This window comes from Nostoc sp. 'Peltigera membranacea cyanobiont' 213 (assembly GCF_002245975.1).
GTDB lineage: Bacteria > Cyanobacteriota > Cyanobacteriia > Cyanobacteriales > Nostocaceae > Nostoc.
This window is the reverse complement of the sequence record NZ_NOLI01000035.1, coordinates 1-57671: the sequence shown is the minus strand read 5'-3', so window position 1 is coordinate 57671 and position 57671 is coordinate 1. Positions and strand designations below refer to the sequence as shown.

At 42.4% G+C, this 57671-nt stretch carries 45 protein-coding genes and 2 pseudogenes (1 of these 47 running past the window's edge); 21 read left to right on the top strand and 26 right to left on the bottom strand.

Annotation, left to right across the window (positions count from 1 at the left end; translation table 11 throughout):
• Nucleotides 1-416, bottom strand: the 5' portion of a protein-coding gene (locus tag CDG77_RS12560) for a hypothetical protein (protein WP_143857016.1). It extends 643 nt beyond the left edge of the window; 416 of the gene's 1059 nt are visible here — the first part of the coding sequence; it begins with the start codon at nt 414-416; its stop codon lies off the left edge, out of view.
• Nucleotides 417-722: 306 nt separating this feature from the next.
• On the opposite strand from CDG77_RS12560, the gene CDG77_RS35400 reads away from it, so the two are divergent.
• Together CDG77_RS35400 and CDG77_RS12555 are read left to right on the top strand one after the other, a co-directional pair.
• Nucleotides 723-926: a hypothetical protein gene (locus tag CDG77_RS35400; RefSeq protein ID WP_143857015.1), complete on the top strand. Its 204-nt coding sequence runs from the start codon at nt 723-725 to the stop codon at nt 924-926.
• A 192-nt stretch (nt 927-1118) separates the two neighbouring features.
• The gene (locus CDG77_RS12555; RefSeq protein ID WP_094329698.1) at nt 1119-3635 is read left to right on the top strand and encodes a CPBP family glutamic-type intramembrane protease; all 2517 of its coding nucleotides are present in this window, start codon (nt 1119-1121) and stop codon (nt 3633-3635) included.
• Between the two features lie 420 nt (nt 3636-4055).
• On the opposite strand, the gene pirA is transcribed toward CDG77_RS12555, so the two are convergent.
• A complete protein-coding gene (gene pirA / locus CDG77_RS36450; protein ID WP_181154184.1) occupies nt 4056-4211 on the bottom strand; it encodes an arginine synthesis PII-interacting regulator PirA in 156 nt (51 codons plus the stop codon).
• A 110-nt stretch (nt 4212-4321) separates the two neighbouring features.
• On the opposite strand from pirA, the gene CDG77_RS12550 reads away from it, so the two are divergent.
• Nucleotides 4322-5125, top strand: a complete 804-nt coding sequence (locus CDG77_RS12550; protein ID WP_094329697.1) for an SAM hydrolase/SAM-dependent halogenase family protein — start codon at nt 4322-4324, stop codon at nt 5123-5125.
• On the opposite strand, the gene CDG77_RS12545 is transcribed toward CDG77_RS12550, so the two are convergent.
• Both CDG77_RS12545 and CDG77_RS39095 read right to left on the bottom strand, forming a co-directional pair.
• The gene (locus CDG77_RS12545) at nt 5122-5787 is read right to left on the bottom strand and encodes a GUN4 domain-containing protein (RefSeq protein ID WP_094329696.1); all 666 of its coding nucleotides are present in this window, start codon (nt 5785-5787) and stop codon (nt 5122-5124) included. The two genes, CDG77_RS12550 and CDG77_RS12545, sit on opposite strands and share 4 nt — an antisense overlap.
• 217 nt (nt 5788-6004) lie before the next feature.
• A pseudogene (locus CDG77_RS39095) lies at nt 6005-6094 on the bottom strand (IS982 family transposase); the annotation flags it as partial.
• Between the two features lie 143 nt (nt 6095-6237).
• On the opposite strand from CDG77_RS39095, the gene CDG77_RS12540 reads away from it, so the two are divergent.
• Nucleotides 6238-7602: an alpha-L-fucosidase gene (locus tag CDG77_RS12540; protein ID WP_094329695.1), complete on the top strand. Its 1365-nt coding sequence runs from the start codon at nt 6238-6240 to the stop codon at nt 7600-7602.
• A 38-nt stretch (nt 7603-7640) separates the two neighbouring features.
• Here the strand turns inward: CDG77_RS12540 and CDG77_RS12535 are convergent, their stop codons facing one another.
• Nucleotides 7641-9629: an ATP-binding protein gene (locus CDG77_RS12535; protein ID WP_094329694.1), complete on the bottom strand. Its 1989-nt coding sequence runs from the start codon at nt 9627-9629 to the stop codon at nt 7641-7643.
• A complete protein-coding gene (locus CDG77_RS12530) occupies nt 9626-10903 on the bottom strand; it encodes a DUF4255 domain-containing protein (RefSeq protein ID WP_094329693.1) in 1278 nt (425 codons plus the stop codon). The genes CDG77_RS12535 and CDG77_RS12530 overlap by 4 nt, the downstream gene beginning before the upstream one ends.
• 722 nt (nt 10904-11625) lie before the next feature.
• Between CDG77_RS12530 and CDG77_RS12525 the strand changes: the two genes are divergently transcribed.
• A complete protein-coding gene (locus tag CDG77_RS12525; RefSeq protein WP_094329692.1) occupies nt 11626-13509 on the top strand; it encodes a serine/threonine protein kinase in 1884 nt (627 codons plus the stop codon).
• A gap of 55 nt (nt 13510-13564) precedes the next feature.
• On the opposite strand, the gene hpnH is transcribed toward CDG77_RS12525, so the two are convergent.
• From hpnH to CDG77_RS12510, 3 genes are all read right to left on the bottom strand, one after another.
• Nucleotides 13565-14584: an adenosyl-hopene transferase HpnH gene (gene hpnH / locus CDG77_RS12520; protein WP_094329691.1), complete on the bottom strand. Its 1020-nt coding sequence runs from the start codon at nt 14582-14584 to the stop codon at nt 13565-13567.
• Between the two features lie 103 nt (nt 14585-14687).
• The gene (hpnA, locus tag CDG77_RS12515; RefSeq protein WP_094329690.1) at nt 14688-15671 is read right to left on the bottom strand and encodes a hopanoid-associated sugar epimerase; all 984 of its coding nucleotides are present in this window, start codon (nt 15669-15671) and stop codon (nt 14688-14690) included.
• Nucleotides 15671-18349, bottom strand: coding sequence for an efflux RND transporter permease subunit (locus CDG77_RS12510; protein ID WP_094329689.1), 2679 nt, complete (start codon nt 18347-18349; stop codon nt 15671-15673). Before CDG77_RS12510 ends, hpnA begins: the two co-directional genes overlap by 1 nt.
• 237 nt (nt 18350-18586) lie before the next feature.
• On the opposite strand from CDG77_RS12510, the gene CDG77_RS12505 reads away from it, so the two are divergent.
• Both CDG77_RS12505 and CDG77_RS12500 read left to right on the top strand, forming a co-directional pair.
• On the top strand, nt 18587-19276 hold the full coding sequence (locus tag CDG77_RS12505) for a 5'-methylthioadenosine/S-adenosylhomocysteine nucleosidase family protein (RefSeq protein WP_094329688.1): 690 nt from the start codon (nt 18587-18589) through the stop codon (nt 19274-19276).
• A 535-nt stretch (nt 19277-19811) separates the two neighbouring features.
• Complete coding sequence (locus CDG77_RS12500; protein ID WP_094329687.1) at nt 19812-21578, top strand: putative bifunctional diguanylate cyclase/phosphodiesterase; 1767 nt, start codon at nt 19812-19814, stop codon at nt 21576-21578.
• Nucleotides 21579-21774: 196 nt separating this feature from the next.
• Here CDG77_RS12500 and CDG77_RS12495 read toward each other — a convergent pair whose 3' ends face one another.
• Nucleotides 21775-22452, bottom strand: coding sequence for a LuxR C-terminal-related transcriptional regulator (locus CDG77_RS12495; protein WP_094329686.1), 678 nt, complete (start codon nt 22450-22452; stop codon nt 21775-21777).
• Between the two features lie 386 nt (nt 22453-22838).
• The gene (locus CDG77_RS12490) at nt 22839-23735 is read right to left on the bottom strand and encodes an alpha/beta fold hydrolase (protein ID WP_094329685.1); all 897 of its coding nucleotides are present in this window, start codon (nt 23733-23735) and stop codon (nt 22839-22841) included.
• Between the two features lie 516 nt (nt 23736-24251).
• Between CDG77_RS12490 and CDG77_RS12485 the strand changes: the two genes are divergently transcribed.
• Both CDG77_RS12485 and CDG77_RS12480 read left to right on the top strand, forming a co-directional pair.
• The gene (locus CDG77_RS12485) at nt 24252-24836 is read left to right on the top strand and encodes a hypothetical protein (protein WP_094329684.1); all 585 of its coding nucleotides are present in this window, start codon (nt 24252-24254) and stop codon (nt 24834-24836) included.
• Nucleotides 24837-25015: 179 nt separating this feature from the next.
• Complete coding sequence (locus tag CDG77_RS12480; protein WP_094329683.1) at nt 25016-25813, top strand: armadillo-type fold-containing protein; 798 nt, start codon at nt 25016-25018, stop codon at nt 25811-25813.
• A gap of 56 nt (nt 25814-25869) precedes the next feature.
• On the opposite strand, the gene ftsE is transcribed toward CDG77_RS12480, so the two are convergent.
• Nucleotides 25870-26616: a cell division ATP-binding protein FtsE gene (gene ftsE, locus CDG77_RS12475; protein WP_094329682.1), complete on the bottom strand. Its 747-nt coding sequence runs from the start codon at nt 26614-26616 to the stop codon at nt 25870-25872.
• A gap of 200 nt (nt 26617-26816) precedes the next feature.
• The gene (locus CDG77_RS12470; protein WP_094329681.1) at nt 26817-27572 is read right to left on the bottom strand and encodes a WecB/TagA/CpsF family glycosyltransferase; all 756 of its coding nucleotides are present in this window, start codon (nt 27570-27572) and stop codon (nt 26817-26819) included.
• Between the two features lie 370 nt (nt 27573-27942).
• Between CDG77_RS12470 and CDG77_RS12465 the strand changes: the two genes are divergently transcribed.
• The 3 genes from CDG77_RS12465 (at nt 27943) to CDG77_RS12455 (ending at nt 30929) form a co-directional block, all read left to right on the top strand.
• A complete protein-coding gene (locus CDG77_RS12465) occupies nt 27943-28662 on the top strand; it encodes a response regulator transcription factor (protein WP_094329680.1) in 720 nt (239 codons plus the stop codon).
• A 164-nt stretch (nt 28663-28826) separates the two neighbouring features.
• Entirely contained in the window at nt 28827-30500 is a 1674-nt protein-coding gene (locus tag CDG77_RS12460) for a SpoIIE family protein phosphatase (RefSeq protein ID WP_094329679.1), read from the top strand.
• A 3-nt stretch (nt 30501-30503) separates the two neighbouring features.
• Nucleotides 30504-30929: an ATP-binding protein gene (locus CDG77_RS12455; protein WP_094329678.1), complete on the top strand. Its 426-nt coding sequence runs from the start codon at nt 30504-30506 to the stop codon at nt 30927-30929.
• A gap of 84 nt (nt 30930-31013) precedes the next feature.
• Here CDG77_RS12455 and CDG77_RS12450 read toward each other — a convergent pair whose 3' ends face one another.
• Entirely contained in the window at nt 31014-31445 is a 432-nt protein-coding gene (locus CDG77_RS12450; protein WP_094329677.1) for a ketosteroid isomerase family protein, read from the bottom strand.
• Nucleotides 31446-31648: 203 nt separating this feature from the next.
• On the opposite strand from CDG77_RS12450, the pseudogene queG reads away from it, so the two are divergent.
• Nucleotides 31649-32646 (top strand): annotated as a pseudogene (gene queG, locus CDG77_RS37540) (tRNA epoxyqueuosine(34) reductase QueG).
• On the top strand, nt 32621-33256 hold the full coding sequence (locus tag CDG77_RS37535) for an HAD-IA family hydrolase (RefSeq protein WP_223269797.1): 636 nt from the start codon (nt 32621-32623) through the stop codon (nt 33254-33256). Before queG ends, CDG77_RS37535 begins: the two are co-directional and overlap by 26 nt.
• Before the next feature lie 117 nt (nt 33257-33373).
• On the opposite strand, the gene CDG77_RS12440 is transcribed toward CDG77_RS37535, so the two are convergent.
• Nucleotides 33374-33769, bottom strand: a complete 396-nt coding sequence (locus tag CDG77_RS12440; RefSeq protein WP_094329675.1) for a hypothetical protein — start codon at nt 33767-33769, stop codon at nt 33374-33376.
• Between the two features lie 218 nt (nt 33770-33987).
• Here CDG77_RS12440 and CDG77_RS12435 point away from each other — a divergent pair, with 218 nt between their 5' ends.
• Nucleotides 33988-34518 (top strand): orange carotenoid protein N-terminal domain-containing protein, encoded by a 531-nt coding sequence (locus tag CDG77_RS12435; RefSeq protein WP_094329674.1) that lies wholly within the window; start codon nt 33988-33990, stop codon nt 34516-34518.
• A 36-nt stretch (nt 34519-34554) separates the two neighbouring features.
• Here CDG77_RS12435 and CDG77_RS12430 read toward each other — a convergent pair whose 3' ends face one another.
• Entirely contained in the window at nt 34555-35316 is a 762-nt protein-coding gene (locus CDG77_RS12430) for an ABC transporter ATP-binding protein (protein WP_094329673.1), read from the bottom strand.
• A 75-nt stretch (nt 35317-35391) separates the two neighbouring features.
• Between CDG77_RS12430 and CDG77_RS12425 the strand changes: the two genes are divergently transcribed.
• A complete protein-coding gene (locus tag CDG77_RS12425) occupies nt 35392-36414 on the top strand; it encodes a tRNA-dihydrouridine synthase family protein (RefSeq protein WP_094329672.1) in 1023 nt (340 codons plus the stop codon).
• A gap of 604 nt (nt 36415-37018) precedes the next feature.
• On the opposite strand, the gene CDG77_RS12420 is transcribed toward CDG77_RS12425, so the two are convergent.
• From CDG77_RS12420 to CDG77_RS12405, 4 genes are all read right to left on the bottom strand, one after another.
• On the bottom strand, nt 37019-39400 hold the full coding sequence (locus CDG77_RS12420) for a phosphoketolase family protein (protein ID WP_094329671.1): 2382 nt from the start codon (nt 39398-39400) through the stop codon (nt 37019-37021).
• A 95-nt stretch (nt 39401-39495) separates the two neighbouring features.
• Nucleotides 39496-39687 (bottom strand): hypothetical protein, encoded by a 192-nt coding sequence (locus tag CDG77_RS35390; protein WP_143857014.1) that lies wholly within the window; start codon nt 39685-39687, stop codon nt 39496-39498.
• 398 nt (nt 39688-40085) lie between these two features.
• Nucleotides 40086-40754: a ribosome maturation factor RimM gene (gene rimM / locus CDG77_RS12410; protein ID WP_094329669.1), complete on the bottom strand. Its 669-nt coding sequence runs from the start codon at nt 40752-40754 to the stop codon at nt 40086-40088.
• Nucleotides 40755-40814: 60 nt separating this feature from the next.
• On the bottom strand, nt 40815-42098 hold the full coding sequence (locus CDG77_RS12405; RefSeq protein ID WP_094329668.1) for a valine--pyruvate transaminase: 1284 nt from the start codon (nt 42096-42098) through the stop codon (nt 40815-40817).
• 286 nt (nt 42099-42384) lie between these two features.
• Here CDG77_RS12405 and CDG77_RS12400 point away from each other — a divergent pair, with 286 nt between their 5' ends.
• Entirely contained in the window at nt 42385-43494 is a 1110-nt protein-coding gene (locus tag CDG77_RS12400; protein ID WP_094329667.1) for an S-(hydroxymethyl)glutathione dehydrogenase/class III alcohol dehydrogenase, read from the top strand.
• A 161-nt stretch (nt 43495-43655) separates the two neighbouring features.
• Nucleotides 43656-44114, top strand: coding sequence for a DUF29 domain-containing protein (locus tag CDG77_RS12395; RefSeq protein ID WP_094329666.1), 459 nt, complete (start codon nt 43656-43658; stop codon nt 44112-44114).
• A gap of 25 nt (nt 44115-44139) precedes the next feature.
• On the opposite strand, the gene CDG77_RS12390 is transcribed toward CDG77_RS12395, so the two are convergent.
• Nucleotides 44140-45813: a hybrid sensor histidine kinase/response regulator gene (locus CDG77_RS12390; RefSeq protein WP_094329665.1), complete on the bottom strand. Its 1674-nt coding sequence runs from the start codon at nt 45811-45813 to the stop codon at nt 44140-44142.
• A gap of 303 nt (nt 45814-46116) precedes the next feature.
• Nucleotides 46117-48033, bottom strand: coding sequence for a GTPase family protein (locus tag CDG77_RS12385; RefSeq protein WP_094329664.1), 1917 nt, complete (start codon nt 48031-48033; stop codon nt 46117-46119).
• A gap of 756 nt (nt 48034-48789) precedes the next feature.
• Between CDG77_RS12385 and CDG77_RS12380 the strand changes: the two genes are divergently transcribed.
• Entirely contained in the window at nt 48790-49167 is a 378-nt protein-coding gene (locus CDG77_RS12380) for a hypothetical protein (RefSeq protein ID WP_094329663.1), read from the top strand.
• Between the two features lie 143 nt (nt 49168-49310).
• Here the strand turns inward: CDG77_RS12380 and CDG77_RS12375 are convergent, their stop codons facing one another.
• Together CDG77_RS12375 and CDG77_RS12370 are read right to left on the bottom strand one after the other, a co-directional pair.
• Nucleotides 49311-50759 (bottom strand): AAA-like domain-containing protein, encoded by a 1449-nt coding sequence (locus tag CDG77_RS12375; RefSeq protein ID WP_094329662.1) that lies wholly within the window; start codon nt 50757-50759, stop codon nt 49311-49313.
• A gap of 885 nt (nt 50760-51644) precedes the next feature.
• On the bottom strand, nt 51645-52040 hold the full coding sequence (locus CDG77_RS12370; RefSeq protein WP_094329661.1) for a hypothetical protein: 396 nt from the start codon (nt 52038-52040) through the stop codon (nt 51645-51647).
• 320 nt (nt 52041-52360) lie between these two features.
• Between CDG77_RS12370 and CDG77_RS38510 the strand changes: the two genes are divergently transcribed.
• Entirely contained in the window at nt 52361-52483 is a 123-nt protein-coding gene (locus CDG77_RS38510) for a hypothetical protein (RefSeq protein ID WP_262985154.1), read from the top strand.
• Between the two features lie 664 nt (nt 52484-53147).
• Here the strand turns inward: CDG77_RS38510 and CDG77_RS12365 are convergent.
• Nucleotides 53148-54107, bottom strand: coding sequence for a hypothetical protein (locus CDG77_RS12365; protein ID WP_190233965.1), 960 nt, complete (start codon nt 54105-54107; stop codon nt 53148-53150).
• A complete protein-coding gene (locus CDG77_RS38505) occupies nt 54085-54219 on the bottom strand; it encodes a hypothetical protein (RefSeq protein WP_262985153.1) in 135 nt (44 codons plus the stop codon). Before CDG77_RS38505 ends, CDG77_RS12365 begins: the two co-directional genes overlap by 23 nt.
• A 456-nt stretch (nt 54220-54675) precedes the next feature.
• Between CDG77_RS38505 and ileS the strand changes: the two genes are divergently transcribed.
• Entirely contained in the window at nt 54676-57612 is a 2937-nt protein-coding gene (gene ileS, locus CDG77_RS12355; protein WP_094329700.1) for an isoleucine--tRNA ligase, read from the top strand.
• Nucleotides 57613-57671 lie beyond the last annotated feature (59 nt).

The following is a 57671-nucleotide window of genomic DNA, read 5'->3' as shown; positions in this document are numbered from 1 at the left end:
CTACCATCTCGCTCAGTAGAAACATAGATAGTCGTTGAAGAAAGCTCGGCTTTGGTCACGCCTTCTGCATCCGGCGCACCAGTACCATTGGGATAGCGCAACGTTTTTCCAGAACTCCAACCATTAGTAGTATTTTTGACAAAAGTGCTGCCGTTCCAAACCATGTTGTAGAGTTTTGATGGTGAATTTTGCACCGCCCACAAAATGGCTTGTTGGGTTCCAGCCGCAGGATCGTAGAACAAACCGCTAAGATTACCACCGAACTGGTTAGAGCCATCAGCAGTGACTACAGTTGTGGTGCTAGGCCATGCGCTGTAGGTAACAGCAGCCTCTACCAATTTCGCACTCAATAAACTGATGCCGCAGGCAAAAGACAGCTTTGCGATCGCCCAAGAAGATATTGCTTTACATTTCATTGTTTGATAATCTCTGAGAATAATCAATGATTGAAACCCATACATCGTTCAATTTTCGATGCATAGATTGTTTGGATTACGCGGCATCACAGAAGTGTTTGTAAAATCCACTCTAGCAATTTGGTATAAATAAAAAAATTATAATTAGTTAAAATTTTGGTTAAATTTGGCTATTTTCACTAATTTTTCATCACTCAAAAAAACCTGATCCCTAATGAAAAGTTTTACTATAGGAATCCGGTTTTATTTCTGAAAATATACGTAGGATGTGAGCGCGGAGAGTACGGCATCAAACCCTTGATAATAGTGCGTTACGAACTCCGTTCTAACACAATGCCAGTTGCTACAACGGAGGGAACCTCCCTTCGGGTTCACCAGTCGCCTACGGCGGGAAACCCGCCTACAGCGCTGGATTCACCGCAACGCACTGGCTCCTCTACAATACCTAATTTCGTTCAAAAATCAAATAGTAATCCTATATTATGTTTTGCAGTTGCAGTAATGGTATGACATGAGATTGAGCTATTATCTCGGCATAATTAGTTATAATTATCACAGTCATTGCACCCCACACGCCAGTTATTTTGCTTAATCTCCTCACGTAATTTTTGGAGAGAGAAGACAACGTATAGCTTTTGTGGAGTGGGGTTATTGGAATTTAAGAAGTAATCAAGCGGATATAATATTAGTTACTAATAATATATGATTTGGCGTAGATTGAATCAAAAAATAAGGCTAGTATTTCCGATATTCTTACTTATAGTATTTATAGTAGTAATTGCATCCCAGAGACTCCCCGCAAGAGAAGCACAGCTAGTACAACAAGAAAGCAATTACGCGATACATACTCGACAAAACTTTAATCAACCTGGTTTTTATCCAGTTGCACAAATTCCATCGGCAAAACTTTATAAACCTGTTGGCGACTGGGTAGGAAGGTTAATCTTACCAACAAAACAGCAATTACAAGATGGTTTAGATTGGGTATGGATGGAAGTGCAATATGCACCACCTACAGCACAAAATTTGCTAGGAAAGATTGTGCGTTTGGAGTGGAAAAAGAATGAAGATTTGCTTGCTAAAGTTAAAGCTGTAACGCGAGATATAAACTTCACTTCGGAAGTTATTAAAAGTCAAAACCAAGGTAATATTCATCCTTTTCGACTAAATGGAGTTCGTCAGGTAGGGATTTTACGTTCTTTGGCAGGTGCAAATCCTAATGATGATGCAATTGTTGCTTTGGATGCAGATACAATTATTAATGCAAATGCAGAAAAATCTATTTTGCAAATTGAACGCGAACCTGTTATGGCAACTGGTAGATTTTATGGGTTGGTGAAAATAATTAACCCGGTTACATCTAATCTTTTATCTACAAAAGATAAACAAGATAGCGATTATTTTTCTGTCCAGCACTATAACCCTAACTCAAATAAATTTGATGGTATTCAAGAAACTATTCGTATTCCCCAACAAGTAATAGATACACGAAACTTTGCGCCTTCGAGTTCGCAGCAAATCGAAAAATCACCTGCGGGTGAAGATGGTTGGTATATTTATGGTGCTAAAGATGCAAATGCCGTATTTACAGTAAACGCCCTTGCACCTCGTTCTCTGTTTCAAATTCAACCCCGTCAAATCATCACTGGGAAGGAATTAGGGCTAAATTATATCCAAGAGGTAAATTGGCAAAATACCGAAAAAAATAAAGGTAAATTCAATACTGCCTTGTTAAAACCTGTAGAAACATCTATATCAAAATGGCAACAAGGCGATAAAGCGATTGTACTACACTTATTCGGTGGAATTGGCGGACGTAAAGCTGAAGCGATCGCAGTACCTTATACTATCACCGGACATTTTGCTTTTGGAATTGCAGAAGTTGTCCGCGACGAGTTTACTAAGGAATTACGTTTTGAGACTAAATACCATCAAATTTATGCCCATAACCCTGATGGAATTATTGCCGGAACGCATACATGGGCTGATTATATGGGTAATTTGCAACGTGGCTGGCTGGCAACACGTCCAGTATCAGATATTCTGATTAAATTCGACCCTGTAACGCAAGATTATGATTTTGATGGTATTAAACTTTCGCCTTTAGAGCAATTTCAGCAACAATTACAGGTAACAATGGCACGTTATCGCGTTGGCGATGGTACTGGTGGGGCAATGGTATCACCTGGTACATCATGCGTCCAAGACTCAAGCCAAGCACTTTATGCCGCGATAATGGCAATTAAAAACCAAGTTGCTACAACTCCTCAAATTCAAACTTGGATAGGCAAAAACCCTAATCATCCGCAAGCATTACGCTTTCAGCAGCTAGTTGAATTAGGTAAATCTTTAGAACAACAATTAGCGCCCTTGGGGATAATTCGTGCTGATTGGCAGAGTCAAGCAGGTATACTCGCAGGTACGGGAATCGGAGAAACGACGGAACCATTTCAAGATCGTAGTGTTTGGGCTGGTTTGACAACATGGCGAACAATAATGCCACGACAAGCACACGACGATCTCGCCATAATATTTTTCAAACATGGTGCAACTATGCAAGTATTGCGAACCAATCAAGTAGGTGGTTGGCAATCCGATATTATACCCATTGCACCAACAGTCTTTTTAGGACAATTTCAGATTCCCTTTACTAATATTTCACCACTTTCAGTTATTTTAAATCGTGTTCTAGCGTCGTTAGTACTTCTTACACGACAAGATTGGTTAGTTCTTGTTTTACTGCTGATAGTTTATAGTATTATTGCCATACCTTATGGCTGGAAATTTGGGTTTTTACAGATAAACATTTGGTCTGCAAATTGGATTGACAAATGCTTATTAATGTTGCGTTGTTTGTTTACACCTGCGATTATTGAAGAACTCTTTTTTCGTGTTATTTTGCTTCCTCATCCTAGCGAAATAACCAATTGGTTAAGATGGAGTTTATGGGCAATTGTGAGTTTAGTCTTGTTTATTTTATATCATCCATTGAATGCTAAACTATTTTTTAAAGCTGCAATTCCCACATTCTTTAATCATGTTTTTCTTACTTTAACTTCATTGTTGGGAATTATCTGTACTGTTGCATATACCTTAACAGGATCTTTGTGGGTGATAGTTTTAATCCACTGGGTTGTAGTAGTAATTTGGTTAATTGTTTTTGGAGGAATCGCAAAATTAGATAAAAATGAAAAAGATCGGCTAAGACAAGAGACGTGAAAAATCACTACAATAATTAGTCTTTTGTAGAGACGGCGATTTATCGCGTCTTTGTAATCTAGAATTTTCATCAAAAAACCTTAACCGAACTGTATTGTCTCGCACCTAATGCACCGTATTACAGCGTATTTCAAGTAAATGAAGTACATGGGCAACACGCTTGGGTTAAGGGCTACTGGCAAAAATTTTGGGTTTTTGAGACGCGATAAATCGCCGTCTCTACAAGTATTTTGGTCTTATCTGAACTGTATTGCTATATGGGTAGGGGCACAGCCATGTTCCATCTATATCTCAAGTCGCATAGCGGAGCGTTAGGCTAAAGCCGTAATACACCCTAATTTATGATTTGTCTCACCCTAAAAACAAAAAAAACCCGCTACGGCGGGTTACACAACAAACTAAGAACAATGAAAACTTGATTTAGCTGGAATACCTCATTTCAGCTTCCAGTTGACGAATCAGTTGTTCGTCGCCCTTTGCTCTGGCTACTTGCAGGCGATGCTCTAGGCTTTTTTGAATATTCTCTCTGTGGGCTTCTTGTGCTTTCCTTGCACTTTGTAGTCTACCTTGATTCATAGTGATTACCTTCTTAATTTTTCACTTTATGTCTTCTATCCTTAACATAGCACATATTTTGTAGCTGTTGCTACAGAATTTTATAACTTAATGTAGATTTTAACAAAAAAATGTCTAACAAGCAGATAGATCGACAACGACTCATGACTTTTCTAAGCGATTTCGGCGATCGCGATATCTATGTAGGCATAATGAAGGGAGTCATCGCCCAAATCAACCCCAGACTGACAGTAATAGACTTAACCCACCAAATTCAGCCGCAAGATATCGCCGCAGCCAGGTTTTGCCTGATGAATGCTTATCCCTATTTCCCCGTAGGGACAGTGCATCTGGCAGTAGTAGATCCGGGTGTGGGAAGTAAACGACGAGCGATCGCAGTAGAATTTGCTCAAGGGTTTCTAGTCGGCCCAGATAATGGTATCTTTAGCGGGGTACTTAGTCAAAGCCCTGCGATCGCAGCCGTCGAACTTACAAATCTTAACTATTGGCGAACTTCTCAACCAAGCAACACTTTTCACGGTAGAGATATCTTTGCACCAGTAGCAGCTAGTCTTGCTAGTGGTGTCCCCCTCAAACAGCTAGGACAAGAAATTGATCCAGCAAGTTTAGTCAAACTTGATATAGACGAGTGCCAGCAAACAAGCAACGGTGTAGTGGGTTGCATTCAATATATCGATCGTTTCGGCAACTTAGTCAGCAACATTCCAGCCAGTTACGTACAAGGCAAAACTTGGTATGTGCAAGCTGCTGGATTAAGTATACCAGGTTGTAAAACTTACGGTGATGTCAGCGTGGGAGAGAGACTAGCTTTAGTTGGCAGTCACGGTTGGGTAGAAATTGCCATTAATAGCGGCAATGCTCACTTACAGTTGCAGTTAGATTGGCAAGAACCGCTTCAAGTTGTGCTAACTTAAATCCCGCACCTCGTCAGTGCCACATCTAGAGAAACGCCAAAGTTATATCCTCTCTCCACAGTTGGCAGATGTCCTGGGGGGAAAGTTTTAAAGTTTGGTTCCTTGCCAGGTTTATACTCATATCTTTTAGTTTGCTGATTATAGTTCCACTTAATCAGCCACTCACCTGTTAACGTTTGCCATCCAACCGCGTCATACATCTTGCGATAGTCGTTTTTTTGTTCCCTCAAAATCTTTTCTTGAGCGCTAAAGCCCAACTTATCATCACTGGCTGTACTCCAAAGTTTGTCAATGGTTTTCAAGTCAACACATGAAAGTGCATTCATTTCATCTTTGCTAATAGCACCCTCTGCTTGTGCCTTAGTCCCAGCAACATCTAGCATTCTCAGGTAAGTTTCTCGGTCAGATTGTTGCCAATCTTTGTTTTGTAAATATTTCTGCAACTGACTGGAATCGACATTGCGGGCTGTGGTAATTTCTACCTGCTTCAATGAGCCAGAATTAGTAGTTGTGTTAACTAAATCAGTGTTTCCTGGACTTTTGCTCTCAGACTTAGACCGTGTTAACGAATATCCAATCCAGCCCAAAACAGCAAATATACCGATAAGACTTGCTGTAATTAGTAAGGTTAGTGTCAGAACAGTCTGATTATTCTTTGCCATTTTTGGATGCTTCTAATTACTTTGAATGCCCCAGGATGAATTTAGTCTAACCGCTACTACATAGATGTATATATTGTCATATCATCTCTCTCTTATTTCTTAACAGGTCTATTTTACAATGTCATCTTTTTGGAGAGAATAAGTATTTAGTCAACCACTCAGACTTTCTTTGCAGAGTTGTTAGGGTAATTGTTTAATGATTCTAGACGTGAGAGCCAATTGATATTCCGTGTAATCGTCGATTAAAGCGCGATTTTTCTAACATATTCGCAATCAGATGATGGTCTTTCATGTACTCGCAACCTTTGACGAGATCCAGTTGTAAAATTATATATCCCTCAGTCAGCAAAATTGTGATGTTTAGACCTTTACTACTTATACTAATTATTGCAGCAATTCTAAGTAGTTTTTTGAACCTGACACCCTCTACTGCCTTTGCACAACAGATATATGAACCAACTATATGAACCAACAAATGAGTCGCTATCAAAGCATGAAGTTCCAGAGTGGTTCAAAGATGCTAAACTCGGCATTTTCATTCACTGGGGCGTTTACTCCGTACCTGGTTGGGCACCACTGACTGGCGAACAGAACAAGGTAGTTGCAGAACGCGGTTGGGAATATTGGTTCCAGCACAACCCTTATGCTGAATGGTACTACAACTCCATGAAACTTGAGGGCAGTGACACCTATAAGCATCACCGTGCAACCTACGGTGAAAATTTTACCTATGACGACTTCATCCCCACCTTCAACGCAGCCATCACACAGTGGAATCCATCCCAATGGGCAAAACTGTTTTCTAAAGTAGGTGCGCGGTACGTTGTGCTGACGACCAAACATCATGATGGTTTCCTTTTATGGCCTAGCAAAACCACAAACCAGTCAGGACGAGTGGCGGCGCGGGATATTGTGGGCGAACTGACACAAGCCGTTCGTAAACAAGATATGCGTATGGGTCTGTACTACTCCGGCGGTATTGATTGGTCTAAACAAGATACAACGGTGACAGACTTTAACACCTTGGTTGCAGCCATTATCCAAGAAAAAGCTTACGCTGAATATGCTAATGCTCATTGGCGCGAACTCATTGACCGCTATCAGCCGTCTATCTTGTGGAATGACCTTGGCTATCCTGTTGGTCAAGCAAACGAGATTATGGCTTACTTTTACAATCACGTACCTAAGGGTGTAGTTAATGACCGCTTTGATTTAGGCGGGCAATTCGGTTTACACTTCGACTTCTCCACACCTGAATACAGTCAACTCAAACAAATCGAACCAAAGAAATGGGAAAGCACAAGGGGTTTAGGTTACTCGTTTGGTTACAACCAGAATGATACCGACTTGAACATGATTTCAGTAGATGAACTGGTTGACTCATTCGTTGACATTGTTAGTAAAAACGGCAACTTACTGCTCAATATTGGCCCAAATGCCGATGGTTCAATCTCCAAACTGCAAACTGAACGGTTGCTTGGCTTAGGCAAGTGGCTAGAAGTAAATGGTGAAGCCATCTTTGGCTCGCGCTATTGGATACGCTCAGAAGATGTGTCCACTCAAGGCATCCGAGTGCGCTACACCACAAACAAAGGTAATTTGTATGCTGTCTTGCTTGATACTCCCATGAGTCAGACGCTGACAATCCCAGGGCTAATTCTGCCGAAAAATGCAAAGATTACAATGCTAGGGGCAAAAGGTAAACTTGAGTGGCAACAGTGCGGACAGAATTTATTTGTCACGCTACCGGATATGTCTACGGTGAAAAAATCACCAGCCTACACGTTGAAAATCAGCCAGATACCTCTTTCCTGAAGCTCGGATATGAAATGCTGTACTAAGTTAATTTAAAATTACATCCACCCACCAACTTCCGCATCAGTTAAAGGTTTCTCTAACTTGCTATATTCTGTCTGAGCAGCCCGTAATACGTGTTTCATCTGTACTGCTTCTCCAGCATCGGCAGCGAGGAAAGCTGCATTTAAGGCTATGTTACGGATATTACCCCCAGCTACATTTAGTCGAGCTAGTTGGAGGGCATCTAAGTCTGCGGTTGGGGTGTCGGCGGGAAAAACGCGCCGCCAAATCTCGGCTCGTTGTGTTGTATCGGGGAAGGGGAATTGCACCACAAACCGAATCCGCCGCAGAAAGGCTGTATCAATTGCACTTTTCAGGTTCGTTGTTAAGACTGCTAAACCTGGGTAGCTTTCCATCCGTTGCAATAGATAGCTAACTTCAATATTGGCATAGCGATCGCGTGCATCTTTAACTTCACTGCGTTTACCAAATAAAGCATCAGCTTCATCAAATAACAAAATCACCCCACCTTGTTCAGCAGCATCAAATACCCGCCGCAAATTCTTCTCTGTTTCCCCAATATATTTGCTAACTACCGATGATAGATCGATGCGATAGAGGTCGAGGCGCAATTTTTGAGCTAGCACTTCTGCCCCCAAGGTTTTGCCAGTGCCGCTAGCACCTGCAAATAAGGCGCTGATTCCCAATCCTCTCGCACTTTTGGCAGCAAAACCCCAATTGTTATATACAGTACTGCGTTGACGCACATGAGCGGCAATGTCTCGAAGAACTTGTTTCTGTGCCTCTGGTAATACCAAATCTTCCCAATCACCAGATGGCTCAATTCGCTGGGCGAGTTCATCCAAGCGGGGACGGGCTTGCACGCGGCAGGCATCCCATAAAATGCTAGTGATATCATTTTCTGGCGTTTGGGCTAACTGTCCTGCGGCTTCCGCACAAGCAGCCCGAATGGTTGCGGCACTTAGGTTAAACTGCTCCACTAGAGTTTTAACTTGCCCGTTCATTTGCGGTGCCATTGAACCTAATGCATCTTGCCAAACTGTACCTTGTTCTTTGCTAGTTGGTTGATGTACGTCAAAATTAACTACTAGGCGTTGTCCTAATCCAATACGTTCCCGACTTGTAACTATTAAAAAGCCTTTTGTGCGTTCGATGAAACGTGCGATCGCATTTAACCGCGCTATATCATTAGTATCGAGATCGTTGCAATCTATAAGTAACGCACACTTACTTAAAATCGTCTCCCGAGTCCACAGGCGAATGAGATTATCTAACTCGCTAGGTGCTAATGGAATTACTTGTGCAGGCATTACCCACAAGTTCAAACCCTGGAGTTGACAAATTGTTGCGGCAATGGCGCGTTTGCTAGTAGTTTCGTTACCACATAACTGAACAATTGGCAAGCTATTAACCTTATAAGCTTGCGACCAAACTACTGATACTCGCTCGGCTAAATCTTGGTGCGAGGCGACTAAATCGCTAACTGCTTGTAATGGTTCAATGATGCCGGCTAATCGTTCGTCAAGATATTGAATGCCCGTGAGATAATGTAAAATTCGTTCGTCAATTCTTACGGGACTGAGAGTCAGGGCATGACCATCACCAATTTGAATTAACCGCCAATGACGTAAGGGAGCATTTGGAGCGATCGCATCCCAGTGGACATTAGGTAAAGCGGCTAGAGCTAAACTTAGAGTTGGGTAAGCTCGTTGTAAATCACCGTGCATTATAGCACACAATTTAGAAAAATCTCCATTCAATTCCATACCTGCACACAACAGCAACAAATCGCGTTCAAAGGGTGAGAGGCTAAATATTTTGCATACTCTTTCCAATGCCGATGGTGCAGGCATTGCAGCAGCAGCTTCCTGTAACGCTTGCCGTAAATGCTCTTGGTTGTTCTCTACAGATTGATTTTGCTCTTTTGCTGTGTGATTTTCTAAAATACCACGTACTACGGCCAGAGATGCTGATAGATAGCGATAGTTTGCCTCATCCCAATTGCGATTTGTTGTAGGATTCATAGAATAGTCACCTCTGGCGAATCATAACCTCCAGACTGATTCTTCTTATGCAATGGACTTTCTGCCCCATCTACCTGCACCCGAACAATATAAGTTCCTGGCTTGATGTTTTTGACAGGAATAGTAATTGCATCGGTGTCTTCAGTCCGCGATGCAACCAAGAAAGAATAAGCTACCGGACTATTGTCTGACGCTTCATTGAGTAGCAAAACTACCCGTTGTGCCTTACCAACTTTGGGCTGGAATTTCACGGTAATTTCGGCTGTACGTAAATTGTCGCCGCTATTTTCCACTTGAGCGACAAATGCGGTAATTGTTGGATGGAGGACAAAAGCCGCAACATTTGATTCAACTACATAATCTGTTTGCCCTGCATTGCCCATTGTGAGATGGACAACTTGGATACCTTGCACACTTGCGGATAAATCTGATGGGACTAACAGGCTAATTTGTGTTTCTTTAACATCATGAGGTACTATTAAAGTCTCTGTATTACTTAAACGGATTCGGGTAATCTCACCGCGTAACCGTTTACCACGAATTACTAGTGTTGTGCCCGCAACAATAATTTGATCGGTCTTTGCTGGAGCCATAACTTGCTCTATAGTCGGTTGAGACAAGGGCATTATGTAGAAACCTTCAGAATTTTCAGGTTTGCTACTTTCAATTAATACCATTGATGCCAGATAGGTAGCTGAAGGTCGATAGTGTGTTTGTAAAGCAGACCATAATTTAGAAGTTTCTTCCATATTAAAAAACTCTGGAGTCAATTTAATCTGCCCAATTTGTTCAGCTAAATCGGATACAGATACACTCGCGACAGCTTGGGAAAAAGCACTTGAGGTATTGGTTGTAGAGGCATTTATCAGAGTATTTTCAATAATATCCGATGTGATAGCTGGTGTTTTGTGTAATAAATGCATTGCATAGCCCAGTAAAAGCTCCGATTGAAAATCCTTGGCTCCGTAGGCTGTGAGCAAATAGTGGAGGTCAAGAGCTAGTGGCGGACTTGGAGAGTGCGGGTTTCCATTAATACGTGAATGCCGACTCCGAAATTCCTGAGATACCCAATCGACATTGCGATTCTGCGTTACTTGATAGAGAAAGAGGTTAATTTGAGCGCGTTCGTCAGCTTCAACTGAAATTCGATCGGGCGGTAGGGCAGTTACAATTACATCACCAACACTAGCAGCGATCGGATCGCTGACTAAACCATTTTCCAGCAAGACTTTTAGTACTGCTGTCACGGCGGCTATAGAGAGCACATTACTCATCCTCGTTCCTCATGGCAATAGCACATATTAATCATGTACGCCAGAGTACATTGACAGAATATATTTTGCAAAACTTTAAATATTCTGTAACAGAGACTATCGGCACGGCGTACAAAAGCACATTGGCAACTATTAGTACAGGATGGCGTAAATCCATTTGGTATATAAAATAACTACAAGTCAGGCAAATTACCTTGTTAAAAGCAGGCAAAATTCCCCGGTATTTTACTATTCTGGATTTGCGCTTTCCCGTTTCACTCCTACCATTTTTGTTTGAAGATGCGCCGATAAGACTGATGCAAAAATACAAGCTGTAGCGGCAATTCATGTAAACGCTTTCGCAAAGCGTCTCATAGAGTAGCTGCTTCTCTACGAATTCTCCAACAGAGTACTGGCATGGTATTGCTGCATTATCTCTAAAGGGCAGCCTCACGTAGAATTGGTATTAACACTACTGAAGCAGACAGTCTTGGAGAATTTGCATTAACTTCATCTTAGAAACAAATTTCAACTGCCATAAGTCTTAATTTTAAACATTTTATCAAATTGCTAGCATTACTTTAAGTTACTAATATGTTAAGCTGAGTATAATTAGATAAATCATAAGTAGTATATATTACTAATATTCATCTAGTTTACAAAGTAAGCAATCATATTTGTAATACTAGTAATATCTCTGACTAAAGTTAACACCTTAAAGTAACTAGGATGGGTTCCCGCAGATGAAATCCCCACCTTCTTCAAATTCTTGGATTGGTCGCTTCGTAGGTGATAACGAGCGATACCGTTTAGAAAAACGGTTAGGCGGGGGTGGCATGGGAGATGTCTTCCTGGCAACAGATACCCGTGTAGGTCAGCAGGTAGCGTTGAAGTTGCTCAAAGATACGCTGGTGGCATCACAAGAAATGAGAAAGCGTTTTGAGCGGGAAGTGGCAGTTTGTGCTGCTTTGCAAAGCGACCATATCGTTAAGATTAGTGATTGTGGATTCACCCCGGAAGGCTTTCCATTTTACGTAATGGAATATTTGCGCGGGCAAACGCTCAGACAATTACTGCTACGCGAAAAGCGGCTATCTGTTGAGCGGACAGTGAAAATTATGGCGCAAGTTTGCAAAGGTCTACAGCTTGCCCATCAAGGTGTTACTCTCCAACGGGAGGGTGGAAAAAGCACTGAGCATATTCAGGTAGTTCATCGTGACCTGAAACCAGATAATATATTTTTAGTGCCTACAGATTTGGGTGAGTGGGTCAAGGTTTTGGATTTTGGTGTTGCCAAAATTCGGAGTGAATCTTCAGAAAATGCCAATATTACAAATATTACCAGTACCTTTATTGGTACGTTTCGTTATGCGCCTCCTGAGCAAATCCAAAGCGATAAAAACCTGGACGCAAGGGGTGATATTTACAGTTTAGGGATTATTCTTTATGAAATGCTGAGTGCCGCCGATCCCTTTGGTATCAGCATTAAGGGTAGTCATGTCAGCGAGGCTTCTTGGGTATTAGCTCATGCTTATGAGCCACCGAAACCACTGCGATCGCAACCTGGTTGCGAGCATTTGCCCGTACAATTGGAAGCTGTGGTGATGAAATGCCTCCACAAAAACCCCGCTAACCGATTTGCAACGGTAGAAGAACTCAATCTTGCTTTGCAAGCAGCTGCCAAATTTGCCCCCGGACAGGCTACCGGGCAACCGCAACCTTCCTACAATCAAGGTTCAAATCACGAAACTGTTCCCAGACAATCGAGTGACGAAACTGTTCTGCGTCCTCCATCTGGATATAATCAAGGTTCAAATCACGAAACTGTTCCCAGACAATCGAGCGACGACACTATTCTGCGTCCTCCATCTGGATATAATCAAGGTTCAAATCACGAAACTGTTCCCAGACCGTTTAACCCGATTCTGCAAAACCAATCTGAGGAAACAGTTTCTCCCCTTCAGCCTAGATACAACCAAGGTTCAAATAACGAAACCGTTCCAAGGCAGTTTAACCCAGTTGAGCAAAATCAACAGAGTCCTGTGAATAATCCAAACACCAGTAAACCGGACGTGACCTTGTATCAACCACGATCTGCGTCTAATCAAGGCGGACAACAAGTGCCACCAGATAAGACGTTATATCAACCGCGATCGGGTTCTAATCAAAGCGGACAACAAGTACCACCAGATAAAACGTTGTTTCAACCGCGACCTGGTTCTAATCAAAGCGGACAACAAGTGCCACCAGATAAAACGTTGTTTCAACCGCGACCTGGTTCTAATCAAGGCGGGCAACAAGTGCCACCAGATAAAACTTTATATCAACCACGACCTGATTCTAATCAAGGCAGACAACAAGTACCACAAGATGTAACGTTGTATCAACCACGACATGTATCTCATCAAAACGGACAACAAGTGCGAACGGATGATACTATTTACCAACCAAAGCTAAATGAGCAGCTAGCTACAAGAATCACTCCCAATTTTTTGCGAATCTTGGGAGTAGTCTTGGCCATTGGATTGGCCTTAGCATTGGTGGCTTATATATATACTCAACTTCAATCTCGTAAAGAGCCAAGTAACCAGCAAGGTTTACCTAATAGCGATCGCCTTCAGAACTAACCCTACCGGAGAAGACCGTACTGCCTCCTCCAGTGAGTGTTATTTTAACTACTTACTAGTTCCTGCCAAATACACTGCCAAGGGCACGCGCCATATTTTGCGGTTGCATTGCATCCATTGCGGCGGTGGGTTCGTAGCCGCAGTGAACCATACAATCGGCACACTTGGGATTACCACTCTTCTGGCCGTATTGACTCCAATCAGTTTGTGCCAGTAATTCCTTGAAGGTAGAGTAATAACCTTCGTTCAGCAAATAGCAAGGTTTTTGCCAACCGAGAACGCTATAGCTAGGGCTACCCCAAGGCGTGCATTCGTAGTCCTTCTCACCAGTGAGAAAATCTAGGAACAGTGGATTGTGATTAAAGTTCCAGCTTTTTTCACCAGCTTTGTAAGGAGCCAGAATTTGCCGGAAGAGGGTGCGGGTTTGTTCGCGGTGGAGAAAATGATCTTGATCTGGTGCCCACTCGTAACTGTAGCCGGGAGAAATCATCATCCCGTCAGTATTTAGGGTTTCCAAAAAGTCGAAGAACTCCTGCATATCTTTAGGTTCAGTCCCCTCAAAGATAGTGGTGTTAGTGGTGACACGAAAGCCTTTAGCTTTAGCCGCACGAATGGCTTTGACAGCAATATCAAAAACACCTTGGCGATCGACACAGCGATCGTGCAACTCGCGCATTCCATCTAAATGCACGCTAAAAGTCAGGTAAGGGGAAGGTTGAAACTTATCCAGACTTTTTTCTAACAACAAACCATTGGTACACAAGTAAATATATTTCTTGCGCTCAATTAATCCCTGAACAATCTCATCGATCTGGGGATGTAGCAGAGGTTCTCCCCCAGGAATTGAGACAACCGGTGCGCCACATTCTTCCACTGCGGTAAAGCACTGTTCTGGGGTGAGATTTTGCTTTAAAATTTCCTTGGGATGTTGGATTTTACCACAACCAGTACAGGCTAGATTACAGCGAAAAAGAGGTTCCAACATCAATACTAAGGGGAAGCGTTTACGTCCTTTCAAACGCTGAGTAACCAGATACTTCCCGATATCCATAGCTTGTTGTATATTAACTGCCATTGTTGCGATCGCTCCTCTTTATATATCTAAAAACACTACAGTAGGGGCGCACATCGGTGCTACTTGATTGCGTATTGCATCCCCACGTGAATCGTTATATTTTTCATTTCACATAGCCCTGAGCAACAAACCAATCCACAGCATCTTTGAGCGCTGCTTTCAACGAAGATTGAGGTAGACCCAACTCTCGTACAGCCTTAGCAGCATCATAATACATAGGCTGTTTCGCCATCCGCACGCCATCCAATGGCACTGAGGGCGATTTCCCCAAGGGGGCGAGAATCTTTTCATCAACCCAGGCAACACTAAGGGGCAACCAAGCGGGTACTGTTCGTTGAGGTGCTATCAAACCTGCAATCTCGGCAAGTTGTTCGAGTAGTTCTTTGAGACTTAAATTTTGATGACCTAAGATATAGCGATCGCCTGACTTCCCCCGTTGCAAAGCCAGTAAATGCCCCCACGCCACATCCCGCACATCGATAAAATTCAGACCAGTATCTAAATAAAAGGGCATTTGCCGTCGTAAAAACCGTAAGATTATATCACCTGTCGGAGTAGGTTTGATATCCAACGCTCCAATGGGGCTGCTAGGATTGACAATAACTACCTCTTGACCTCTAGCAACAGCTTGCATGGCTTCAAGTTCCGCCAGAAACTTAGACTTTTTGTAGTCACCCACCAACTTTTCTAAGGGACTCTGATGTGTTTCATCGACCACTTGACCAAACGATCCTACCCCAATAGCTGCTACTGAACTAGTATAAACGGTACGCTCAATTCCAGCTTTGCTAGCTGCTGCTAACACATTGCGCGTACCCAGAACATTGTTGTGGTGAAGTAACTCTCGGTCTGTTTGCCACAGAGAATAATGGGCTGCAACGTGAAATAGGTATTGACAACCTCTCATCTGTTGCCAGAGATTTGGATCGTTCAAATCGCCTTTGATAATTTCCACATCCAAACCGCGGAGATTTTCCAGGTTGCTGCTTGAGCGGACTAGCGCTTTGACATCATATCCTTGTTGTAAGAGCAACCGTACCAAGTGGGCACCAATAAAACCCGTACCCCCTGTAACAAAAACTGGCATCAAGCTGTCCCTCTCTTTTTAAATCGGGGAAACCAATCATCTAAAACGGTGTAGACTACCGGCACGACAATTAAGCTGAGGATAGTTGAAGTTACGAGTCCACCAGCGATCGCTACAGCCATAGGCGATCGCAATTCCGAACCAGCACCCAAACCTAATGCGATCGGTAGCATTCCCAAAATAGTGGAGGCGGTAGTCATCATAATTGGTCTGAGGCGCACTATTCCTGTGTTCAGGATCGCCTCGGTGCGTTCTGTACCAGCATTGCGTAACTGGTTGATATAATCCACAAGCAAGATGGCATTTTTATTGGCCAGCCCCAGCAAAAAGACGAAACCAATCAATGAGATCATACCAAAATCGCTCTTGGTAATCAGTAATGCCAACATTGCCCCCACCAGTGCTAAAGGTAAAGAGACACCAATCACCAGAGGGTCTACCCAGGTTTTGAACAGCAAAAATAGTACCACAACAATACACAGGGCAGATAAAGCCAAAGTACTGCCGAAACTGCTAAAAACTTCACCTTGGTTAGCAGAGTCTCCTCCTAAATCTAAGGAAACGTTAGAGGGTAACACCGCCTTTGCTTCCGCTACCACTTTATCAGTAGCATCACCTAAAGATAAATCCTTACCAAGATTCGCACTAACATAAGCAACTCGCTGATTATTCAGCCGCTCGATTTGAACAACCTTACCCTGTGGATTCGTTTCACCTGTAACTGTGACATCAGCAAATCCCGGTAGTCTTTGAATTCTTTCTTTAATTGCCTTGACTGCTTTACTTAAGGCTTGGAGATCGTCACCACTTAAAGCTATTTGCAGAGGTTTTTGACCCCCAGAATCGACAAATTGAATATCTTCTACACTAGTAGTTACCCCAGGAAGGATAGGTAAAGAGGAGCGCAATTGATCTTGTAGTTCTCCAGTTGCGATCGCGCGGTCTTCCTTTAACTTTATATATAGCGTGCCTTTGTTTGGCTCACCCTCACGAGAACCAACAGTAGTAAATACCGTTTCAACTGCTGGTGATTTTCTGACTACATCTTCTAGTTTTTTAGCAACCTGAAGAGAATCGTTTAAGGGATTGGGGATTGGGGATTGGGGATTGGGAATATCGCTTTTTTGTCCTCCTTGTTCCCCTCTACCCAAATCGGGGATACTCGGTAAAGGAGCAGTATAAGCAATATTGAATTCGCCGCGATCGAGTTTGGGAATAAACCCTTTGGGAATTAGTGGAATTAGTGCTATACCTGCGATGAAGCTGAGGACGGCTAATGCGATAACTATCTTCCGGTGATTCAAAGACCAACTCAGCAAGTTTTTGTAAGCTTGGGTAAACGCCACCCAAATTTTTGCTTCTTGACGTGGGGAGAGCGAGGATTTAGGTTTTAACCAGTAAATAGCCAGAACTGGAGATAAAGTCCGAGCAACTAACATAGAAGCAAGCATCGCGGCTGAAACAGTGATGCCGAAAGGCTTGAAAAACTGCCCAATTACTCCACCCATCAAACCTATGGGTAGAAAAACTGCTACTGCTGTCAAGGTGGCGGCGGTGACTGTTAATCCAATTTCATTGGTTGCTAAAAGCGCTGCTTGACGAGGAGTTTCTCCATCTTCAATGTGTCGCATGATGTTTTCCACATCCACGATCGCATCATCAACAATACTCCCAATCACCAAAGCTAAAGCTAACAGCGTAATGGTTTCTAAGTTGAAACCGAAAATTGCCATGACGATAAATGTCGCCAATAAAGACGTAGGAATTGCCAGTGCAGAAATTAGGGTGGCTCGCCAATTCCACAAAAAAGGAAAAATTACCACGATGGACAACAAAACTGCTTCTAGCAAAGCATCGATAGTTGACTGGGTGGCTTGGCGGATATATTTTGCTTGGGTAGCAGCTAAGGTGAGTTTGACATCCTTGAGGGTAGAACGTAGCCTTTGGACTTCTTTTTCAACTCGACTTACTACTTCTAAGGTGTTAGCGCTACCGCGTTTAATTACCTGAAATGCCAGTGCATCTTGGCCGTTAAATCTGACTAATGTTGCGCCTGTTTGGGGGATGGCTGCTGGACTCACATTTGAGGGATTTAGGGGAGTTGCAGTAGCAGCGCCCAACAGTGAGACTTTCAAGACTCCTGGTAGTTTAGCGATCGCACTTACAATCTCGTCTTGTGCCAACTTTGTCAAATCTGTCAGATTTCGCGTGGAACTCTCAATGGCATAGCTAATGGCGGCTGACTCGTTCAGATTCAGAGGAATAATTTTAGAAGTCGCTCCTTGAGGCAAAGTCAACTGTTTGAGGGCAGTTTCCACCTTTTTAGTCGATGTTTCTAAATTCGTACCAACGGCAAAAGAAAGGCTAACGGCTGTTTGACTTGGATAGGTGGATGAGCGGATATTCTCCAGTCCTTCTAGAGAACGGAGGCGTTCTTCCAACGGTTTGGTAAGCTTCGCCTCTGTATCCAGGGCAGTTGTCAGTGGGGCTGTAGCATTCACAACCACCACTGGAAAGGTAATATCTGGAAACAAAGCATACTTGAGAGAACTGAAAGCCAGAATACCAGCTACCGTTACGGCAATCCAAAAACTCACCGTCAGCCACGAAAATTGAATCGCCAATTTGGAAATATTGAAGAGTTCTCGTGCGGATTTGGAGTTATGAAAATTTACCATCTTGGAAAATTATCGTGTGGGTGACACAATTATTTAGCTTAAACTTAAAGTTGCCCCACATCTCACTGCTTCGGGAGTGGGGAGTATGTCACTCATGCTACAGCAATCATCTGGGGTGTCTGACCAGAAAAGGGCAGCATTATTTATTGTCACTTATGATATGGCAAAATTTTGAAACATAGAACTTAGTTCTGTTGAGCATAAGAAATAATTTGGTCGGAGTTTTTGGGAGAGCTAGTGCCTAATTTTTTGTCTATCAACACAATTTTGGTACCTCAAGGAGCAGAATATAAAGCTGTGTGTCGCGGATTAAGGGGCGGAAATGGTTCTATGCCAACGGTAGTAGCCATACCTGTTGGGATGAAGCCTTTGCTCAAATATCTGCAACAAGCACAAGTTCTGGCTCCAAAATCTAGGGTGCTAATTATGGGTATATGTGGCAGCTTAAGCGATCGCTATCCAGTTGGTGATATTGTGCTGTATCAAGATTGTGTTTATCAGGGGAAGCGGCAAGAATGCGATCGCACTTTCACTACTCAATTGCACTCGTATATACCACAAAAAGTATCTTTGGTCAAGTCACTGACAAGCGATCGCGTAATTTGGTCTGCTGCCGAAAAACGCCACTTGGGTGAAACTTTGGCGGCTGATGTCGTTGATATGGAAGGATTTACTGCTCTAGAGTTTTTCAATGCAATTGGAGTTACAGTGGCAATGGTGCGAGTAGTCAGTGACAATTGTCAGCACGATATCCCCAATCTCACATCAGCAATTAACTCTGATGGCTCTCTAAACCCTTTTCCTTTAGCGATGGGAATGCTTCGACAACCCCTTGCTGCTACTCGGCTGATTAGAGGTTCATTAACAGCATTAAAGACATTAGAGCAAGTTACAAATCTGCTCTTTTCTGGCAATCAATTGGGATAATTTGTTGCAAGTACACTTAACGGTGTTTAACTTTTCAGGAATGATTTAGAACTGGTATACGTATTTTAAGAAAGAATTAATATTTTATAATTCGTAATTTTTGAAAAAGAAACACAAATATTTCTTTGTGGTTCCTTTTCTTTTGATATTAAGTAGCTAGGCGCAAATAAATTAAAGTTTGTAGTCGGGACTTTAGTCCTAATAATCCTTGTTTTGAGCGATGAATCGCTTACTACGAACTAGGATTTTATTTTATGTTTAATTACGCCTACCTACTTACATTCAGACGAAAGAATAACTACTGACAGTGTAAGAATAAATACAAGTAAGAATATGCGATAAAAATGCTTTTGCAATAAGTTTTACAGAAACTTTATCGTCATACATATCAAGTAGAAAAGGATATTGGGAAGCATAATATATAGCCTTATCAGGGTTAGGTTCCACGAGAGCTAATTCCACTGGATTGCGAACAAAAAATACTTTTTTGCCGGGATAGCTCGGAACTAATTTGCCAACTTATAAAACAGAATTTATGACGCTAAATCACAAGCTCTACCTGTATTCGTTCCTAGCTAATTTCAGATGGTTTAAGAAAAGTTACACCGCTAAAATCATGTTGGTGGCTTTTTTGGGCACTCATGTACCACTTCTGACCTTACTTTTGAGTTTCGTCATTTCAAACTCCTATTCCTTGGAAATGGCGGTGCAAGTTATGATTGTTGCTCTATTGGCGACGTTAGTGGGTACAGCCGCTACCCTCTATGCGCTAAACCATCTCCTCAAACCGGTCATTTTGACATCTGCGGCATTACAAAACTATCTGAACACCAAAACACTACCTGAGTTACCCACAGAATTTGCTGATGAAGCGGGTACGTTGATGGCGGATACCTCACAAACTCTTCACAAATTAGATGAGTTAATTCACTACATCACTAATTATGACGAACTGACTGGATTGCCCAATCGCGAGCTATTCTGCGATCGCCTCCATCAGATTTTATCCCAACCTGAAAACAACCAACGTCTTATAGCTGTATTTGTGTTAAGCATTGATGATTTCATTGGTATAAGTCATGGGTTAGATCATCAAATAACAAATTTGTTGTTAAGAGCAGTTGCCCAGAGATTATCAACCTGCATAACACAAACAGATATTCTTGCTCATTTTAAAGGAGATGAATTTGCCCTTGCCCGAATCGACATTAATTCTTTGGAAAGTGTAATTAAGTTATCTCAAGTGTTATTGAGTACCCTAAATAAACCCTTTTTTTTAGAGGGTAACTCGATTCATATCACTGCCAGCATCGGCATCACAATTAATAACCTAACCGAGCCTAATACTGTAAATCATGTCTTACAACAGGCTCATATAGCGCTGTACCAGTCAAAGCAGAAAGGGCGGAGCCAATATCAATTCTATTCGCCGGAAATCAATGCTCAGTTGCAGGAGCGACTGACTTTAGAAAAAGAATTACATGGAGCGCTTGAACGTGGCGAAATGCTGGTTTATTATCAACCTCTAATTGAGTTACATAGCGGAAAAGTTACAGCTATGGAAGCCTTGATTCGCTGGCAGCATCCTACATTAGGTTTGGTTTCTCCAGCAAAATTTATTCCCATTGCAGAAACCAATGGTGCGATTGTAGCAATTGGTGAATGGGTCTTACGAACTGCTTGCGTCCAAACCCGTGCTTGGCAGCTTGCAGGATTTACCCCAATTCGGATATCTGTGAATCTGTCATCTCGACAGTTTGAACAACCCTATCTGGTTGAGATCGTCAACCAAATTCTTGAGGAAACTGGACTTGAAGCATCTTCATTGGAACTAGAAGTGACAGAAAGCTTCTTGATGGCTGATATCGATCGTTCAGTTCATATCTTAAAACAATTACGAGAACTGGGTATCTGCTTGGCTCTAGACGATTTTGGTACTGGTTATTCCTCCCTGAATTATTTGAAACGCTTTCCTGTGAATATGCTCAAGATCGATCAGTCATTTGTACAGGATGTCATGTCTAATCCTGATAGCGCCGCCGTCACCGATGCGATTATTGCCCTAGCAAAGAGCCTCCGCTTGAAAATCACAGCAGAGGGTGTGGAAACCCAAGAACAGCTTGAATACTTGCAAATACGTGGATGTGATGAAGGTCAAGGTTACTACTTCAGTCGTCCTGTTCCTGCTGATATGATTGCCCCGATGTTGCAGAAAAGTTCTCAGCAGATGGAGGGAATTGCAGCAGTCAATACCCTTGGTTTAAGGATTTTTGATACTGACAGTACTTACGCAAAATCATGAAAAAACGTAGACACAGAGCGGCTTGCCGCAGGCTACTGCAAAGGACGCAAAGGAATAAGAGTTTCAGAGAGTTATTACGTAAGTCATAAGTGATTTTTAACCTGTAGAGACGCGAAATTGGGCTTCGTCTCGCGGCACTAACGCGTCTCTACTAAGGATTTTGGGCTTAACTGACGATATTAAAATAAAAGGCCATTTATTTTGAAACTGTGGAAAGCTTTGCAACCATCTGAGTCCGAGATGAAACCTCAAGCTTGCGAAACATCCTTTTTAAAGCTTGCTTGACAGAGTTTTCAGTAATCCAAAGTTCAGCACTAATTTCTGCATTTGTTTGTCCTTGAGCCACCAAGGAAGCAATTTGCATTTCACGAGGTGTTAAACGCTTTGTCTGTAATAGTGGTTGTTGTAATCTCGCCATTGCTACCCAAGTAGAAATGTGCAGACAAAGCGCACTCAAATCTGTAAGATTTTGTGAATCAAATGCAGGCATTCCTTGCTGACGGGTAAAACCTACCACACCTACTAACTGCCCATTGCTGACAATTGGCCCTGCCATGACGTGCCAGCGATCGGCACGAGGACAAATCAACCTCCACGTCTTCGGTTCTACTACTAAAGCTTCATGAACAGGGGCATGGTGTTCTAGCAAGTAGCGTGCAACTGGATTGTGTTGGGGTGATAGTGCAATTTGCAGCGCTTTTTGGAGCTTGCTGTTAGCTAGAGGGATTTGAGCAAAGAAAAACAGCCCACCTCGTGTGGCTGAAAAATATTCACTCATTTCTGTCGATATGTGCGATCGCAATGTCTCTCGATCTTTAGCTTGAGCAATTGCATGAAATAGAGCTTGTAACGAGAGTCTCCAACGGAGGCGCACGTTAAAGTATTGTGCGAATAGAGTTTGCTAGTACACAAATGTCCAGCTACGCGGAAAACATGAAAAATCAACCCACGTTAGCCCTTAGTCTTCCCGCAGGATAGGTGGGTTTTATCTCATGTAGTCGTCACTTCTAGTCGCCAAGGCAAGCAAGTAAGCTGAAAATACTTTAATTTGCATCCTCCAAAAAATAAATCTCTTGTGGGGTGGGCATCTTGCCCGCCTTAGCTGTGCAAATTAAATGCACGACAGCTTAATTAGACTTTTTAACCAACCTCTAAGGGAGACACTACGTGCTAACAGTACTGTCTCCCCAACGCCCTGCTTTGATTATAAAAAAGGCAAAAAGAAGAAATTAGACAAGGCTAGGACTATTGAAATAACTACTAATTCAGCAAAGGCAAAAATTGGCGAATTAACCCAATTGTGACTGCTGGTACTTCCAACTGTGGTGTTAACCCCACATCTTCTAACTCTTGAAAAAATCGGATTGCTTGGGGATTCATTTCGGCAAGGCGGCGACCAATTGCTGGCCCGGTAAATTCTGATTTTTGTCCCCAAATAATGGCGGTGGGCGTGGTCAGCTGTTGAATGTAAAGGGATAAATCAAAGCATAAATCGCCACGGACAAAGGAGAGTGCTGCATACTCAGCATTAGGCTGTTGGGCGGATTGTAAATAAGCATCTACGATTTCTTGGTACACTCGATTAGCCTTAGCAAATTGCCGTTGCTCTAAGAAACTGCGAATACCCCCACTGGTGGCCACCCCAGTGCTGTAAATTAAACGGTCAACAATGGGAACGCTGACTAACTGAGCAAAAAAGCTACGCGAATAGTTTTCACCAAAGTCGGAAAGTCCGGCGGGGGTAGTGAGAATTAAAGACTTGAACAAATCAGGATGAGCTGCTGCTACTCGAATTGTAAAGGCTGCGGTCAAAGAAGAAGCGATCGCAGTTACAGAACCTGTACAAGTCTGCTCGATAAACTCCCGAATCGCGGTCAAATAATCGTCAATATTATAATTCCGTTCAGGATGCTCAGACCTACCCCAACCGAGCAAATCGGGCGCAATAACCCGATATTCAGCAGCAAAAGCCGGATAAACTTTTGACCACTCATAAGCAGAAGAACCGCCACCAAAACCGTGCAGGAACACCAAAGTTTCCCGGTCGTCTTTGGCCGTTATATTGTCCTGCCAAAGTGAGCCGGAGGCAGTGTAATATACCATTCTACCTAGTGAGGTATTTATGGAGCGTTGTTCAAAACCTAGTGGTTGAAACATAAGTATTTTTTGCTGATTGTAGTAATTAATTGGATGAGTAACAGAATAGACCTGTGAATGCGGAGACACTGAGAAAGTATTTGATAATTTATTTGCGTTATCGCCTCTTCTTTGGTCATTTCAGAATACTTACCTATTTAGTTCAAGCTCCTCACTCATTGTTATTATCGGCCAACCAATCACTCTAAGACTTCTGGCTACCGTTAGATTAAGTAGATATAAAATTACTGAATTACCTGTAAAGATTCGATGATTTTTTTCACAAGAAAAAGTAACTAAACGTTGTAATTACTGTTATATAAGGGTTTGTCGTGGTAGCAAGGATCGCTCAAGCAGTAATTAAGTATAAGCTTTTATGGTAGTCTATCAAAAAAGTCATAAATAATTTTGAGCATTAACAAGACTCAAAATGCTCATTTATACAAGCTATTAATTCTAGGTCTACATGTAGAAACAGTAGCTTTTGATATATTACTAAATCTAATTATTCTTTAAGCAATTGTAAGGCGGGATGTCATGGTAAAGCAGGCTACTCTTCAATCAAATAAACTACCAGCGATTGAAGACGCTAAATTTGCGCTTGACAAGTTTAATATACAAAATGAAATTAAAGCTGAGGCTTGGGGGGATCGAGGCGAATCAGCCATTGATGCTGTCAGTATGTCCGTACCTACTTGTATCTGTTTAGACTTAGGAGAATTAAAGTGTTTTGAAGCAGTAGAGCGTCAGTATGAAGACTGGGGAGTAATTTTTCACAATTCTCTAGCAATACAACCATCAAATCCAGCATTTCCAAGCTATTTAGGGCTAACAGTCTTAATGGGAGCGCCCAAAAGCGGATTTTTAGAAGCTACTTTTTTACATCCGGTGAACTCGGTTAGCGCCTTAGTGACTAGTTCGCAACGGCTAGTGCTTTCTGCCTACGATCGCGATCGCCAACTCCTCGGTCAAACTGTACTCCCCAGCGCTAATCTTGCCAATTCAGACTCCGCAATTTCCCCCAATACCTTATTATCTATAAATGTGAATAACATCTACAGCGTTACCTTCTGTGCTTTTGATGGTCAATTCACCCTTGACAACTTTCGTTTTTGTCTGTAAAAAAGCCTTTATGCCCTTGCTCTGAACCATTTTAAATGGTATCTTTATTTCCGCCATGTCGTACTAGTCTACTATCCGTCAATAAAAATCGGATATTTTGTAGTTTGGGTCTTCACCCTTTCTTCATTTCTAGTAAAACTTATACAATAAGTAATTTCGTAATCAAGTAGGTAAACACTTTGGCACAGGCTTCATCTTCTTGGCAGCAATTGATCGACCGGATTCCCAACTGGAACTGGTCGCATCCATTGTTCAAGACAAAGGGAGCTACAAAGCAACAAACATTTAAGCGTTTCTCTGGCCCTGGGGGCTTTCTTGGGTTCCTGACAATCATTGTTGCTATGTTGTTATGGAACTGGAAACTGCTATTAGCTCTCTTAATCGGCGTTGGCGTAATGGTATTGGTTTACTCAATGCAGGAGTGGAACTGGCAATTGCACTGGTCTAAGATCCGTAAGTTCTTAAACAGTTCAAATCGTCGGTTAGCTTTAGCAGTCATTAGTGGTGGTCTTGCTACTGTCAGCACTTACATGGCTGCGGCAATTTGGGTTGAATCTCACAGTTCCTGGATTGCTGCTGGTGCTATTGTTCAAGGCGTGGGAACCTTGTTAACTTTAATTTTATTGGTATGGCAATTTGTCAACTTCTATGAAAATCGAGAAGAAGACCACCTCGAGCAGTTGTTGGTCAATTTAACAGACAAAGATCCATTGAAACGCTTGATTGCCCTACGTCAACTAACTAAATTCATCAGCCGTCAGCGAGTTGATTCTTCAGTGCAGCAAGATGTTGCCGAATGCTTGCAACTCTTACTTAGTCGAGAGCAGGAAGTTGCAATCCGAGAGGCAGCTTTTAAGATTTTACAAGTTTGCGATGGTCTCCGACCGACCGGAGACCATCGCCTACAAGTTCTACCACCCAAAACAGCAGCAACTTTCATACCCGTATCAGCAAAAGCCAAGCACCAAGTTTATTAGTTATTTGTCCTTTGTCCTTTGCAAAGAACCAATGACAAATGACAAATGACAAATAACTATTTTCGAGACAGTTGTCCATTGCGAACTTGCACTACCGGATGATTGCACCGCCGCACCAATTGTTCATCATGGGTGGTAACAATTACCGTCGCGCCAAAGGAATTTAATTTCTGGAGAATTTGGATCACTTGCCAGGAATTATCTGGATCGAGATTTCCAGTAGGTTCATCTGCCAATAGCAGTGGTGGTGTTCCAACGATCGCACGAGCAATACTCACTCGCTGTTGCTCTCCTCCAGATAGTTGATCTGGAAAGCAGTCAGCTTTACTCAGCAAACCCACCAACTTTAAAGTTGGTTCTAAACGTCGTTGAATTTCTTTACGGGTATACCCTTGAGCTTGCAGCACAAAAGTCACATTTTCCGCTACTGTTCGTTGGCTAATCAGTTTGTAGTCTTGAAACACAATGCCAATCCGTCGCCGGAATAATGACAAGCGATCGCCCCTTAAACCCGCTATATTACACTCATCAACAATTACTTCTCCCTGTGTAGGCAACTCCTGGGCATACAACATTTTCAAGAGCGTTGATTTACCAGAACCACTTGGCCCTGTGATAAACAGAAATTCTCCCTTTTTTACCTCAAGGCTCGCATTCAACAAGGCGTGAGTGCCGTTAGCATAAGTCTTACTTACAGATTGCAATGCCACCTTTGCAGTAGTCTTGCTAACGGACTGTTGACTTTCACAATCCTCTCTATGAACGGATTTATCTGTCTTAACTTGAGTTGTTAATACTGGCATTGTTAAATTTTCCTCATACCCACAACTAAACAGTTTGTCGGCTTAGATGTGACATACCTCTCAAAAATAAGGATTCCCAGGTTTCGCCTGGGAATTTAAATTTCAACAAAGAAAATTGAAAATTTTTGCAGCCTTTAAGATCGACTAAGTAATAACACTTAGAACTCCCACTCTTGTACAGACGCGATTAATCGCGTCTCTTAACTAATTGCCCCTTTTGCTGTCAAACGATAAACAAACGATTTTACCGCAAACGCTGGCAAAGCCAACATTCGCCGCCAACGCCAAGGCTCTTGATAAAGCCGATACAACCATTCCAAATTATTATTTCCTAACCAGGCGGGAGCGCGAGTTTTAGTTCCCGACCAAATATCAAAACTACCGCCAACGCCAATCCAAATTGCTTGAGGACACAAATGGCGGTTTTCGGCAATCCATAACTCTTGACGTGGTACTCCCAAACCGACAAAAATTACTTGTGGCTGCAATTGAGCGAGAGTTTGTTTCAATTGTGCTTCTTCTTCTGGGGAATGGTAGCCTGAGTGAGTTCCGACTATACTCAAATCGGGAATTTGCTGCTGCCAAAAGTCTGCCGCACTTGAGGCTACTCCAGGCGCTGCTCCATAGAAAAATACCTTTGCTCCTGTCTGCTGTTTCCCAAGTTCTTGCAAAAGTGTTTCTGCCAGTTCAATACCAGGAAAACGCTGCACTTTTTGCCATAATAGCCACCGCAAATACAGAACAACCCCGGCTCCATCTGGAATTACTAGTTCAGCATTTTTAATGATCTGAGCGAGGAATTGATTCTGCTCTGCCTGCATAGTCATTTCTGCATTGAGCGTTACTACATGAATTCCTCTGCCTTGTTGTAGACATTCTAATAACCAGCCTGGATAGTTGGCCATCACATGAACTGGTATTCCCAATACTGAAAATGCTCGATCGCCTTTAGACATAGCCTATTCTTGAGTAATTCTCACACCAGATTTCCTTGAATGTTAAGTTTATCAAATTTTTTATATTAGAACTTCAGCAGCAAAGATTCCCAGTGCCTTGCAATAATAGAAAGCTTGACATCCTCACCACTTTAAACTTGGCTCCACCAACCGATGGTTTTAAAAGTGGGGATTCCTAAGAGTGCTTATACTTGGGCTAAACCAGTGCAAATTTTATTGTTAAGGTGTAATATTCACTGAGTATAAAAAGCTAAACTCGCAACTCTGGTTCGGGAACAGAAGCCCCCACTATACTGCTTGTAGTTGGTGTGGGAGTATGTCACGAAACTCGACTTTATGGTTAAGGTAGTGTAACGGGCTGAAGTTGGCTATGAGTAAAATTCGTATCGCTCTGATTGAAGATCACGATCTAACTCGTGTGGGTATTCGGACAGCGCTAATCCAAAAGGATGAAATTGAAGTTGTAGGTGAAGCTGCCAATGCTGCCGAGGGGCTAAAGATGTTAAAAATGGTACAACCTGATATTGCCATCGTAGATATTGGTTTACCAGATAAAGATGGCATTGAGCTAACACGGGAGGTAAAATCTACTGCTAATGGACAGCAACTAGCTACAAAAGTGTTAATTTTGACGCTGCGGGATAACAAAGAAGCTGTGTTGGCAGCTTTTGCGGCTGGTGCAGACTCTTACTGTATGAAGGATATCAAATTTGATAATTTGCTGGAAGCAGTGAGAGTAACTTACAATGGCAACGCCTGGATCGATCCAGCGATCGCTCGAATTGTATTACAACAAGCGCAACAAAATCCTCAAAAGTTAGAATCGGCTTTTGTAGATACTAAGACTATTGCCTCTAACCCTGATTATGTCGAGAATCTGGAAGGAATTCAACCTTACACCCTGACAGAAAGGGAATTAGAAGTGTTACAGTTGATTGTCGAAGGTTGTAGTAATGCACTAATTGCGGAAAGACTTTACATCACTGTTGGGACTGTAAAAACTCACGTTCGCAATATTTTGAATAAGCTATGTGCCGATGACCGTACCCAAGCAGCAGTCCGGGCCTTGCGCTCTGGGTTAGTTGGGTAAAGGTCTTTTTGATCTAGAGCAATTGAGAACCATCAAGGAGAACTCACAACTTTGAGAAAGTAATATTTTCAAAGTTAATGACTTCTCTGATTTTCTGTGATTTACCAGGTGGTATAAACATCACACTATATCACCATTCAAATATCTGAAAAATAAAGTCAAATATGGCTGAGACAGGGGTGGAAAAACTTAAGCTCATGGTGGTAGATGATGAGCCAGATAACCTAGATTTACTCTACCGCACTTTTAGGCGAGATTTTCAAGTATATAAAGCCAATCATGCCTTTAGCGCTCTGGAAATCTTGGATCAATTTGGCGAAATGGCGGTGATTATTTCTGACCAACGAATGCCAGAAATGAATGGCACCGAATTTTTTAGTCGCACCGTAGAGCGCTTTCCAGACACAATAAGGATTTTGTTAACTGGTTTTACTGATGTCGAAGATTTGGTGGATGCCATTAACTCTGGTCAGGTATTCAAGTACATTACCAAACCTTGGAATCCAGATAAACTGCGGGCATTAGTTGAGCAAGCCACTGATACATATCGCGTAGTTAAGAAGCGCACCCAAGAGTTGCGTCGGGCCTTACAGCGAGAATCTTTGTTTAATGCGGTAACAACTGCAATTCGGGAGTCTTTAGACTACGACAGTATGCTGCAAAAAATTGTAGCAACCATTGGACAAACATTTGACGCTACCAGTTGCTTGCTCAGACCAGTAGAGGGCGATCGCCTGATCCAAGATCAGTTCTCATACCACGATCCAAAATCCAAGGTATCAGATTGCTTCTTCGACTCCAGTATTTTAATTGAAAAAGTGCTGGAAACCCGTCATTATCAACTTACTCAAGAAATATACGAGGGCAACCCCTGTCACCATCTGGTTGTGCCACTTAGCTACCAACAGCATTTGTTGGCTGTGCTGGCCCTCCACCAATGGGGACGCGATCGCCCTTGGCAAGATGAGGACATCCAACTAATTGCAGGTGTTGCGGAACAAGCAGCCTTAGCCCTCTCTCAAGCAAAACTCTACCAGCGCCTCCAAGAAAAGCAACAGCAGATTCATAATGAGTTGGAGGTGGCTCGGCAAATTCAATACAACTTGCTACGTCAAAGTTTACCTGACATCAAAGGTGTGAAAGTGCAAGCCTGCTGTTACCCAGCCCGGGAAGTAGGAGGCGATTTCTTTGAAGTATTTGTTCATCCCAAAGGCGATTTATGGTTAGCAGTAGGTGATGTCTCTGGTAAGGGCGTACCAGCAGCTTTATTTATGGCTAGTATTATTTCAGTTTTGCGCCGGGAATTATCTCAAGAAACACCAGCCGAGCCGAATGTGGTCATGCAAAACCTCAATCACGCTCTGAGTGAAGATTTAATTAGCAATAATTATTTCGTCACTCTTGTGTTAGCTTGTTATACCCCTAGTACTAAGGAACTGGTTTACACAAACGCTGGTCATATCTATCCACTGCTATGGTCGCGCCAAGACGCTTTAGCCAACAATCCTCATTACCTCAAAGTCCGCAGCGTGCCTTTGGGAATCTTACCCAAGTGGCAGGCACAGTCTGGTCGTTTGGTTCTTGCTGCTGGAGACACATTGTTACTAGCCAGTGATGGGATTACAGAAGCAATGATTTCAAATAATTCTGATTTAACAGTAAAAACCGGATCTGATGTTGAGGTAATTAACCGTTCTATGTTAAACCAAGATGGTCTTTGGCAACTGTTACAACAAGAGGAACAACCGCTTTCTCTCAACCATTTACTAGCTCGCATCCAGGCAGATAATAACGTTCAAGAAGACGATCAAACTATACTTTCGCTGGAGATTTTGTAAGTCGTGAAAAGTGAGCTTCATGTACCAAGTGACTTGAATTTTCTGAATATTGTCGAAAACTGGTTGCTGGGATGTTTGAAAATTCAGTTAGGAGAATCTGTAGATTGGTCGCGGCAATCAAGTCGTTTAAGATTGGCTTTGGTGGAAGCTTACTCAAATGCTGTCCGTCATGCCCACAAAGATAAACCAAATCTACCGATTTTATTGCGTTTAGAAGTCAAGGATCGGGATTTTGCCCTAGAAATTTGGGACTACGGCGAAGGATTTGATATGTCTAACTATTACGCTCCAAACCCATTGGAAAAACAAGAAGGTGGTTATGGTTGGCTGATTATGAATCGTCTCATGGATAAAGTAGATTACCAGTTGCAGATTGATGGTGCTAACTGTCTCAAGTTGGAGGCTACTTTACCCGAATTAGTCAAATAGCCAAAAGTTATTTATAGGAATTTTTGATGCCTAGATTTTGTTTTGGGTAATATCAAACATTCCCGAAGATATTATAGTTATTTACTATTTTTCACGACGGAAAGAAAGTAACTCTTGGGGAGAAGCTAAAAGTTTGATTCGAGTATATAAAATTTGCCGTTGTTGGTTGAGGATAAATAACCACAAAACATTTACACTACACCACGAAGTTTGGGCTTTCCCTGTCACCTGGACTTGGATCTCACCGGTTTCTAAAGTCTCGGCTATTCCTGTGTTGGGGTAAGCTTTAACGTTTTGTCCTTCTTTTTTTAAATAGGCTGCGATCGCATCTGTCCCCACAATATCAGATTCAAATGGCGGATGCATCACACCCTCTACCGCAAATAAGGCAGCAGTTGCCTCAAATTCTCCTGCATTCAAGGTTTCAAAATAACGCAGTACACTTGTTTCTGTAATTCCCTCAATCTGGAATTCTTCTTTCAACTGTGCTGGGGATATAAATTCAGCAGAGGTCATAAAATTAGCTGTATTATGCTGGCTGAATATTCATTTCAATACAAAAATAGGTAAAAAGAAAGCTGCTTTTGAGATAGATTTTCACATTTGTATAAATCTTCCTCACGATGGAAGTAGAAAAAGCAACAAATATTAATCAAAGGTATTGACTACGTAATGTATAATTTACTTGCCTTTGTTTAGGCAAAATCCAGATAAAAAAAATGAGTCAGTATTCCGTAACAAGCAGTAGTGTGGTGAAAAAAAAGGCCAGCGAGTTGGGCTTTCACAAAGTTGGAATTGCTGCTGTAGATAGGGTAGATGCCACAGAAGCGCAGAGGTTACAAGCATGGATTGAACTGGGTTATCACGCCGATATGGAATGGATGGCTAACCCAAAACGTCAGGATATCCGGTTAGTGATGCCAGAAGCGCGATCGCTAGTGTGTTTGGCGCTAAATTACTACACACCACATCAACGTCCCGTTCGCGTAGCGTCTCCGTCAGGAGAAGGCAAAGAATTCGCCAAAATTTCCCGTTATGGTTGGGGAAGGGATTATCACAAGGTGATGCATAAGAAACTCAAGCAGCTATCTACATGGCTAGAATCACTGGATGAAAGTGTAAGAGTTCGTTATTACGCAGACACTGGGCCAGTACAAGATAAAGTGTTGGCTCAACTTGCCGGAATTGGTTGGATTGCCAAGAATGGTAATGTGATTACACGAGAATATGGCTCTTGGGTATTTTTGGGAGAAGTGTTAACGAATTTGGAACTAGAGAGCGATCGCCCCCATACAGAACACTGCGGTAGCTGTACTCGTTGTCTTCAAGCTTGTCCTACGGGTGCAATTACTCAACCTTTTGTTGTGGATGCTAATCGCTGCATCGCTTATCATACAATTGAAAATCGGGACGACAAACTGCCAGAGACAATCACACCCCATTTGCAAGGCTGGGTTGCTGGTTGTGATATTTGCCAAGACGTTTGTCCTTGGAATCAACGTTTTGCCACTACAACTGATATTGAAGAGTTTCAGCCTTATCCTGAAAATATTGCTCCCCAACTGCTAGAATTAGCCCAAATCTCAGATCGGGAGTGGGATAAACGATTTCGAGCATCTGCCTTGCGGCGGATTAAGCCAGAAATGTTACGACGCAACGCCCTAGCTAATCTTGACGCATCCAGGCAAATAATGACCCCGAAAGTAATTATCTTTGATTTTGATGGCACTATTGCTGATACAGTAGATGCCCTTGTAAGTATTGCCAATCGTCTAGCTGTAGACTTTGGTTTTATACACATAAGTCCAGAGCAATTAGCCCTCCTTAAAAACTTAACATCGAGGGAAATTATTAAGTACTCAGGAGTTTCTCTATTTAAAATACCTTTTCTAGTTAAAAAAGTTAAAGGAGAATTAAAAAACAAAATCCCAGAATTAAAACCAATTCCGGGAATTAAAGAAGCATTAATAGAACTGCAAAATCAAGGATATAAACTCGGCATTATCACTTCTAATTCTAAAGATAATGTTACGCAGTTTCTCACCATCAATGATTTAAATCACCTGTTTGATTTTATCTACTCAGGAATTACGATTTTTGGCAAAACAACCATAATCAATAATGTATTGAAGCAAAAGCAACTCCAACCTGAAGAAGTTATTTATGTCGGAGATGAAACCAGAGATATAGAAGCATCAAAGAAAGCAAATATCCAAGTTATTGCAGTAACTTGGGGTTTTAACTCGCCGGAAGTACTAGCCAAACAAAATCCAGATTATTTAATTCAGCAACCTAGCGAACTGCTAGAAGTAATGAATGGTTGTTAGTTAATAAACAATCTCTATAAATTAAATATGCATTATCCATAAATATTTTAGAGACGTAGCACAGCTACGTCTCTACATTCTTTTCCACCAGATGTCTAAATTTTGGGTTAGGAAAAGTTATTTTTTCGGTTGACCCTTTTCCAAAGCTTGTTCTACTAGTTCATCACTGACACTAGCTACGCCCTCAGTATTAGAATTGCCAACTTCCTTTGCTAACTCTACATAATCGTCAGGATTACCAGTTGACTGCGTTTGAGTTTTTGTTTCTTGTGGTGTAGAGGTTTGATATTTAGGTGCAGTTGCTGCTTCAGCTGCTGCTGCACCTTTACCAGTGCGATCGACTTCACTAACGCTGAATTTTTGTGCAGCTGCATAATCATCATCAAAATTGACCTTTGGTGCTTCTTCTTCACCACTAGCTATGCTATCAGCAGCTAATTGGGCATCATGGGTGGAAGTTTCATTTAAATTGGGCTTTACTTCATCTAAATTGGGCTTTGCTTTATCAGACATAACTAAAAACCTTAAGGTAAATTTTTATTGCTGTAACAACAGTAACAAGTTAATGTGCCACTTCATTGCCTCCTTCAGAGAGACTTTTACCTCTATTAAAAGGTAGATTAAAGCTAGATTTTTTAAGTAATTTAACTCTTTCTATCGGTACTAGAATCTGACACTCAAACTCTGGTAACACTTAGTTTGGTGTATTAAATTTCGCTGGAGACAAAATTATGACTGCAAGTTACGACAAAACTATTTCTCAAGCCCAGAGCGATGAAACTCAAAAATTGGTGGACGCGTTTAACGCCTTAGATACCGATGCCAAATTAGCTTGGTTCTATCTTGTTTATAAAAAGATGGGTGATTCAATTACGCCAGCTGCTCCTGCTGCGGCTGAACCAGAATTAGCACCACTTTTGCTAGGAGATTATTTTGAATTATCCGATGAGCAGCAACTAGATATTATGCGGGATATTGTTAACCGCAAAGATACAGAATATTCTCGTGCTTATGGGGCGATCAAAGAAAACAACCAGTTGTTAGTTTGGTATGCTTGGGCAGTAGCTATGGGAGATAAGGTGGTTGGATTACCTGCTAGCTACCAGCCAGCTAAGGTGATTAATGATTTGGTTTCCCAAATTGAAGGACTAGATTTTGAAGAACAAATGTCAGTGTTTCGGACAATAGCTGGTGAATTTGGTTACACCGATGTTAAGCCGATCGCAACGCAAGCAGAAACTGGTAAAACGTCGAGTTTGTAATCAAATCAAAATCCCAGAGAAAACTGCTGTAATTTATCACACAGAAAGGTTACTCAAGTCGGCTGGGGTGAGGTTGGAGTGTACCACTTCACCATCGCGGAACCAAACGATGCGCTGGGTTTGGCGGGCAACTTCTGGCTCATGAGTTACCATAACAACGGTGATTCCACTGGCATTGAGTTCGCTAAAAATATCTAAGACTTCTTGGGTTGTGCGCGAATCAAGTGCGCCTGTGGGTTCATCGGCTAGGAGTACTACAGGACGATTGACGATCGCTCGGGCGATCGCTACTCTTTGTTGTTGTCCACCAGATAGTTGAGTTGGTTTGTTGTTGAGGCGATTTGCTAAACCTACCCGCGTCAATGCAACCGTTGCGCGATCGCTTCTTTCTTTGGGATTCACACCAGCATACAACATTGGCAAGATCGTATTTTCTAATGCAGTGAGTTGGGGCAATAAATGGAATTGTTGGAAGACAAACCCCAGCTTTTTGTTGCGAATGTGCGCTAACGAGCGATCGTCCATCTGCGCCACATCAATATTATCTAAGTAATAATGTCCGCCTGTGGGTCGGTCTAGACAGCCAATAATATTCATCGCTGTGGATTTACCTGAACCAGAAGGCCCCATAATTGAACAATATTCACCCTCATTGATAGTCAAATTGACTTTGTTGAGTGCTTTAACCTCAGTTTCGCCACTGCCATATATTTTATAAATATTCTCCAAACGGATAATTGTCGATTTTGGTACGGGATTGTGAACTAGAGAATCTGTAGTTGAAATAATATTTGGCATAATAATTTACTTATTAGTCAATACTAGAGTTCCATTTTTTGATACAGTGATGCTTTGTCGAACGCTCTCATCTCCATGTCGTCCCAGGTATCGCTCCCCCAATCGCTCCATCCATACCTACCTCTCACCGCTCTTGCACCGATGCAGGACGTGACAAACCTCTGGTTTATGAAGGTCATTGCCCAGTACGGCAGCCCTGACTACTTCTTCACCGAGTATTTCCGCGTCAATGATACCTCACGGCTTAATCGTAGCATTCTGACAGCAATTACCGAAAACGACACGGGTCGCCCCGTTTTTGCTCAAATGATCGGCGAAAGTATTCCAGACTTAGTAAGAACAGCAATTGATCTCTGCCGCTATAACATTGCTGGAGTTGACTTGAACATGGGCTGTCCAGCACCTAGAATCTATCGCAAAAATGTTGGGGGTGGATTGCTTCTCTTACCAGAAAAAGTGGATCGGATTTTGGCAGAATTGCGGCAAGCAGTCAACGATCGACCTTTGACCGTCAAGATGCGCCTTGGCTTTGCAAATACAGATACCTTTTACGAAATTCTAGATACGATCAATCGCCACAGCATAGATTTGCTGAGTTTGCATGGTCGCACGGTGAAAGATATGTACCACGGGGCAGTGAAATATGATTTGATAGCTGAAGCAGTCAGACGAGTTAATTGTCCAGTGCTTGCCAATGGCAATATCTACTCTGCGACAACTGCAATTGAAGTGCTTTCTCAAACGGGCGCGGCGGGTGTGATGGTGGGACGCTGGGCAATCGGCAATCCTTGGATTTTTAGTCAAATTCGGCAGGCTTTGCGTTTTGAGCCGATTGTGCCCGTTCCTTTAATAGAGGTACGCAACTATATCGATCGTTTATCGCAAACCCCAACAGCAGCAAATATGCCAGAGCGATCGCGTGCCGGCTACCTGAAAATGTTCCTGAACTACATTGCCCTGAGTGTTGACGCTGAAGGGCATTTCCTGCGACTGATGCGACAAACCTCTACTGAGTTAGAACTGTTGAACCTGTGCGATCGCCTTCTCCTTGCTGATAGTACCAAAACTTTAGCCCTGGCACCCTACTCAGGTGTGTAGGTAACTATTGTGGGCTATCTACATCTTCTGAGGTTCTATTTGGTTTTTTTCAATTCTAGCCAGTTGTAGAGCGGGAACTGAACTCGGTTGAATGCTGTATCAATCATGTAGAGCGGTTCTACAGCACTCAATTAACAACTGGCATAGCCGGGACACCAGAAGCGGAAAGTTTTATCTTATCCCTCGTACAACTTCTTTACTGTCCCGTTGTGTTGATATTTCCATTAAACCTGTAACCCCAAAACATTGGATGCCAATTTGCCAAATTTGAATTAAAGCTGCTTCTCTTGCTTGAGATGTCGTTGTTTCTGAACCTGTAAAGCCTTATGGGTAAAGAATTCCAAACAATCAACTGCTTTTACTAAAGATTTTCTCAGTAACGATCAATTCAAGGACTTACGCATTGACAGAAAAGCCAAAATGGTTAGTTTGTACAGTGCGTAAGTCCAAAATTCCCCGAACATCATATTAGTCTGTAGCTGAAAATTAGCTCTGAGTCAACTTGTATCTACACCGTAGCCTTAAAAAGGGGGATCTATTCTGCGTAAGTCCGAAAAAAGGGAGAAGCAGAGGGGAAACTCCTCTCTCTGCTACTTATCTCCTGTTAATACGACCACTTCCAGTCACGAATTTCCGGCATATCATCGCCGTACTTCTCAATGTAGTGCTTGTGTTCTATGAGTTTATCTAGCATCCCCTGTTTGACATAAGCTGCCCTATATCCTAGTTTGGGCACGCGAGAAATTACGTCCATTACTAGGTGAAAGCGATCGAGATCGTTAAGCACAACCATATCAAAGGGAGTGGTAGTAGTTCCTTCTTCCTTGTAGCCTCGCACATGCAAGTTGTGGTGGTTAGTCTGACGATAGGTTAGACGATGAATCAGCCAAGGATAGCCATGAAAGGCAAAGATAATCGGTTTGTCTGTGGTGAAAATTGTCTCAAAGTCTTTTTCGCTCAAACCGTGGGGATGTTCGCTTTTTGGTTGTAGTGTCATCAAATCGACCACGTTCACGACCCGCACCTTTAAGTCCGGGAAGTGCTGGCGCAGAATATCCACAGCCGCTAAGGTTTCTAAGGTGGGAATATCCCCAGCACAACCCATTACTACATCTGGTTCGCCGCCTTGGTCATTGCTTGCCCATTCCCAAATACCAATGCCTTTGGTGCAGTGTTTGACAGCAGCATCCATATTGAGGTACTGCAATGCTGGCTGTTTACCCGCGACGATGACGTTGACATAGTTGCGGCTTTTTAAACAGTGGTCAGTTACCGATAGCAAAGTGTTGGCATCAGGGGGCAAATATACGCGAACGATCTCTGCTTTCTTATTGATTACATGGTCGATAAAACCGGGGTCTTGGTGGGAGAAGCCGTTATGGTCTTGTCGCCAAACATGGGAGGTGAGTAGATAATTGAGGGAAGCAATCGGTCTACGCCAGGGAATATGTCTGGTTGTTTTCAACCATTTGGCGTGCTGATTGAACATTGAGTCAATGATGTGGATAAATGCCTCGTAGCAGGAGAAGAATCCGTGTCTTCCTGTGAGGAGATAGCCTTCTAACCATCCTTGACAATTAGTTTCGCTAAGAATTTCCATCACTCGACCGTCGGCGGAAAGGTGGTCATCTTCCGGGAGGATTTGGGCTACCCAATCCCGATTTGTGACTTCTAGCACTGCGCCTAAACGGTTTGATACTGTTTCATCGGGGCCAACGATGCGGAAGTTGCGGGTTTCTTGGTTAAGCTGCATGATATCCCGGAGGAATTTGCCTGTAACTTGAGTAGCTTCAGCGATCGCTTGGCCTGGTTTGAGAACATCTACAGCATAGTCTCGAAAGTCAGGCATCTTCAGGTCGCGCAGCAAAATGCCACCGTTGGCGTGGGGATTGTCACCCATGCGTCGATGACCCTTGGGAGCCAGTTCTGCTAGTTCGGGAATTAGCTTACCGTTGCTGTCGAAGAGTTCTTCTGGTTGGTAACTCTTCATCCAATTTTCTAGGAGTTTCAGGTGTTCTGGCTGTTTGGCAATGTTACTCAAGGGAACTTGGTGCGATCGCCAAGAACCCTCAGTTTTTTTGCCATCGACTTCTTTGGGCCCTGTCCAACCTTTAGGGGTTCTCATGACAATCATCGGCCACTGGGGACGTTCAGTGAAACCATGTACGCGGGCTTCTCTTTGGATACTTTGAATTTCGGCGATCGCTATATCTAGAGTCGCCGCCATCTGCTGGTGGACATCTGCGGGATCTTCACCTTCGACAAAGTAGGGCTTGTAGCCGTAGCCCACAAATAAGCTTTCTAATTCTTCATGGCTGATGCGTGCGAGTACTGTTGGATTAGCAATTTTATACCCATTCAGGTGCAGAATCGGCAGTACAGCCCCATCATGCACGGGGTTGAGAAACTTGTTGGAATGCCAGCTAGTTGCTAACGCACCTGTTTCAGCTTCGCCGTCACCCACAACAGCAGCAACGATCAAGTCAGGGTTATCAAAGGCAGCCCCAAAAGCGTGGACGAGGGCATAACCTAGTTCCCCGCCTTCATGGATGGAACCGGGGGTTTCCGGTGCAACGTGGCTGGGAATACCACCAGGGAAGGAGAATTGTTTGAAGAGTTTTTGAATTCCTTCAGTATCCTGGGAGATGTTGTGATAATACTCAGTGTAAGTGCCTTCTAAGTATGTGTTGGCTACTAGTCCAGGGCCTCCATGACCGGGGCCAGCAATATAGATGGTGTTTAGGTCATATTTTTTGATGACCCGATTCAGGTGAGCATATATCAAATTCAGCCCTGGGGTTGTTCCCCAATGCCCCAAAAGTCTCGGTTTGACGTGTTCCAGCTTTAGCGGTTCTCTGAGTAGTGGATTGTCGAGTAGATATATTTGCCCAACTGAAAGATAGTTAGCTGCCCGCCAGTAGGCGTTTATCTTATGTAATTCTTCATCTGTTAAAGGCTTTGTTCGTGGAGTTGTTGCTAATGTCATTTCGACACTCCATTCCAAAAGGATTTTGACGCGTTCATCGGTTCATCAGTAAAAAATTATACTGCTTTTCCAGATGATGGCCATCTAACCCACGATCAATATTTACAGTCTTTGTGACTAAATTCTTTCATTTTTGGCACAGGATGGAAAGCGATCGCTATAAAACGGGCGGTTACGCCGGCAGCTAACTGACACTCTTTGAATTGACACTGATGACTTGGGCATTTCTGGCGGTTTGCGATCGCAGTTAATATCTGTTGCGTTAGTTTCTCCAGATAACGTCCCAACTTACAACGCCATGATTGCCACTCAACTCATACCCAGCGATCGCAGACTCGCTCATAGCGTTGCCATGCCGTTGGCGCAGCCTCTCTTAGAGGATGTTTTAAAAGTCCTCTTGTCGGTATCAAAAGTTTTAGATCCCCCTAAATCCACGCCACATGCTCCACTTAAAAAGGGGGACTTTGATTCCGATTCCCCCCTTTTTAAGGGGAGCCAGCGCGGTCTTGGGGGTTTCCCCCATGAGCGACTGGCGTGGGTTAGGGGGGATCTAAGAGTGCCTAAAATCACAGCAAAATACTTTTCAAACAACCTCTAAGAGTTGGCTTTACGCTGCGCTATCCGCCACTCGTACAGAATTCATGTCTGTTTTCTGACTCCTGACTCCTGAATTCTGTTTGATAATCTAATTATTAATTTCCAACAATCCAGGCGGTGGCGTAATTTCAATGCGATTAGATTTTAAGTCTACAACTGGTGCGATCGCTTCCACAAATGGAATCAAAACAGTCTTTTGTTTTTTGTCATTTGTCATTTGTCCTTTGTCAGTGGCAAAAGATGGGTGGAACTTTACTTCTAGTAAATCATTGCCGGCGGGGATGATATCTACCACAGTACCAACGAGTTCGCCAGATGCTTGCATGAAGACTTCCAAGCCAATCAAATCAAGGACATGATATTCATCTTCGTCTAATTGGGGGCGATCGCTAGCTGGTACCATTAACTTACAACCGCGCAACGCCTCGGCTCGATCGCAAGTTTCCACACCGGCTAATCTGATTACATACAAGTTTTTGTTACTGATATAACGTCCCGTCAATAATTCGATTGGTTGTGGTTCTGTGTCACCTGAACGCAACAACCAACGTTTTCCCGGCACCTCAAATCTTTCAGGGAAATCAGATACAGGATAAACCCGTAATTCCCCAGATAATCCTTGAGGAGAAACAATCTTACCAATTTCTAGCCAATTATCGAGATTGGGGACTGGGGGCTGGGGATTGGAGGCTGGGGATTGGGGCCTGGGGATTGGATCTTTTTGATTTCCCTCTTCCTCCCCTGCTTTTCTGTGCATCTGTGCTTTTGCTCCCTATTTCTTTATTAGCTTCTTCGTGTTTCATTTATATTTTCCCTATTAGGCAGTCACCGCCGCACCTTTATAAGCTTCTTCAGCCACTTTTGCTAAACGTTCCATAGCAGTGGCTATCTCTTCATCCGTACCTGTGAGGCTGATGCGGAAACATTGGTGCTTGTGCGCCCATTCTTCCTCTAAACCAGGGAAGAAGGTACTTCCAGGAACAATAATCACACCAACTTGCTTTAATTGTTGGTAAAATTCCCAGTCACTGATGGGTAAATCCTCTAACCACAACCAAGCAAAAATTGCTCCTTCACCACGATGGAGGAACCAAGGTAAATCCTTGGGCATCGCTTGTTCTAAGCTAGTTTCTAAAACGGTAAATTTATTCTGGTAAAAAGGACGGATGACGGTGTGAGAAATTTCCACTAAAGCGCCAGAGTTGATTGCATAAGCTGCGATCGCTTGGCCGTAACGTGAAGAATGGAGGCTCATATTTGCTTGGAAACACTCCAGCACCTCAATCCACTTTTCATCCCCAATAGCAATCCCAAGCCTTTCTCCTGGTAATCCTGCTTTCGATAAACTCATGCAGTGTAAGATATTATCACCAAACACTGGTGTCATTTCGGTAAAGTTCAATGCTGGGAAGGGAGGCGCATAAGCCGAGTCAATTAACACAGGCAAATTATAAGGCGCAGCCAGGGCAGCAATTTTCTTCACCTCATCATCAGTGAGGACATTGCCAGTAGGATTACAGGGGCGAGAGAAGAGGACACAACCTGTATTTTCTGTAATCGACAGTTGGCTGAAGTCGGGGCGATATTTAAATCTATGGGCGGCTGCATCAATATCAAGAGTTGGTTTGTAGGCAGTTAAGGCTTTTGGAACTAAGCAGATGCCGCCATAACCTGTGTAGTCAGGACTGAGGGGTAAAACGATTTGTTTTAACTCGCCGCTAGGGGTGTAGCCACCGAAGCTATTAACAGCGTAGAAGTAGAGACTTTGACTACCGGGGGTGATAAGAATATTGCGATCGCTTAAGTTTAACCCGTAGCGTTTGTTAAAATCCTTAGCGATCGCTTCAATTAATGGTGCATAACCCTGACTTGAGCCGTAGCGACAAACTACCTCACCATATTCTGGGCTAGCTAAAAGCTGTGCGGTACAATCTCGCCATAACTGCTCTACTTCTGGCAAAATCAACGGATTACCAGCACTCAAATTAATAAACTGCTGCCCTGCACCCCCTCGTAAAGTCTCGATAATATCCTTCATGATTGCTCTTACGCCAGTCAGGTTGGACATTTGAGCGCCAATTTGAGTTAGGGCAGGGTTCATAAGCTGTGACAAAATGTATTAATCGAAGGGTGGACAAAATATTTGGGGGTTGCTGCTGACATCAAGTTTACATCGTTGCTAAAACAGCTGTTGCCAACTTTTACTAATCTAGCTAGAGAATGAAATTTTAACAGAGTGATATTTATGGTTAATAGCGGCGATCGTCCTGATTAAATGGGATGAAGTGATACAAAAGTGTATCATGCGCTCAATGTGTGCAAGTGAAATAATCCTCGTGTTTCAGCACTAGGGAGAACGTCAAATAAATATATAGGAGGGGCTGACGTTGCAAGTTAAAGCAGCAGTAGCTTACGGTGCAGGTAAGCCATTAACAATTGAAACCGTTCAACTAGCGGGGCCACAAGCTGGGGAAGTGTTAGTTGAGGTAAAAGCCAGTGGGGTTTGCCATACCGATGCTTTTACCCTATCTGGTGACGATCCTGAAGGTTTGTTTCCGGCAATTTTGGGACATGAAGGTGCTGGCGTGGTAGTGGAAGTAGGCGCTGGTGTCACTAGTCTCAAACCAGGGGATCGTGTAATTCCCCTATACACTCCCGAATGCCGTCAGTGCGAATATTGTTTGAGTTTCAAAACTAATCTCTGTCAAGCTATTCGTCTAACTCAAGCACGCGGTGTCATGCCCAATGGTACGAGTCGTTTCAGCATCGATGGGCAGATGATTCATCATTATATGGGTACATCCACTTTTGCCAACTATACGGTGCTGCCGGAAATCGCCCTGGCAAAAATTCGGGAAGATGCCCCCTTTGATAAGGTTTGTTACATTGGCTGTGGCGTGACTACTGGTATTGGTGCAGTTATCAATACTGCCAAAGTGGAACCGGGAGCAAATGTTGTAGTTTTTGGCTTGGGTGGTATTGGTTTAAATGTCATCCAAGGGGCGCGGATGGTTGGGGCGAATATGATTGTTGGGGTGGATATTAATCCCAGCAAACGCGCAATGGCCGAAAAGTTTGGCATGACGCACTTTGTTAATCCCAAAGAAGTAGAGGGCGATTTAGTTCCCTATCTGGTTGATTTAACTAAAGGCGGTGCTGATTACAGTTTTGAATGTATCGGTAATGTAAAAATTATGCGCCAAGCATTAGAATGCTGCCATAAAGGTTGGGGCGTTAGTGTGGTTATTGGTGTTGCTGGTGCTGGACAGGAAATCAGTACTCGTCCTTTTCAATTAGTAACTGGGCGCGTTTGGAAAGGTTCAGCATTTGGGGGCGCTAGAGGACGTACAGATGTGCCGAAAATTGTTGATTGGTATATGGAAGGTAAGATAAATATTGATGATTTGATTACTCATGTAATGCCCATTGAGCAAATTAATGATGCTTTTGAATTGATGCACAAAGGTGAATCAATTCGGAGTGTGGTGACTTTTTAATTCGTAATTCTTAATTCGTAATTATAATGGGTTTGTACCGGATGCTTATGCAGACAGTCCTGTTTCAAATAAGATTTAAATCTTTATCGGAAATATAATTATGAATTATGAATTTTTAAATTATGTAGACACTAAAAACCGCAAAATCGGCAAAAGAACTGATGCAAAACTTCTATGAAGCAGACTTCTACAGTTGGACTCAACAACAGGCTGACCTTCTGCGTCATCGTCAATGGAATCAACTTGACCTACCTAATTTAATTGAGGAAATTGAATCTTTGGGAAGAAAGGAACGTCAAGAATTGAGAAATCGTCTTAGTATATTAATCGGACATTTGCTCAAATGGGAATATCAACCAAAGCAACGAAGTCGTAGTTGGTTAGCAACAATTAGAGTACAACGACGAGAAATTCTCAAGTTGTTGAGTGAGAATCCTAGCCTAAAACCTTACCTTGAAGAAGTAATTCAGGATTCATTTCAAAACGGCAGGGATTTAGCGTCGGGAGAAACAAATTTGCCACTCTCAAATTTTCCTAATGAATGTTTATATGCTTTTGAGGAAATTCTGAGCGATCGCTTTTATCCTGGTGAGGCTGCAACTGATGATTTAATGGGATAAAAGCGATGTCTAGGACTATCTACGCTTACGCACTCGCGAGAAAGTATCGATCGATTTCTGCCGTAAGGATGTCAAAGTCCACAGGCTTGGTCAAGTGGCATTTAAAACCAGACTGAAGTGCAAGCTGCTTATCCTCCTGGCTACCGTAGCCGGTAAGTGCAATCATAATTGAATCAGTAAATTTGGAGTCTTTACTCAGTTCCTCTGCAACGGCGAATCCATCCATTTCGGGAAGTCCAATGTCACAAATAATTATATGAGGCTCAAACTCTCTTGCCGTTTGTACCCCTAAAATTCCATTTCTGGCAATAGTAACTTCATGTCCAAAGTATTCAAGCACTGCTTTTAATGAGAAGGCTGAATCGTCATTATCTTCAATAACTAAAATCTTCAACGATTTTTTAGCCGCTTCTGTAATCTCCAAGTCGTTGTCTAAGGTTTTAATCTCTTCGCATACAGGGAGAGTAACTTTGAATTCCGCTCCCAAATCGATCCCTCTACTTGAGGCTTCAACATTGCCACCATGAAGTTCCACAAGACTTTTTACTACCGAGAGTCCCAAGCCTAGCCCGCCCCTCGAACGGTCTAAACTGCGATCGCCCTGAGTAAATGGCTCGAATAGTTCTGATAAGATTGTCGGGTCTATCCCTATGCCTGAGTCTCTTACAGATAAAGTCGCTACACTACCTGAGCCATTCTCACCGGGAATAAATGAAAGATCCACCCAAATTGTCCCATCTGGCTTTGAGAACTTTAAAGCGTTATCAAGCAGGTTTCCAAAGATTTGGAAGAAGCGGGTGGGGTCAACATAAGCCCACACAGGCGTATTTGGCAAGTCTTTTACTACAGTAAGATTCGATCTCTTTATTGCTTGTGTATGGTCATTGATACTCTGGTGAACCAAATCTACTAGATTAACCTTCTCAAGGTTTAATGAAATCTTCCCATAGGTGATGGACGATACATCAAGTAACTCATCAATCAATTTCGAGAGGTGCTTAATCTGGTGCTGCATCATTAAAACTGTTTCTCCGACTGCACCAGTCTCGCCTAGCTTCAATTTGAGAAGCTGAACTCCGTTTGAGATGGGGGCAACAGGATTCCTCAATTCGTGAGCTAGCATCGCAATGAATTTGTCTTTCAGGGCGTTTTGATTGGTAAGTTTCTGGAAAAGTTGAACGTTCGCGATCGCCACTGCTGTAGTGTCGGTCAAAATCTCAAGCAGTTCTATTTCTTCACGTGTGGCTAGGTGTGGTGTACTCCAGTAGGCTCCGATCGCACCCAATGGTTCGGCAATTCGGATGGGAACCATCACCAAACTTTTGACAAAAGTAACTTTATATGCATCAATAGGAATTCGAGCATCCTGGTAAATGTCCTCAATCACGGCTGCTTGTTTATTGAGCATTGCCCAACCAGAAATGCAAGACTTGAGGGGAAAACGCATACCTTTCCAAAGTGGCCCGATGGCGTTTTCATCAACATAGTGGCAACATTCACCATCCCGCAATACAAAGGTTACTCCATCAGCATTAGTGAGATCCCTCGCAGCCAAACGCACAATCTCAATAATTTCCTCAATTGTCCTTACACAAGCCAAATCTTTCACGACCAAAAGCAGCCGATTATAAGACGAAATACTATAGCCCTGATGTAAATTCTGTTCTTGAGATATGGAGCTTTGTAATATATTTTTCATAAATAACTCCGAACAAAAGGCCTGTCGTGTAAAAAATCAGGTAAAGCGGGTAGGTTTCAGCAGACACCTATTCTAATCGTAATCTTAACTTTGATGTTAAGAGATAAGAGATATTACCGCATTTTTTCTCCTGTTTTTGGCGTATAAATATTTTTCTTTCCCTAAGTAAATATTCTGCATCGATCCTATGGGCTAATGCAATTTTTGGTGTTTAATTCAGATTGAGTCAACCTAGCTACTAAACTCGCTATTTAGGCGTAGCAAAATTGAAGATGCCGACATTAATTCCTCAACGCAAACAAATTATTTGGCAATCGATAGATAATACTCAAATCGATTGCGGAGTTGTTGAACTGTTAAATTCTGAGTCCAGTACTCCACTAGGGCGTGACCAAATGCCCAGGCATTGCGATCGGGTGAAGTAGAATTTTCCAGCATTAGCGGCCAGAGGGATAGCAATTCAAAGTTGAGCGGGTTAGAGTTAGCTGTACTCAAGAGCGAGAAAAGCTCATAAGCCATTTGAAGTTTGCCAATCACAATCGGCAACTGTTCCACAGGAATTTGCTCTGCCAGCATATATGCTAAGGCTGGAGATCCAGTTGATAGCGTAGAAACAAACTGGAGGACGGGACTTTTGAGCAATGCCGTTAGTCCTTGTGTTGTCGCCATCTGGAAGGTGTAGTGGTCGATGATTTTGGCCGCAGCGACAGTGCGGACTTCAAGGTTACGCAAAAAGCGGGTGAGACGGAGTTGCTTGGTAGGCGCGATCGCATCTACTAATCCCAGCGATAGCGCCTCTACTCCCCAAGCAACTCGATTTGTTTTGCTGTCACCTGTAACCAATGGTAGAACTAAATTACAGAAGTTTCCCAGCAATTTGGCGCGATACTCAGTAGCTTCTCGAATGGCAATTTCTTTTGAACGATCGCCCCATTCCCAATTATAAGGCGGTTGCCATTCGCGGATGGGACGCAGCCGATCTACTTGAGTGACGATCGCGATCGCTGGTAAATCTGCAACTTCTGCTTTTATATCTTGCAAAAAGTCTACATCCATTTGCAACGCAGGATCGAGGGCAGGGGTAACTAACAACAGTAAATCTGCATTGATGGCATAATCAAGCACCAAGTCTCTTAGATCGGCACGGTTGACTTGTTCGTAACCAGGCGTATCCCAAAGCGTCAGGGTTTCCCCACCTTGAGTCTGCCATTGATAATTCTGAATGCGATCGGTACTGGGCAAAACATCAACGGCTGCGAGATCGGACTGAAATAGCGTGTTAATCAGGCTACTTTTGCCTGAACCTGTGCGTCCCACTAGGAGAATATTTACAGGTTTTTGCTCAACTGCCTCGGCTGGTTGAGCTTGAGTCAAGATTTCTTTGAGTGTTTGGGTTTTTGCCTTGGGTAAAGTCGTGGATACTACAGTTGCTGAAACTGGTAATGTACTACGTCCGTAGAGTGCGATCGCCTGCCGACATAAGTTTCTCAAGGCAGCTTCCCGGAATAACTGACTCAAATTCCCCAATAATTGCTGAGTTGCCTGGTTACTAGAACCCTGACTGGCTTGTTTTGCCACCGCCGCCACCGGATTTAAGATCCACTGTGCCCAATTCCAAGCTTTCCAAAATTTCCGAGCCGATGGCTCTAACTTCCGGTAGACTTCATATCCTTGGTATGCTTGTCCAACCGTTACCTGATTGAGGACAGGGGATAACTTTTGCATCCACCGATCCATGTCATCCACCGTTCCGCGAATCAGCCCGTAAGCCTGGGGGACGTAAATATTCAGCAGAGGATATTGAATTTGAGGATTATAGATATGAGCGATCGCTACAACTAAATCCTGGCATCGCGTCCAAAAAGTTGGCCAGTCTTCCCAAATCGGGCGATCGCCTTGTGCTGCTTGCAGAATCTCTTGGAGTGCGCTTTCTGTAAGCTTTGTCACATCACTTCCGGCTGATGTTCTGACTGTATCCTCTGCTGCCGATTCTAATTCTTCTTGGACTTGAGCTAATACAGCTTCCACTTGGTTAACAGCAGGTTGAGTCCATTTAACCAACAACCAACGCCAACCAACGAATAAAAGGGTGAATACAGCCCAAATCCAACTAATACCCCAGGCGTGAATTTGTGAACCGGCAGATACCAGTAAGAAAATAATGATAAACGCGATCGGGATTGCTAAGACGACCCACTGCCACGGTTTTAATCGCACCATTGCCCCATACCTGCTTTGAAATGTTGGGAAATTCGAGTTTTTGTAAAAATTACTCTTATAAAAAGTCTATCGTCTCCAATCTAGGGACTTCCAAATAAAAATATCCCAAAACTGATATAAAAGTTCTCTCTATTTATCCTCTCTCCGTGTCGTGCCAGTTGCTACAAGTCGGGCAACCGCAAGGGCACACTGGCTTCTCTGCGTCTGGAGTGGTTCGTTTATTTCTTGTAAATCCCTAATGAAACGAGATTCAAATTGGGTAATGGACTGATTTTTTCAAACGTAAAATTGGATTGCTATAGTGAACCATTAAGTCTAGATTATTTTTTTTTGCAATCAATTTTTTAAGTATTTTCTTAACTGTCTTAACTGTCTTATCTGTCATTGCATTTTCTTGGCAATGACGGGAAAATACAAACGGGATAGTAAGAATTCAGAAATCAGAATAATTAGAGAATCAAAATAAAACTTGATTAATCACATACAAGTAGGTAGGCGTAATTAAATATAAGATCGAACCTCATCCACAATCCCTCTCTTTACTAAGGAGAGGGAAGCCGGAGACAAGGTGAGATTCTATATTTAATTTGATCCACTTACTTACCAATCATATTAGACTCTTTCTAAATTCTGACTTCTGATTCCTGTTAGTGATAGCGGGGTCTTTAGCCCGAACTGAATTCTTACCAAAATACATTTGTCAAGAATGTAACTATCTCACTCAATAGACCCTATTACTTTTGAGGAGGAAAATTAATGAGTTCAGTAGATCAAAAGCATATACATATATTAACGCAAGACCAGGGCATTAAACTGTCTGGAAATCCCATTCAAACTGAAAATTTTTCGGTTCAAAAGACTCTCCGAGATGGAGGAAAAATCCGTTTCAAAATTCGTTATTCTGCCGAACTACAGGGTTTTTCCCTGTTGGAAGTTTTTCTGATGAGAGCGCAGAACGGAACACAAACTGCTAGCATGACTATCCCCAACGGTGGTTCGACAGCTACTGCTCAAGAACAAGAGCAGGAATTTAGTATTTGGGAACCAGGAGATTATTACTTCTTTTTCAAAACGTCTTCCAATAATGGAACATTTTTTATCGAGGATTATCAGCTTTATTGGTCAAATAGTTAATTCTTTTTGGTTGTAAATATCGAAATTGGCACTCCTAAAGGAAAAGTAAGATTGACGTTCGCCAAAACTCTGGGCAAAGGAATTCTCTGCCCAGAGTTTTAATCAGCATAGAGATGTGAGAGAAAAAGTACCTGAGAGTTTTTTCAAGCACGTTTCTGCAATGATTTGTATTCAAATTCAGCAACGCCTAGTTGTTTTTTAAAGTAAGCACGGTAGAGTTGGCAACGCGGTAGAATGCGATCGCCTTCATAAGTTATCAGCCCCAAGCTTTCGAGCTTATGAGCATCAATGGGATTGAGAGAAATGCTTTGCTTTGCGCCCACAACTTCAATATATGCTCTTACCAAACTGGAATTTTCTTGCAAGATTGCCCAGTGTCGCCATAAATGATAACGGTAGATACCACCGTTAGCGATCGCTTCCTGTACCAGTTCTTCTAAAGTAATTTTTTGACAGCAGAGATAATACAGAGCAATGCGAATTAGGGCTGGATGTCCCCCCACCAGAGACATCAGTTGCGTAGTCTCGTTACCAGAAGTCCAGTCAAGCCCATGCCGTTGGGCTAAATATTCGACTTGATGCTTAGTAAATTCTGGCAGATGAATCGGTAGTCCGATATTAAATGGGGAACGGTTGATATCCAGAGAGACGTACACTTCTGTAGAGTAAACAACCACTAGCCTTAGTTTGTGTAATTGGGTATCTTGTCGTGCGTCTTCATACCAAGAACGCAACAAGCCAAAGAACTCTTGAGCAATTTCAGGATATTCAAAAAAGCGGTCAACCTCATTTAACACTAAAACCACTGGACTTTGACTCTGCTTGAGCAAATAAGATTGCAAGTATAAACTGCAACTCAACTTACAGCCGATTTCCTCATCCCAGTTGTCATCTAGCTTGGGTTCTATGCCTAGTGCTATTGCAATTTGCCAGCAAAAAGAACGCAAAAGCTTGTTTAAGTTAGTCAGACAGTTCGTCTCAATTTGCTTACAATTTAGGTTTACCGGGCGATAACCTTGCATTTGGGCAAAGGCTAACAGCCGCAGCACAAGAGAACTTTTACCCATCTCTCTTGGCGCTCGAATTCGGATTACACAGCCTGGTTGAATTATTTCTCGATAAACTAGTTCCTCAATGGGAGAACGTTCGACATAAAACGGCGAATCTAGAGGTACGGGGCCGTCTGGGTATGACCAAAGATTTTCGAGTTGATTGTGATACTGAGTGACAAATAGATCCGAGGATAAAAACTGAGGCATTCTTTTCTCTTGTGTATCTAAACTCAGTGAGAAAGTTCGAGAGCTTTCAGTATTATTCGGCTCACTCAAAATTGCATAGTCTTCCCTGTATAATTCTAGATTAAAGGCGGTAAAGCACAATTTCAGGGTTTTTTGATCCACGCCTGTATTCAACGACCATAATCGGTTTAGGGTTTTGGTGGAAACATTCATGCGATCGCCTAAATCTTCTAGAGTGAAGTGATTGCCATTGTTTTGAACCTTCTCCATTGCCAAAATCGCTGCTTGTAAACGCTTTAGCCCAGCGATCGTTAGGACAAGTCCGCGTTTCCGATTACTCTTAGATTGCTTCATATCGCTAATTATCTACGTGCTTTTTTCTTTACTGTCTTAGCTATCTCCTCATTGTTTCATGTTTTAAAACAGTTATTCAACAGTTACTTACCTGTTCTGAAATCAACGATTTTATTGTGATAAATAATACATTATTGCTAAATGGCGTTCAGATAGGTGGGTATAAATAAACATAGCTAACATAACTGTATTGATTGTCACTTTTCCTGCCACTAGTGAAAGCTGCATCAGCCGATTTCACTACTTGTAAATAACAAATGACAAGCTTTAATAGTTAACTTTATTTATTGCTAACTTAATAAGGTATTACTTAAAGTTATTTTTAACCTGTATTAATCTGGATTTTGCATCCAACAAGGTGGAAGCGATATCTACACCTACGCTTAGGGCTTTCCAAGAAATAAATTATTCATTTGTGGGATGGGCATCTTGCCCGTCCTAATATTGGGGACGGGCATCTTGCCCGTCCCACAAGAAAATTTGGGATATTTTTTTATTTGGAAGTCCCTTATCAAAATTAGCAATTCTCTTTTAGATGCAACACGCAGTAGGGGCGCACAACTAGCTGTGCGCCCCTACTAAAAACCTATACTTTATGTAACTCGAAAACGCTACAATCTTTCATTAGTATGGGTAATGTGCTTACCGATGCTAATGAAATTTCGGTAATTAGGGAACTCCAAAAAATAAATTATCCCAATTTCACCGAATCAAAATGATTTTCTTTCCCCTTGCTCCCCTACCCTAAATACGTTCGCGTAGCGTCCCGCAGGGATGGGATATTTTTATTAGTTGGAAGTCCCTTAGATCCTAGCCTCTCTATTGTTGCTTATTTATTGGCAAAAAGTTATTGTCACTTGCTGCCAATAGAACATTGAAACGCATTTAGCGTCCGATTTGGTTAGAAATATTTCTGCCTGTCTGTGCTGCACTATCCCCTACATCGCTAGCAGTTTTTTGAGCGCCCTTTACGTACCCAGAACCAAATTCTTTAAGGGCTTCTGCTGACTCCCCTCCAATCTTTTCTAGTCGTTTACCAAGAGAACCTTCTGTTTCACGAGCTTCTTTATTCCACTGCCCTGTTGTTTTCGGTCTTTGAGCATCATTTTGCTGTATCTGTTCGCGAACTCTCTCTTTTAAGCCTTTGTCATTCTGCCCAGAAGTAACATTCGTTGTCAGCACTAAAAAGCCAACTAGGACAACAGCCAAAAAACGTTTTACCTGAAATCCTTTAAGGAGGGAATCGATATTACCAATGGTCTTAGAAATCAAATTTATCATGCCAATTAGATTGCTTTTTGACTACAAATAAACATTAACAATAATAATGTCATTATCCTTCTAACAAAAGGCATATTTTAGTTATAAAAAATAAATAATTTTTAAATCTTGCTTGGGGAAGAGGTAATTTGTTAGATATATAGATATTTACAATTAGTCTATAGGTATGAGCAACAAGCAATACCTCAAATTTTCCAGAGAATATTATCCAACATTTGCCTCTAACCTGCAATGATTAGTGGGATATTATCCCGCAGTTAATTTCAATCAATTAAGCCAATATCCGAAAAGGTTATTTATAAAGTAAAAATAGAAAAAATTTGGTCAGTTGCAAGTTCGACTATCATTTAGAAGTGGAATTAATAGAAATTTCGACTCGATTGCTCCGACGAGGGTTGCGGCGTACCGATCGCTCTAAATCGGAATTAGTGCAAACTTTATAAGCTATTGCGCCAAAAAAAAATCCCGACTTTTCTAAAAAGCCGGGGATTTTATTTTTCTCAACTGCTTATTGCATTAAAATCTGACGGATTAAAATACTCATTACCTCGTCAGGATTGCCGGTTAGTAATAATGGACTCCAATCGCCGATGCTAGCGTAGCCAATGACTTGCAGATAATTTTAATGAAAGTCATAAGCATTTATTAGTAACTTTTTCAATATTTTTATCCAAACTTCATATTGTGCTTAAATTTAATAAGTGAAATCCGCAATTACTTATTCCAAAGCTGCTTTGACTTACTCAAAAGCAGCTTTGACTTTCTCATTTTGGTGTTTTCCGCAAGTCAAATAAGCTTTGACTTACTCAAAAGCAGCTTTTGCTTACTCATTTTGGTGTTTTCCGCAAGTCAAATAAGCTTTTGCTTTCTTAAAAGCAGCTTTGACTTTCTCGTTTTGGTGTTTTCCGCAAGTCAAATAAGCTTTTGCTTTCTCAAACCCCAGTTTGCTTACTCAAAAGCAGCTTTGACTTTTTGATTTCAGTAGATTCAACAAGCTGATTTAGGTTTAGCGATCGCAAATTGGGGTTACAGACAAAGCCTGCATTTCTTACAAGCAGTAGGGGCGAGTTGACAGATATAATCGCAAGAGGACTTTTCAAATATCCTCTAAAGGGTTTTACTTTCACCTTTTGCTGGATTACTACTTATTTCTACACTGGTTTTTGTAGTAGATTTTAGTGTCTTTGGACGAATCTTTTCGAGTGTAGCTTCTATTTCAGGATTTTCTTGGTTGAGAATAGCTTCACGTTCCAAATTGATGGTTTCAGTTGACAATTTACATAGTGCTTCCAAAGATATTTTCCCTTCAGTATATAGTAGTTCTAATAAATTTGATGCTGACTCTAAAATTTGCTTTCCATTTCTTATTTGGATGCTAAATTTATCTTCAATGGCATCAAAGATAACGAAAATCGATATCTTTTTCCAAATTTTTTGAGTCGAAGCTACTACCTTAAAGTCAGCGACTATTTTTCCCTCTTCTGGTAGATGAAGGGCTAAACCTGAATCTTGAATACCTGTTTGGATTTGCTCAAGAGGTAATGAAGAAATATCAGTAATTAGATTATCAAGATTTATAAAATCTGCTAAATCAGGTAGGTTGCTAACTGTGTCGTTTAATGATTCAGATTGAAAAGTTATCTTGTTGTCTAAAGGATCTGAAATAGCATTAAGCTGTACGGGATATGGCGGCTGTGGGACAGAGCCTTTTTCATAAAATGAGCGACCTTCTGGAGTAACTGCGATTGGCGATGTTGCTGATAGAGTTTGTAATGAACGAAGAGTTGCAGTAGTAGTTTTAATAAATACAGAATCAAGCCCAAGTATAGAGGCTAATTCATCCTCTGTTGGCGGAGGTTGAAATTCAATAGCAGCACGGATAATAAATTCTTCAAGTACGTTAAACTGACGGGGTTCCTTGATATTGACTTCTACAAGAGTTTGACGCAAACTATAACGAAATTGACGGGCTGCAAAAACTGATAAGCTAGAGCTTTGCGCTTCAATTTCGTCTACAACATTCTTGAGATTGTCATCAATAGATTTAGCAGAAGAAGCGATCGACATCCATGAAATCTCCATCTAGATAAACTATGCTGAAAACATGGGAGTATATATTCCCATATTTCCATGCTGCTTGGTGAAAAATATTCATGCAGCAAATATCTATAGGATTCATCTTTAATTTTTAAAATATACGTAGAGTGCGTTAGACCGTGTTTGCTTGATTACTTTTTTAGCCTGAAGGCTACGTACTAGTTCTGATGGTGTTACGTTTTCATTCTCCAAAAACCAATAATAGCCCATCTGTTCTGCCCAATTTCGACTTATTTGCCGGATATTTATCGATTGGTGCTGACGAATCGATAAATATAATGCCGCCTCCTTTTTATCGAAAATTTCAGGTAGGGGACTTTCAAATAAAAAAATACTCAACTACTTCTTGTGGGGTGGGCAACATGAGCGCCTTTGTATATGGGCGCTCATGTTGCCCACCCTACAAGATTGGGTAATTTATTTGTTGGAAGTCCTTAGGGAGAGGTTTATCAAACTCGCCTTCAAAAAGCAAATTTTGGTTTCCATGCCATCTTCTATAATTGATAAAACCTGCACACCTAATTTTAGGCATGAGACTGTGACCGAATCAGGAAGTTACAAAGATACTGTAAACCTACCCAAGACTAACTTTGAGATGCGGGCAAACGCTATCAAGCGCGAGCCGGAAATCCAAAAATTTTGGGAAGAAAATAAAATTTACGATCGCCTCTTTGAAAATAACCCCGGCGAATTATTTATACTGCACGATGGGCCTCCCTACGCTAATGGCTCACTCCATATTGGTCATGCCTTAAATAAAATTCTCAAAGATATTATTAATCGCTACCAAATGTTACAAGGGCGTAAAGTTCGCTACGTTCCTGGTTGGGATTGTCACGGTTTACCGATTGAGTTAAAAGTTTTGCAGAACATGAAGTCAGCAGAACGGCAAAATTTAACGCCTTTACAACTACGCCAAAAAGCGAAAGAATTTGGTTTAGCTACGGTAAACGACCAGCGCAATAATTTTAAACGCTATGGTATTTGGGGTGATTGGGAAAACCCTTATCTAACTCTGAAGCCGGAATATGAAGCGGCTCAAATTGGCGTGTTTGGTCAAATGTTCTTAAAAGGCTACATCTATCGCGGTTTGAAACCGGTTCACTGGAGTCCTAGTTCTAAAACCGCTTTAGCTGAAGCTGAGTTGGAATATCCTGAAGGGCACGTTTCCCGCAGTATCTATGCAGCTTTTGCAATCACAAGTTTGGCGGAAGCTGTAAAACCACTGTTGGCGGAATATCAGTCAGATTTGGGTGTGGCTATCTGGACGACTACACCTTGGACAATTCCAGGGAATTTGGCTGTGGCGGTAAATGCAGATTTGAATTATGCAGTGGTGGAAGTGGAACCCCACCCCCCAACCCCCTCCCCGCAAGCAGGGAGGGAGAATGAAGAAGTGGCTTCGGAGAGGGGCACTGAGGGGGTGAGGTTCCGCTATCTCATTGTTGCTGCTGATTTAGTCGAACGTTTATCTTCAACATTGGGAGTTAAGTTAACTGTCAAAGCCACATTTAAGGGGAATGACTTAGAACATACTACTTATCGTCATCCTCTATATAACCGCGAAAGTCCGATTGTCGTCGGCGGTGATTACATTACTACTGAATCGGGTACTGGGTTAGTACATACTGCCCCCGGTCATGGTCAAGAAGATTACATTGTTGGTCAGCGTTACGGTTTACCCATCCTTGCGCCAGTGGATGACAACGGCAATTTTACTGAAGAAGCGGGAGAATTTGCGGGGTTGAATGTGCTGGGTGATGGGAATCAGGCGGTGATTGATGCTTTAAATGCGGCTGGTTCCTTGTTGAAAGAAGAAGCATATCCTCACAAGTATCCTTATGATTGGCGGACGAAGAAGCCGACAATTTTCCGCGCCACTGAACAGTGGTTTGCTTCTGTGGAAGGATTTAGGGAAGAAGCACTAAAGGCGATCGCCACGGTAAAATGGATTCCAGCCCAAGGTGAAAATCGCATCACGCCGATGGTGGCGGAACGTTCCGATTGGTGTATTTCTCGTCAACGTGCTTGGGGTGTACCCATTCCCGTTTTCTACGACGAAGCCACGGGAGAAGCACTGCTGAATGAGGAAGTTATCAACCACGCCCAAAAAATTATCGCTGAAAAAGGTTCTGATGCTTGGTGGGAATTATCCGTTGAGGAATTATTACCAGAATCTTATCGTAATAATGGTAAGTCTTACCGCAGAGGTACAGACACAATGGATGTATGGTTTGATTCTGGTTCATCTTGGGCATCTGTCGTCCAACAGCGTCCAGAGTTACGCTACCCTGCTGATATATATTTGGAAGGTTCCGACCAACATCGCGGTTGGTTTCAGTCAAGCTTGCTCACCAGTGTAGCGGTAAATGACGTTGCGCCTTACAAAACTGTGCTAACTCACGGCTTCGCTTTAGACGAACAAGGCCGGAAGATGAGCAAGTCTGAAGGAAATGTGGTTGACCCAAATACAATCATTGAAGGTGGTAAAAATCAAAAAGTAGAACCGGCTTACGGTGCAGATGTCTTGAGATTGTGGGTATCATCGGTAGATTACTCCGGCGATGTCCGCATTGGCAAAAACATCATCAAGCAGATGAATGATGTTAGAGGCAAGATTCGCAATACGGCGCGGTTTTTGCTGGGTAGCTTAGATGATTTTGACCCAGAAAAAGATACAGTTCCCTTCGAGGAATTGCCAGAACTTGACCGTTATATGCTGCACCGCATCACTGAGGTATTTGAGGAAGTAACCGAAGCCTTTGAGAGTTTTCAATTCTTCCGCTTTTTCCAAACAGTGCAGAATTTCTGCGTGGTGGATTTATCCAACTTTTATTTAGATGTTGCCAAAGATAGGTTATACATCAGTGCAAAGGATGCTTTCCGCCGTCGCAGTTGTCAAACGGTGCTGAAAATAGCTTTAGATAATTTAGCACGAGCGATCGCACCAGTATTATCCCACACTGCCGAGGATATCTGGCAATATCTCCCCTATAAAACACCTTACAAATCTGTGTTTGAGGCTGGTTGGGTGCAGATTGAAGAAAAATGGCGTAATCCAGATTTAGCGGAATTTTGGGAAACACTGCGACAACTTCGCACCGATGTTAATAAGGTGTTAGAACAAGCCAGAATAGAAAAACTCATTGGTTCTTCACTGGAAGCGAAAGCTTTGATTCATATACCCCACAAACAGTTAGGCGATGCTGTCAAAGCCTTTAACCCGGTGAAGGGTAACGGGATTGACGAACTGCGGTATCTATTGCTGACTTCCCAGGTGGAATTATTAGATTCTGCTGAAGGATTGCAAGGATTAAAATATACAGCGCAAACGGAAGACTGGGGAATTGGGATAGTGAACGCAGATGGTGAAAAATGCGATCGCTGTTGGAACTACTCTACCCATGTGGGAGAATCAGCAGAACATCCCTTAATTTGCGAACGGTGTGTTGCAGCCTTAGCCGGAGAGTTTTAACAAAATAAAACTCATAACTCTTGTGGGGTGGGCATCTTGCCCGCCTTTGACTACGGGCG

Bases quoted from the DNA above. Each gene is read 5' to 3' on its own strand.
- CDG77_RS12555 (WP_094329698.1), top strand. From the start codon at position 1,119: ATGATTTGGCGTAGATTGAATCAAAAAATAAGGCTAGTATTTCCGATA.
- pirA (WP_181154184.1), bottom strand. From the start codon at position 4,211: ATGAATCAAGGTAGACTACAAAGTGCAAGGAAAGCACAAGAAGCCCAC.
- CDG77_RS12550 (WP_094329697.1), top strand. From the start codon at position 4,322: ATGTCTAACAAGCAGATAGATCGACAACGACTCATGACTTTTCTAAGC.
- CDG77_RS12545 (WP_094329696.1), bottom strand. From the start codon at position 5,787: ATGGCAAAGAATAATCAGACTGTTCTGACACTAACCTTACTAATTACA.
- CDG77_RS12540 (WP_094329695.1), top strand. From the start codon at position 6,238: ATGAACCAACTATATGAACCAACAAATGAGTCGCTATCAAAGCATGAA.
- CDG77_RS12535 (WP_094329694.1), bottom strand. From the start codon at position 9,629: ATGAATCCTACAACAAATCGCAATTGGGATGAGGCAAACTATCGCTAT.
- CDG77_RS12530 (WP_094329693.1), bottom strand. From the start codon at position 10,903: ATGAGTAATGTGCTCTCTATAGCCGCCGTGACAGCAGTACTAAAAGTC.
- CDG77_RS12525 (WP_094329692.1), top strand. From the start codon at position 11,626: ATGAAATCCCCACCTTCTTCAAATTCTTGGATTGGTCGCTTCGTAGGT.
- hpnH (WP_094329691.1), bottom strand. From the start codon at position 14,584: ATGGCAGTTAATATACAACAAGCTATGGATATCGGGAAGTATCTGGTT.
- hpnA (WP_094329690.1), bottom strand. From the start codon at position 15,671: ATGCCAGTTTTTGTTACAGGGGGTACGGGTTTTATTGGTGCCCACTTG.
- CDG77_RS12510 (WP_094329689.1), bottom strand. From the start codon at position 18,349: ATGGTAAATTTTCATAACTCCAAATCCGCACGAGAACTCTTCAATATT.
- CDG77_RS12500 (WP_094329687.1), top strand. From the start codon at position 19,812: ATGACGCTAAATCACAAGCTCTACCTGTATTCGTTCCTAGCTAATTTC.
- CDG77_RS12490 (WP_094329685.1), bottom strand. From the start codon at position 23,735: ATGTTTCAACCACTAGGTTTTGAACAACGCTCCATAAATACCTCACTA.
- CDG77_RS12485 (WP_094329684.1), top strand. From the start codon at position 24,252: ATGGTAAAGCAGGCTACTCTTCAATCAAATAAACTACCAGCGATTGAA.
- ftsE (WP_094329682.1), bottom strand. From the start codon at position 26,616: ATGCCAGTATTAACAACTCAAGTTAAGACAGATAAATCCGTTCATAGA.
- CDG77_RS12470 (WP_094329681.1), bottom strand. From the start codon at position 27,572: ATGTCTAAAGGCGATCGAGCATTTTCAGTATTGGGAATACCAGTTCAT.
- CDG77_RS12465 (WP_094329680.1), top strand. From the start codon at position 27,943: ATGAGTAAAATTCGTATCGCTCTGATTGAAGATCACGATCTAACTCGT.
- CDG77_RS12460 (WP_094329679.1), top strand. From the start codon at position 28,827: ATGGCTGAGACAGGGGTGGAAAAACTTAAGCTCATGGTGGTAGATGAT.
- CDG77_RS12450 (WP_094329677.1), bottom strand. From the start codon at position 31,445: ATGACCTCTGCTGAATTTATATCCCCAGCACAGTTGAAAGAAGAATTC.
- CDG77_RS37535 (WP_223269797.1), top strand. From the start codon at position 32,621: ATGACCCCGAAAGTAATTATCTTTGATTTTGATGGCACTATTGCTGAT.
- CDG77_RS12440 (WP_094329675.1), bottom strand. From the start codon at position 33,769: ATGTCTGATAAAGCAAAGCCCAATTTAGATGAAGTAAAGCCCAATTTA.
- CDG77_RS12435 (WP_094329674.1), top strand. From the start codon at position 33,988: ATGACTGCAAGTTACGACAAAACTATTTCTCAAGCCCAGAGCGATGAA.
- CDG77_RS12430 (WP_094329673.1), bottom strand. From the start codon at position 35,316: ATGCCAAATATTATTTCAACTACAGATTCTCTAGTTCACAATCCCGTA.
- CDG77_RS12425 (WP_094329672.1), top strand. From the start codon at position 35,392: ATGTCGTCCCAGGTATCGCTCCCCCAATCGCTCCATCCATACCTACCT.
- CDG77_RS12420 (WP_094329671.1), bottom strand. From the start codon at position 39,400: ATGACATTAGCAACAACTCCACGAACAAAGCCTTTAACAGATGAAGAA.
- rimM (WP_094329669.1), bottom strand. From the start codon at position 40,754: ATGCACAGAAAAGCAGGGGAGGAAGAGGGAAATCAAAAAGATCCAATC.
- CDG77_RS12405 (WP_094329668.1), bottom strand. From the start codon at position 42,098: ATGAACCCTGCCCTAACTCAAATTGGCGCTCAAATGTCCAACCTGACT.
- CDG77_RS12395 (WP_094329666.1), top strand. From the start codon at position 43,656: ATGCAAAACTTCTATGAAGCAGACTTCTACAGTTGGACTCAACAACAG.
- CDG77_RS12390 (WP_094329665.1), bottom strand. From the start codon at position 45,813: ATGAAAAATATATTACAAAGCTCCATATCTCAAGAACAGAATTTACAT.
- CDG77_RS12385 (WP_094329664.1), bottom strand. From the start codon at position 48,033: ATGGTGCGATTAAAACCGTGGCAGTGGGTCGTCTTAGCAATCCCGATC.
- CDG77_RS12380 (WP_094329663.1), top strand. From the start codon at position 48,790: ATGAGTTCAGTAGATCAAAAGCATATACATATATTAACGCAAGACCAG.
- CDG77_RS12375 (WP_094329662.1), bottom strand. From the start codon at position 50,759: ATGAAGCAATCTAAGAGTAATCGGAAACGCGGACTTGTCCTAACGATC.
- CDG77_RS12370 (WP_094329661.1), bottom strand. From the start codon at position 52,040: ATGATAAATTTGATTTCTAAGACCATTGGTAATATCGATTCCCTCCTT.
- CDG77_RS12365 (WP_190233965.1), bottom strand. From the start codon at position 54,107: ATGTCGATCGCTTCTTCTGCTAAATCTATTGATGACAATCTCAAGAAT.
- CDG77_RS38505 (WP_262985153.1), bottom strand. From the start codon at position 54,219: ATGAATCCTATAGATATTTGCTGCATGAATATTTTTCACCAAGCAGCA.